We start from the raw sequence: 47,332 nt of genomic DNA on the forward strand, positions 1-47,332 counted from the left end.
CCACATTCCCCCTCTCCTTGGGAGAAGTCTCCGAATAGGAGAGTATGTGATTGGGGTGAGGATTCTTTTTCTTTCGCCTCGAAACCCTGTTTTTAACATTTTTAGCATTGTTATATTACGGTATAAATCAATTACTTATATACCCTTTCTATACCAATCGTCCAAGATTCGTATAAGCTTCCTATAAGCTCTCTATAAGCTAACCCCACCCATCTTACAGCCTTTTTTCACCAAAATTTCTCCCTCTCCTCTTCCGAATTACTCCGTTCCCTTCCGAATCCTCCAACCTATCCTCTGACCTGTCCGACCCTTCTGAAAAGCCCGACCCGTCCATTTCCCTTGGTGGTATTATTGGCATTTACCCCGTTTACTAATCTGTTAATTCTCTCATTCTCTCATTCTCTAATTTGCCAATTTCCTCATTCTCTCATTCTCTAATTTTCTAATTTTCTAATTTCCTTACCTGGCTCATCACTATCGCTCCCGCCATTGCCACATTTAAACTTTCCGTCTGTTGCAGTTTGCCAAAACGCGGAATGGTGATAATGCTATCAGCCAAAGCGCGTACTTCGGGGCTAATACCGTTAGCTTCGTTGCCTAAGATTAGCACACAATCTTCGGGAAATTCGGTAGTGTAGAGGTTCTCACCGTCCAAGTCCATTGCGTATAATGGTAGCGCACAAGTTGCCAAAAAGCCTGCTAAATCCACGTAATGCACAGCAACCCTTGTGAGAGAACCCATAGTGGCTTGCACTACTTTCGGGTTGTAGCAATCCACCGTTTGGCTATTGCAGATAAGCGTTTTGATACCAAACCAATCGCAGAGGCGGATAAGCGTACCCAAATTACCAGGGTCTTGCACGTTGTCTAAGGCGAGGATTACACCCTCTTGCAAGATGCTCTTATGTTGGCGTTGGTGGAAAATCGCCAAGCCCTCATCGGGATTTTTGAGGCTACTCACCTTCCGCAGTTCCTCTTTGCTCACTAAGGTAATAGGCTGACCGTTCAGCGCTGTGGCGAACACTTCGGTAGCGATAAGTAACTCTAAACGGTAACCCGCTTGCAGAAATTCCACAATACTCTTTTTTCCCTCTACTATAAAGAGGTTCAGCTCATTGCGGTATTTCTTCTGTTGTAATTTCTGAATTAATTTTACTTGATTTTTGCTAAGCATAAAATAATTGTGTATTTTTGAGCCCTAAAAACAAAAACTTGTGAGAAAATCTCTTTCCCAACTAAGCGTTATCAGTCTGTTATTCGTGTTAGCCATTGCTCTCTTTTCGTGCGATGCTACCAAGCGCGTCCCCAACGACCGCCATTTGCTCCGTGAAAATCTCGTATATGTGAATGGCACTAAGACCGACGATGCAAAGATAAACAATTTTGTATTACAAAAGCCCAATTCGTATGTTTTAGGAATGCCTATCAGTCTATATATCTATAATTTAGGAAACCCTAATGCCGAAAAGGATTTTGTCCAATGGCTCGATACACACCCTCGTTGGCATAGGTTTTTAGATGGTTTTCTCTCTAAAAAACAAGTAGGTCGCTTACAGAAGTCGTTTTTAGTTTCAGGCATCGATCACCAGTTGCAGAAGATAGGCGAAGCCCCATCGGTATTAGATACAGCACGCGTACACAAATCCACCAAGCAGTTGGGAGCTTATTTCAGAAGTATAGGCTATTTCAATAACAAAGTAACTGATAGCATCTTCATTCTCCCTAATGAAGAAAAACAACAAGCCAAAGTGGGCTATTATATCACTACCGGCGAGCGCTATTATATCGATAGCTTAAAGACCCATATTACTTCTCCTGAAATAGATTCAGTTTACCAACAAAACAAGGCAAAAACGTTCCTAAAATCAGGAGCCCCTTACCAGCTTACCGATTTTAGCAATGAACGTTCACGCCTCTACGAGCTCTTTCGCAACAATGGTTTTTATACTTTTCAGCAAAGCTCCATCAACTTCCAAATCGAGCGCGATACGGTTACAGCTCAAAAAGACAACAAACTGCAAGTAACTACTGATATAGGCGACCTTATAGAACGCGATGGCGATGTGATTACCGCCAAGAAGTATAAGATGCACTACATCAATAAAGTACGTCTGTATACCGATTACGACAACAAGGTAGATAAGAGCTCTTTAGATTCTTTGGAGTACCGCAATATGATTATTTATTACAAGGACAAGTTGCGTTATCGTCCACGGGTGTTGTATCACGCTACAAGCCTCAAAAAAGGACAAATCTACTCCGATTTAGAGCGCGGAAATACCTACCGACAGTTCAACAACCTGCGCGTGTTCCGCTACCCAAATATGGACTTCAAATACGCTACCAATGACACCTTGCAAAACAAACTCGATGCAAATATCTACCTTTCGTCCTTAGATAAGTTTTCATTGCGACTTACCAATGAGGTAAAGCGTTCTGAGATTGAGGCGATAGGTTTTGGGGTAGGAACTTCGTTTGCAGCACGCAATGTCTTTCGTGGAGCAGAAACCTTAGAACTGAACTTGCAAGGTACTTTTGCCTCGCAACCTACGCTTAAAGATACACGCTTTTTCAATACCTCAGAAGTCAGTGGCGATATACGTTTCATCTTTCCTTCTATCGTTTTCCCGCTGAATACGCGCAAGCTTATCCCCTATTATATGACCCCACAAACTATCTTGCAAACGGGTATGAGCTACCAAACAAATATAGGGCTCGACAAACGTACCACTTCGGGTTTGTTGCGCTATGTATGGAATCCGCGTAAGCAGAAGAACAAAGTCATTTTCGATTTGATAAACGTACAATACGTAAACAATATCAACCCAGGTAATTTCTTCAATATTTACCAAAGTACTTATGAAAGGCTGAACGATATTGCCAAAAAATACAGTTTAGGTAGCCGATATGTAGACGACAAAGGCAATCTTACCCCTACTGAAGGGACTTTTAACTTTATAAATGATGTATTCGAAAGGAATTTGGTAGTTCAAGGTGAAGATATTTTGCCTATATATGCCATTTCTGAACGCTATCGTCGTATTACAAATAATGACTTTATTGTATCAAGTAGTTTTACTTATATTATCAATAGCAAATCACAGTTTTTTGAACGCAACTTCTCACAATTGCGTTTCAAGATAGAAGGAGCGGGGAGTTTGCTCAATGCTTTGACAGCTACTTACAAAGTGGTCAATACCGAAGGGAGTACTAAGAATAAGATTTTTGGGGTAGAATACGCTCAATATGCCAAAGCTGAGGTCGATTTTATCAAGCACTTCCCCATAGCCAAACAGAGTTCATTAGCATTCCGTTCCTTCTTAGGGATAGCTATCCCTTATGGTAACTCCGATAATATTCCGTTTTCACAAAGCTACTTTGCCGGAGGTACTACCGATAACCGTGGTTTTAAAGCCTATCGTTTAGGACCTGGTTCAAGTGGTTCTATTTTAGATTACAACGAAGCCAATATGAAGATTACGCTCAATCTCGAATATCGTTTCCCTATCTTAGGGGCACTCAAAGGCGCCCTCTTCACCGATGTGGGAAATATCTGGAACGTAGCCGATAATACTCGTTTTGAAGAGTACAAGTTTAAAGACCTTTCTTCATTAAAAGATGTGGGGTTAAGTACCGGATTTGGGTTGCGTTACGACTTCAACTTCTTTGTAATTCGCCTCGATATGGGTATACCTACATATGACCCTGCCCAAGAAATGAGCAACCGCTGGATAAAGAAATTCAGAATCAAAGAAACCGTGTTCAACTTCGGTATCAACTATCCGTTTTAAGTGTAGTATGAGTACAAGCTGAGTAAAGAGTGTCCAAAAAGTCTAAAAATCGTCACATACCCAGCTACAAGTATTCGCTGGCTTTGCATCGCAAACTTTGCCAAAGTTTTAAATTTTGGCAAAGTTGAAAACTAACTTAATCAATCATATTTTCGTTACATTCGTAGGGGTGTTTTGTAAAGACTCTTCAAAGCAAAACTTTCCGAACAAGCTCTTTTTACCTTTTACCTATTAAGATTAAGAGAGTCCCGTGATAACTCCCTCGTCGTCTATATCCATACCTTCGGCGGCAGGCACACTGGGGAGTCCCGGCATACGCACAGTATCGCCTAAGATTGGGATTACAAAGCCCGCCCCTGAGGCAAACTCAAACTCTCGTACGGTTACCTCAAAATCGGTAGGACGAGCGAGCTTCTTCTCGTCATCACTGAGCGATTTAGGCGTCTTCACTATACAAATAGGCATTTTATCAAAGCCTAATGTTTTGATTTGCTTCAACTGACTTACGGCTTTACTGTTGTAATTCACCTTGCTCGCTCCGTAAATCTTAGTAGCTACTGCTGTTATTTTCTCTTCTATACTCGCTTCATTGCTGTATAGCGGACTAAAATGACTCTCACCACTTTGGGCTATAGCCACGACAGCGCGAGCAAGTTCTTCGGTACCTTTACCTCCTTCACTAAACCCTTTACTTACAATAGCTTCTACCCCTTTTTGAGCACATACTTCTTTTACATAGGCAATCTCTTCTTCACTATCGTTAGGGAAATAGTTAATCGCTACTACTGCTTTGAGACCAAAAAGTTGCACATTCTCAATGTGTTTTTCCAAATTAGCAATACCGAGTTTCACTTTTTGCAAGGAAGGAGTGTTGTACTCTTCTTTTTTAGCCCCTCCGTGATGACGCAAGGCGCGAATCGTTGCTACAATCACCACTGCATCGGGAGCTAATCCAGCTGAAGTACATTTGATATTGAGGAATTTCTCAGCCCCAAGGTCAGCACCAAAACCTGCTTCGGTAATCACGTAGTCACCTAACGATAGTCCCATTTTGGTAGCCAATACAGTGTTCGTACCTTGGGCAATGCTGGCAAACGGGCCTCCGTGCAAGATAGCAGGATTGTTTTCAAGAGTTTGCACGAGGTTAGGCTTGATGGCTTCTTTGAGCAAAAGCGCCATTGCCCCTACTACCTTCAAGTCGCGGGCAAATACGGGGGTACCGTCAAACTTCTTGCCTACATAGATATTACCAATACGTTTTTTCAGGTCAGAAAAACTTTCGGCAAGACATAGTATCGCCATAATCTCAGAAGCAGGAGTGATGTTAAAACCGTCTTCGCGTGGTACGCCGTGAGTAGTGCCACCTAACCCTACCACTATATGGCGTAGCGCACGGTCGTTCATATCCATTACGCGCTTCCAAACTACGGTGCGTGGGTCAATGCCAATAGAGTGTGTTTTGCTTTGGATATTATTATCAATGACAGCTGCCAATAGGTTGTTAGCCTTCTCAATAGCCGAAAAGTCTCCTGTAAAGTGTAAGTTGATGTCCTCCATAGGTACCACTTGTGAGTATCCTCCACCAGCTGCCCCTCCTTTGATACCAAAAACAGGTCCTAACGACGGTTCACGCAATACGGCAATCGCTTTTTTGCCTATTTTGTTAAGCCCTTCCGTCAGACCAATGCTCACCGTGGTTTTGCCCTCACCAGCAGGGGTAGGAGTAATAGCCGTAACAAGCACTAACTTACTGTTTTTCATCTTCTCAGCGTCGATGAGGTGCAACGGTAGTTTAGCCTTGTATTTTCCATAAGGATCGAGGTCATCCTCGCTGATGTTTAGTTTTTTAGCTACCTCTCTGATAGGGAGCATCTGTGCCTTTTGGGCGATTTCTAAGTCGGTCATAAACAATGAACAATTGAGAATAATTAATAATTTTGTGGAATAGAACTTATTTTATTGGCAATTCTTTGGTAAATTGTAAAAGATGTTGTACTTTTGTACCCGGAGATGAGTTAAAGTCATAGACTCGCTGGGCTAATAACCCAGAAGCGTTATCGGGCGTGTTGAGTAAGGATTTTAACTCATCTTCTATTATTTTTTCTTCTGACTTAACGCTATTATACATACTTTTTAGCCGTAATTTATTATTTTTACTACCAAATACTTCGATAATTACAACTGTATTATCTTCATTCTTTTTCAAAAACAAATAAGTTTCAGCTTGATGTTTTTCTATATACCCTAATGAAATAAGTTTATCAGGTTTATCCAAAACATCTACTATAAGAGCAATATCTGTATCTGTAAGAGGCTTCCCTTGTTGTGGTGCCTTTTCATTTTCACCATAATGTCTATCAAAAATATGTTTTAGTTCTGAAGGGTTAACAGATACATAAGCTATGTCATACCTAAACTGAATATCTGATATTGATTGTAACACCACCATAGCATCTGGTGTAAGTTCTGCAATAAGGTAATCTTTAGAAATTATCTTGTTTTGTTTTACACTATCAAATAAATACATTATAAAGTCTTTGACTTTATCTTTTAAAGATTTCATTTTTTTTGGTTTGTTTAATTTTGTGTGACAAAAGTACTGATTTTAGTTCAATTTTACAAACGCCACAACGGAAATATAAGTTATTTTCCTGTTAAAAAATCACTTTTATGGATTGTCCCCCCTCTCTCCTTGGGAGGAGCCAGCGAGGGCTCACAGTTGGGTATGTAAGAACGGGGGAGAGGCCTTTAAAAAGTAAACGCCACACAAGTAGGTTTATCTACACTGATACTAAGTGACGTATCGGTGAGCTTACCAGTTGCTTCGTCGCGCCGAAATACTTGTATTTTATTATCATCTCGGCAAGCTACTAAAAGGTACTTACCATTGGGGGTAATCGCAAAATTGCGGGGGTGAATACCTGTGAGTTGGTATCCTACTTTCGTTAAAGTACCCTTCTTAGGGTCGATAACAAAGATAGCAATGCCGTCTTTCTTTAATCTGTGAGAGGTATATAAAAAACGCCCATCCGGACTGATATGTATATCGGCACTGCCTCGTCCGCCACCTTCATCAGCCATTAAGCGTTGCACTTCTTTCAGTTGCCCCTTGTGATAGCCCAGCACTACGCACTTTCCACCCAATTCGCCTATCAAATAAGCAAAACGTCCATCTTTACTAAATGTAAGATGACGAGGCCCTTGTCCGTCGCTCACCTCATAAGCTACTCGCTGAGCGGTGAGCACCTCAGAGTTTTTGTGAGTTTTCTTGTTGTAACGAAAGCGATACACGCGGTCGTTGCCCAAATCAGTTGCTAATATATACTTTTTATCAGGGGTGGGAATAATGCAGTGGATATGTGCCACGCGCTTGGGTGTCTTTCCTACAAAAGCAATATGTTGTGTCTCTGCTTTTAATTTACCTTCTGCATCCAGCGGGAAAACACTGATGTCGCCCCCTGTATAATTAGCCGTAATTACATAGTTACCGTCAGTAATAATATGACAAGGGTCGGCACCCGCCTGTTTCGGTTCTTCCTTAGAATCCTCCTTAGGGACGGTGGATTGAAAAACGGGATAACTCAAAAGCGCTTTATCTTGACTCAAATCAAACGAATAAGCTCCTTGTCGCCCGTCGTTATATTCGCTTACTGCGTACAGATGTTTTCCATCGGGTGATAATGTCAAGAAAGAAGGATTGGCTGCGGTAGCACTGCTCAGCAGTTCGAAAGTTCCATTCTCCTGATTAAAACGGTAGGTATAAATACCTTTAGAATTGCCTCCTTCGGTATAAGTGCCTACAAACATCGTCAAGTTATTAGGTTTTTCGCCTTGTGCAAATATATGAAAGGCAAACATCGATAATACCAAAGAAAGAACAGATTGTAATTTCAGCATAACTTTTAATAATTAAAAATTGAACAATTTTGCCCCAAAGATATGAATTAATTATCAATTATTCATTGTTCATTTCAAAAAACCTTATCGTGTGTTCTATTTGCTTCTTGAGGGTAGTTACTTCCTCTTCTGCCATAAAAGAGAGATATTCCTTAAATAAAGCTGAATGATGCTCAAATTGTTTCTTTTTCCATAGTGAAGTAGCCAAAATGAGTTCAATAGCCAATATTTCTTCTATATTTTTCACTACTTGCTCGCATTTAATAGCCGAACTGCCACCCATTCCTTTAATATCTATTGTTTTTTCAAATAAAATTGGACTCTCAATGCTCGCAGGAGTGGAAAGACGACGGTTTTCGTTCAATATTCCTTCAATAATTCGTTGGAAAATAGGATAATCTATTTCAGTTTCTATCTCTTTACCGATATTAGAAAGCAAGTAGAACACGCGTCGCTCGCTAATATTGCCCAAGCTGGTGAGGGTAATCGCCAAAAAGTCCATTGCTAATGAGAGAGGCAGAGTATGTGAATTACCTCCGAAGATAACTTCTTGAGTTTCGGGGAAGAGAATAGGGTTATCGGTAACTGAGTTCATCTCGGTTTTAATTACCTTACGAATAGCCGCAATCGACTCTCGCACGGCTCCGTGTATTTGAGGGATAGAGCAAAAAGCTTCGGGCATAGACGAGAAGGCTTGTGGGTGCTCGGAGAGGACACTGTCTTTCAGAAGCATACGAAGATGTTCTGCCGTTTCTACAAGTCCTTTGTGCGGACGTACCACTTGCATTGCTTCCGAGAATGCTGAGAGGTTGCCTCCAAATACTTGGGTGGAAACCGATGCTACAAAGTCTGCCCACTGAATGAGTTTGAGCGATTTGCTAAGGTTGTAGATGCCATAAGCAGTGGTGAGCTGGGTTCCATTGAGCAGGGCATCGGCTTCGCGCCCTTCTGACGATAGAGGTTGCCAACCGTATTTGCCTTCTAACTCTTGAGCCGAATAGATTTTGTGCTGTATGCACACTTCGCCTTCATCAAACAGAGGCAAGGCAAGGTGTGCTAAGGCAATGCGTTCATCGGGGATATCTTTGGAATAAACTACAGGGAAGACCCCGTGATTATAAAAGTCGATGAGACGTTGCACCAACGCTAATCGTACCCCACTATAGCCGTAGGAGAAGGATTGTATTTTTAGGAAAAGCATCAGCTTGACAATCTCGTTAGGAATGCGCTCTCCTATGCCACAAGCATAATGGCGCAAGAGTGACATAGAGTCTACCGAGATCTTGTTCAGAGCTTTGGGGTCTTTTTGGAGATAATCACTGAGAAAACGGTGACAAGTTTCGATATTAATTACCGCTTCTTCTGAGAGTTTCAGTTGTGTATCGCCTTCTATAATAGCCGTTAGTTGCTCAAGCAGAAGGACTTCGTTTGAAATGTAGTGTTCCATACGATTTACTCGTTAGTTTTTTAGTCGTTAGAAAAGTGATGCAAATAGAAGTATTCAACTTTGTCAAATTTTTAGTTGTCCGTCGTGCTACGACCTTTTTTCACGTTTCCTCAATACCGCATATAAGAAAACAAAAAACGCCAAGAAATACGCAATGCGAGCGATGTAGTCGCCCATTTGAACGTAAAATGTGAGTTCGTCGTTTAAGGCGATGGTACCTTTCAAACTACCTCGGGTGCCGTAAGGAAGGGTTTTGAGTATATCTCCCCTACCATTGATAAAAGCGGAAACGCCTGTATTAGCACTGCGGGCTACGCTGCGACGGGTTTCAATCGCACGCAAGCGGGTGTAACTGAGTAGCTGTTTGTAACCCTGTGTATCGCGCCACCACGCATCGTTGGTAAGGATAGCCAAGAAGTTAGCCCCTTTCTTAATATAGCCCGTTACAAACTCACCATAGATAGTCTCATAGCAGATGATAGGTGCAGCCTTGCCCTCGGTGTCTATTCCTGCAAAGGCAGTGCGTTCAGGCTGGGTAGTTTTCAGGGCTACCGTACCGCCAAGGTTGATAAGGGTTTCGCCTAAAATAGGTTTTAGCACCTGCTGATAAGGGAAATTTTCCACTGCTACCACCAGTTTGCTCTTGTGATACAGTGGTACTTCGGCATTGCGATTGAGCAAGAAAGCCGAATTGTAATCGTTGTACCAAAAACCATAGTCGGGCAAGTAGTTGCTTTGTGAGGTTGTATGGGCTTTGTCTCTTACAAACTCAATCATAGAAGCTCCTGCTATCCAGTTTACATTAGGATAGTGACTGAGTAAAGTACGCAAAATAGATACTTCCCACGAAACAGGTAAATCTTGTAACTTAATGTTCTCAGCAAAAACCGTTTCGGGAGTGATGATAAAATTCACTTGGTCGTCTATATTTTCAGTAGCAAGTTGTACTAAGAGCCTACCTACTTCTTGATTGGAAAGTGCGTATTTTTCTTGATAAGGATCAATATTAGGTTGTAAAACAATAGCATTGATTGTCTTTTTGCCTGCTTCGCTATAATTGATATACTGGAAATACGAAATCACCACAGGAATAGCAAAAAGTAGCATTGCCACCCCTACTTTTCGAGCAAATGCTTTACGGTTTTTAGTAGAAAGATAATTAGTTAAGCCTATAAAAAGTACGATATTCACAAGCCATACCCATAGTGAGCCCCCGAAGGTGCCCGTATATTCGTACCACTGTATCCACGTAACTTGTTCGGAAAAGACGTTGCCCAAATTGAGCCAAGGCCAAGAAACGTCCCACGTGAGGTGGAATTTCTCAAAAGAGAGCCATATCGCTACTAAGAAAACGAGCGACACTTTGCGATTCATACGTTTCGCTACGATATGGTAGAGGAAGAAAGTGAGTGTCATCAAGAGAGTGTTTGCCAAAATAGCAAAAATTGCTCCTATTTGGGTAGAGTACCATATCCACCAGGTGGTGGGGATATTCCAAGTGAGAAAAGCCAAATAAGAGAGTGCAAACACCTTGCGTTTGGTATGCTGGTAATCACGTCTAATGCGCGCTTCCATTAGTAAGAGAGGTACTAAGGCAATGAATATAAGGGCAGTAATGCCGTAAGTTACCCACGCACAAGCGAGTAAAGCCCCTGAAAGCAGGGCGAGGAGTATGTTTTTCTTCATTATAGACACTTAATAATGTGGCAAAGATAAAAAACAATTGCAAATGATAAATGATAAATGATGAAAAAATGTTGTCGCCAATTCAACTTTGGCAAAGTGGAGCAAGTTCCTTTAAGCAAAAAAGCTTGAAGTCCACAAGACTTCAAGCTTTTTTCATATGAAAAGTAAAAAATATTTATTCTAAGGTGAAATCAACAGTGCTTTTAATGTCGCCTGAAGAGGTGCCTACTAAGGCTTTAAAAGTTCCTTTTTCGGCTACCCAAGCGTGCTGGTTGGGGTCGAAGAAGGAGAGGTCTTGCTTGGTGATGTGGAAAGTTACGGTTTTAGTCTCTCCTGCCTTCAAGAATACTTTCTCAAAACCTTTGAGTTCTTTATACGGACGTAACACTGAGGCTTTTTCGTCGTGCAAATAGAGTTGTACTACTTCAGCACCATCGCGTTTGCCGGTGTTCTGTACCGTTACCGAGAAGTTGATATCGCCGTTGGTGGTTTTCTTGTCGGCGGTGAGTTTGCCGTATTTGAAAGTAGTGTAAGAAAGTCCGTGACCAAAAGGGAATAGCGGTTTTACGCCTTTGGTATCGGCGTAGCGGTAGCCTACCAAAATGCCTTCGTGGTAGGTAACATCTTTATCACCTGGGTATTCACCTAAAGCTATGGCTGCATTGTCCTCCAAACGCACTGGGAAAGTGAAAGGCAATTTACCCGAAGGGTTTACATCACCGAAGAGTACATCGGCGAGGGAGTTACCTGCTTCAGAGCCTAAATACCAATCTTGTACAATGGCAGGTACACTCTTCACCCAAGGCATTGCCATTGCATTCCCCGAAATGAGTACTACAGCTAAGTTTTTATTGGCTTTTGCCAAAGCCTCAATCACAGCATCTTGTCCGTAAGGTAAGCCATATTGTTTGCGGTCGTTACCCTCACAATCCTGACCATCGTGTTTGTTGAGTCCTCCTATAAAGATAACTACATCAGCTTGTTTAGCAGTTTTAACAGCTTCGGCAAGGAGTTCTTGTGCAGGACGTTTATCGGTGATATCGTTAGCAGCAAGCCCGTCTTGGTCTTTGTAATCGTCGCTGGCATAGCCACGTGCATAGAGCACTTTGGTAGTATTGCCTACACGGTTTTTTATTCCGTCTAAGGGGAGTATCTCGTGAACGGCTTTCAGCGAGGAACTTCCTCCACCTACGGTCATCATTTTTATAGCATTCTCACCTATCACGGCTATGGTTTTTGCCTTTTTAACGTCGATAGGCAATACATTTTTATCGTTTTTGAGCAGTACGATACCTTCTTGCCCTATCTTGCGAGCGACGGCAAAATGTTCTGGTGAGGCGAATGATCCAAAGGGTCGATTGGATGCCATATTAGTGCGGAATATAAGTCGGAGGATATTGCGCACCTTTTCATTCACTACTTCTTCTTTTATTTCCCCCGATTTCAGTTTTTCGAGAAAAGGTTGCGCAAGGAAGTAATGGTCGTAAGCATTCGAGCGGTTTTCAGCCATTCCGTCAGTCCAAGTACCAAATTCCATATCCAATCCGTGGAGGGCAGCACCATCGGTGTTGTTCACTCCACCCCAATCGGATACTACGGCACCGTCAAAGCCCCATTCTTTGCGCAAGATGTCTTGCAATAGGTATTGGTTTTGGCAAGCCCATTGGTCTTTGTATTTGTTATAAGACCCCATTATGCTCCACGCTTTTCCTTCTTGCACAGCAGCTTTAAAAGCGGGGAGGTAAATCTCATACAGGGTGCGGTCGTCTACCTTTACATTCACAGTATGGCGGTTGATTTCTTGATTGTTAAGTGCATAGTGCTTCACACAAGCGGCAACGCCATTGGCTTGCACGCCTTGTACATAAGGCACGACCATTTTTGATACCAAATAAGGGTCTTCACCCATATACTCGAAATTGCGACCGTTGAGAGGAATGCGGTAGATGTTCACCCCAGGACCTAAGAGTACGTTTTTGTTGCGATAGCGGGCTTCTTCACCTATGGCTTTTCCGTAGGCTTTGCTGAGGGCGGGATTCCACGTGGCAGCAAGGCAAGTGAGAGCGGGGAAAGCGGTGCATTTATCATTTGTCCATCCTGCTTGATTCCACTCGTCCCAGAGTACTTCCGGGCGTATGCCGTGAGGACCATCGGTCATCCAATTTTCGGGAATACCCAAGCGGGGTACGCCAGGGGCACTGAACTTAGATTGAGCGTGGCACATAGCTACTTTTTCCTCTAAAGTCATTCGCGAGAGGGCATCGTCTATACGCTTCTCAATGGGTTGCGAAGTGTCTAAATAAACCGGCATTTGCTGGGCTGAGAGCGTACCTATGACACAGCAAAGCAGTAAAGTTTTTATATTTTTCATATTAGTCATTTTTAGTTGTTAGTGTTCTTAGAATTGAGCAAATAGAAATACTACCTCTTAATAAAACAAATTTCATTTTTTTTCAGAGATAATATTTTTGCGTTTTTTTCGTCAAAAACTAATTTTTAACATATTTTCTTCAGATTTTCATACTGCTTTTTAGCCAATTGATTTTCAGTTTAGTAACGCCTTATCTTCGGTTTAGCTTCGCCTTACCTTCGTCTTAGGTTCGCTTTAGGTTCGTCCAAAGTGGCTGAAAAGTAAAACATAAAAAGTAATGTAATAAAATGATTATTAGCGTTTTAGTTATTTAAGGTGAAAAATGAGTACCTCCTAAAAAAGTTTGTGTTTTTCTTGTCCTTTTAGCATACTTTAACATTTTTTCAGCAATCTAAAATATTATACGTCTCACTCTTCATTTACAAATCTGTTAATCTGTTAACTTGCTAATCTATTCTCCTCTCACTTTTTTAATAAGAAGCGGTTTGAGAATGGCTGTCCAGAGCTTATAACCTTCAGCATTCATATGTAGGTTGTCTTCTTTAAAGATATCGGTGCGGAGGTTACCCGCCTCATCGTACATTACTTTGGTAATATCTACATAAGTATAGCCTTGTGCGGTGGCGTTTTCCTCTAAAAGAGCGTTTACCAATAGCTGGTCTTTCAGTTGGTCAGCTTTGTGTTGTGAGGGTTTTAGCGATACCACAATCAGAGGCGTATTGGGGTAGTCTTTTTTGAGTTTGTCGATAAATATACGGAAAAGGTCAAAGCACTTCACGGCATTTACACCTTCCTTATGATTGCCCAAATCGTTTTCCACGTATAGCAAAATGCTTTTAGGGGTATAGCCTTTAGCGATAGTGTTGTAATTGTAAATCATATCGCGCAAAGTAGCCCCTCCGTAGGAACGACGAATGAGTTTCAGTGGGGCAAAATCTTCATAGATAGTATCCCACAGATTGATAGATGAACTCCCCAGAAAGAGTACGTCGCAAGAGAGGTCTTTTAAGCGTTTATTCTCCTTTTGATAACGATTGATATCGCCTTGATAACGGGTAATCCAAGAAGTTTCGTCGCGTTGTTCAAATGGAATAACGGTTTTGATAAGGGTTGTAGGGGTTGCGGTTTGCGCACTCGCAAAGGTTGTTACTAATAGGAATAACAACAGTAATATTCTTTTCATTCGCTTAATTAATTTGTTGATGTTCAACTTTGCCAAAGTTATTATAGCCTCTCGTGCTACGAGCTTTAGCAAAGTTTACAATTTCTGTTTATATTTTAGGTATCAAAAAGGATACCACACTGTTAGCGGGTACTTCATAAGAGAAATAGTGCTTGCCGGTGCTTAGGGTCAGATAGGTTGCTTCTTTCTTTTTATTCAGCAACACACAAGCCAAAGAGCCGTCGGGGTTCTCGAATGCGGTACATTGCACGTTGTCGTCAGTGGTTTTCTCAACGCCTATACGGGTCGCTCCCTGCTTGATGACTGCCGAAAGATGACTTATCACATAGTAGTGCGAATTGCGTTGCATCGTCTTATAATCAGATGTTTGGATATCAACCGCACCAAAACAAGTTTTGCAACCGCCTTCACGATTGGGAGCTCCGTGCTCGTCGAGCATCAAATTCCATACAATTACCGCCTTGCAATGATTGTTCAGGGTTTTGATACCGAGCTCTTGCATATCTTCGGTGAGACGGCGTTCAAGATTGCGACCGTCGTTCCAAGTACCTATGGAGCTTTCTGTAAAGATGAGTTCTTTATTGGGGTATTGGTTATGAATGTTGCTCAATTCGTTAGGATTTCCTCCATAGTTATGGTAAGCAGCCCCCGCAACGTACTGAGAGGCATCGGCATCTTTATAGATATGCAAGGGGTATTGCTGTTGTGAAGGCTTGTTATCGTAGTTGTAGTTATGGTCGAAGAGGTAGATTTTAACCTCAGCAAAGCCTTTGTTGCGCAGGGTTTTACCTAAGGCGTTTTTGATAAAGGCGAGCTGTTCGTCCCATCCCATATACATAGAAGCCGAGTTGCCTCTGTTGAGAGGTTCGTTTTGTATAGTAATGGCATTGACGTTCAATCCATTGTCTTTCATCGCTTGCAACCATTTGGCGAAATAGAGCGCATAATCCTGATAGTGAGCGGGGTTTAGCTGACCGCTTGTCCATTGGTTATGAGGTTGTAAATCGGTAAGATTATTAACTTTCATCCAGCGTGGAGGTGTCCAAGGAGAGCCTATGATTTGCACTTTGGGGTTGATAGCGAGAATCTCTTTGAGTATAGGAATCACGTATTGCGTTTCCTCTTTGGTGAGAGCAAAATGCTCTATTCCCTTGGTATCGCAAAGAGTGTATTCACTTAGAGAAAAGTCGGAACAGCCGATGGAAATACGCACAAAATTCTGTCCAAAGCCTTCGGTTTCGGAGAAGGTTTCGGTGAGGAACGCCTTTCTATCGGCGGGGGACATCTGCATCAAGTTATAGCAGGTAGAACCTGTAATGGCAGCCCCGAAACCATAGATAGTTTGGAATTTTTCAGCGGGTTTTAGGGTGATACTATAAGATGCGTTAGGATTTTTGATGAGCTTTAGGTCGGTTTGCTCTTTGTAGAATTCTTTTTGGCGATTGGCTGTAGTTAGCAATACGCTCACTTTACCTACTGATGTTTCAACAACAGGGGGAGGAGTAGGATCCTCCCCTGTGTTGGATTTTTTCTGGCAGCTGCAAGAAGCGATGCTCCAGAGTATTACAAGTAAAAAAGACGGGAATAATTTCATTAGTAACCAGGATTTTGGGTGAGTTTTTTATTGTTTTCTAATTCAGTTTGTGGGATAGGGTAAAGCACTGTGTTCTCGTTGAGCGAGTAGGTTTGTTTTAGTCTACCAGTATCTCTTGCGTTGAGAGAGTTCATTGTTTCAATGGCTTTATCGTTACGCACCAAATCGAACCAACGGAAACCTTCAAAAGCTAATTCAAGGCGACGTTCTTTGAGTACGACTGCTTTCATTTGTTCTTGTGAAAGAGAGGTGGAAATAGCAGCAAGTCCTACCCTTGCACGTACTTGATTTACTAAGGCAGCCGCCTGAGCAATTTGACCTAAAGCGGCATAAGCTTCAGCTTTTAGCAAGAGGATATCGGCTAAACGCAACTTGATGATACTACTGCCTCCTGAACGTATTTTGTACATAAAAGGATAGTGTTTAGAAGGGTAATAATTTTCCCAAGAGGGTTGCCCCCAAACGATAGCTTGATCTTTGCGCACGGTATCACCTTCGGCATCGAAAGCAGCTATGAGGTCGCGTGAAGGGGTTACCCATTTCGCCCAATTGTAAGTGCTATTGGGGTTGGTGTAGTTTAAGCCGAAGAGCCCTGGTAACCACGTTTGTCCGCCTTGAGAGTAGGTAATCTCGAAGATAGACTCGGCAGAGTTACGCACTTTTACATCGGTTTTAGCATCGTTGATTTGAAATAGATCGGCGTAATTAGGCAAGAGAGTAAAGCCATCGGCTTCTACGGCAGTACAATACTGAATGGTTTTGTTGTAGTTGCGTATAGGTTTCTCGGCATATACGTGAGCTAAAAGCGCATTGGCAACTGCGCGACTAAAGAAGAACTTATCGTTAGTCTTCACAGCAGGAGCATCGACGAGAGCCTCCTCAAGGTTGGTGCGAATGATGTTGTACACCTCGGCAACTGAAGTGCGTTCAGGAAAGAGCAATTTGTAGGTTTCTTCTACATTTTCAGATGATATTTCAGGGACTTCGATAGGAGGAATAGGTACTGCTCCCCAAAAGCGCACCATATCGAATAAAAGCCACGCTTTGAGTATTTTAGCTTCGGCTTTCCACTGTTTGCGTTCAGTTGTTGTAAGCGAGGCATCGGGCACTTTATCTACATTGGCAATTACTACGTTGGCTAAGTTGATACCTTCTAAGTATTTTTGCCAATCACGTTTGATATTTCCGTTAGATGCATCTTGGCTGTTCTGTTCTATAGAAGTAATCTCGACGCCAGAAGTACCTGCATAAGCGTTATCGGCACGAGTTTCGGTATTTTGGAGGAAGTCTAACGTCCAGAACTCTTGCGCGCTACCTCGTACGAAAGCATAGATAGCCTCGTAGCGGGTTTGCATTTGTGCTTTGGTTTCTATAGCAGAAGAGCTTTTGCCCTCGGCAGTTGTGTTTTTCTCGTTGAACTCCGAAATAGGGTCTTTATCTAAACTGCACGCCGTTAGTGCTACTAACGAGAGTGCAAGGTATATATATCTTTTCATTTTTGTATAGGTATTAAAAATCAATGTTTAAGCCAAAGATAAAAGTTTTGGTTTGAGGATAAGTACCCCAATCGATACCCATCGTAGGACCTGAAAGCCCTTGGTTTACTTCGGGGTCAAATCCTTTGTAGTTAGTGAGTGTCCAAAGGTTTTGAGCGGTGAAATAAGGTTGTATCTTGCGAATGCCATATCTCAACAATTCCTCATTAGAAAGGTTATAAGCCAGAGTAAGCGTTTTGAGACGCAAATACGAACCATCTTCTACCCATCGCGAAGAGGCTTTGATGTTATCGGCACTTCTTACAGCACGAGGAATGTCGGTAATATCACCAGGTTTTCTCCAACGGTTGAGCACGGCAGTTGATTGGTTTTTACCATCGTACATACCTTCAGTTTCTATACGAGAAGCGTTGTAGATATCATTACCATAAGAACCTTGTAGAAATACGCTCAGAGTGAAGTTTTTATAGGAGAAGTCATTGGTAAGCCCAAAGGTAAAATCGGGGTTAGGGTCGCCTATATAAGTTTTATCGGACACTGAGATTTTACCATCACCATTAAGGTCTTTGTATTTGATATTACCTGTTTGAGGGTCTACACCTTCACTTATAAATCCCCAGAACTTGCCCAAAGGCTGCCCTTCGGTAATACGCACCACTTGTTCAGTAATAGCTTCGGAAGTGCTGGCGTAGTAATACACTTTTTGAAGGGTAAGTTTAGTTAGCTCATTGCGGTTGAACGAGATATTGAAGTTTGTATTCCATTCAAAATTACCTGTAAGGTTACGGCTATCCACAGAGAACTCTAACCCTTTATTGGTCATTTCGCCCTCATTGCGATAGATAGAAGGCACTGGTGAAGTAGCAGGAAGAGGCACATCCATCAATAAATCGGTAGTCTTTTTAAGGTAAGCGTCTACCGCTAAAGAGATACGATTTTTGAAAAGCGAAAGGTCAAGCCCTATATTGCTTTGAGTGGTGGTTTCCCAAGTGAGGTTAGGGTTAGAGAATGAATTAGGGCGCAAAGTTACCATTGCATCACCTTTGCCTGCCTCCCACCAGTTTTGACGAGTGATAGAAAAGCGTTGTAAGTAGCCGTAATCGGATATACCAGCTTGGTTACCTGTTTGTCCCCAGCCACCGCGCAATTTGAGTTCGCTAAGCCATTCTACATTCTTCAAGAAGTTTTCTTGTGAAAGTCTCCATCCTACAGATACTGAAGGGAAGTACCCCCAGCGTTTTCCTGGTGCCAATTTTGAAGAACCATCGGCACGGAAATTAGCTGTGAGAAGGTATTTGCTATCGTAGTTATAAGAAATACGACCTAAATACGACATAATTGCCCATTCGGCAGCACTCGAACCACTACCTTGTTCTATTTTATTGGCAGCATTGAGGGTTTTGATATCGGGTGTAAGGAAGTGAGAGGCATATAAATAGCTTTCGTTCCATTTAGATACCGTTCCTGAAGTACCCGCCAAAGCAGAAAGGTTGTGCTTGCCGAAACTCTTATCGAAGGTAAGCAAATTGTCGTAAGTCATCACGGTGTTGTTAGTACGAATATCGTCGGCAGTACCGAAGATCTTACGTCCATATTCGGTGAGTTTAGGGTCAGTCCAATGAGTTCGAGTGCGTCCTAAACGGTCTATACCTACTGTAGATTTGAACTTCAAGCTCGGTAAGAAAGTTACAATAGCCGATACACTTCCTACCAAGCGATTGCTCTTAGAGGTATTGTCGGCATTACGAGAGATATTCTCTACAGGGTGAGTGAGGTTTGCTCCATAGAAATTGTAGTAATACCAACCTTCTTCACCGGGTTTATCACTCCATATAGGGGCGTATTTAGGCGTATTGATTACCGAAAGCACTACCCCTGCACGGTTAGAACCTGTACCGGTGATAATTCCATTAGACGAGTAATCGGAATAGGATAGATTAGTTTCAAAAGTGAGCCATTTGCGCATTTTGGTTTCTAAGTTGAGGCGCACATTATAACGCTCGAAAAAAGAAGAGCGAATAACCCCTTCATCTTTAGAGTTCCCTGCTGAAATGTAATACTTGGTATTTTCAGTTGCATTTGAGATAGAAAGCTGTGTATTGCGGATAATACTCTTACGGAAGGTTTCATCAAACCAATCAGTTTTATCGGTAAGTCCTGAAGGAAGAGTAACAGCACCTGTTTCTTTCATCAGTTCGTTGTATTGAGCCGTATTTAAGGATTCTATGCGTTTGGCTACTTGCGAGATACCCACATAAGTATTAACAGATACTTTAGGCTCGTTGCGTTTTCCGTGTTTGGTAGTGATAAGCACTACGCCATTAGCAGCACGTGAACCGTAGATAGCTGCTGAGGAAGCATCTTTGAGCACTTGCATACTCTCAATATCGGTAGGGGCAATCCCACTGATGTCTTGCACAGGGATACCATCTACTACATATAGAGGGTCGTTAGAAGCGCTGATAGAGGTATTCCCACGGATGCGCACTGCCAAGCCTGCACCTGGAGCACCACTAGGTTGCACTACTTGGATACCCGCAGCACGCCCTTGAATAGCCTGTGCAGCTGAAATTACAGGACGTTGGTCGAGGTCTTGGGTCTTTACTGAGGTGATAGCAGTGGTTACATCACCACGTTTTTGAGTACCATAGCCCACTACTACTATCTCATCGAGGTCTTGGGCAACTTCAGAAAGTTTAACATTGAGTTGTTCACCTGTTACTTTTAAATCGAGGGTTTTGTAGCCTACAGAAGAAAACTCTAAAACAGCTCCTCGAGCTACTTCAGTAAGTGTATACTTACCGTCGAAATCAGTAGCTACGCCTTTGGTAGTACCTTTTATTACTACAGAAACACCAGGAAGAGGTGCTCCTTTGTCATCGGTTACGGTACCTGTTACTCTGCTGTATTGTGCTTGGGCAAAACCTACAAAGCCTACTAACAGTACCATCATTAGCATTAAATGTTCTTTGAGTACTTTCATAAAATAAAAACATTACGTTTGTTTAGTTGCTCCAAAAGTACAGCAAAAAAACACTTGTGCGCAATCGGGTATTAGAAAAGTACTGCTTTCAAAAAATATCGAATTGAATATTAGCTAATTGAATTGTGAAAAAAGCTTAAAAAAGTACTGAAATTTCACCTATTAATTACGTATTTTCTTCACTTTTTCTTCGAAAGTATCGCGTTCTCCTTTCGCTTTATTCCGTACTTTGGTGCGATAGTTGTACACTGTGCGAAGAGAATAGCGCAAGAATTCGGCTATCTTATTACTATCGGTGATGCCTAAACGAATGAGAGCAAAAATACGCAATTCGGTATTCAGTAGTTCGCCTTTTTTAGGGAAGATTTGCTCTTCTTCTTCTAAAAGAGCGTTGAAGTGGGTTACAAAATGTGGATATATATTGAGGAAGATAGTATCAAAATTCTTGTAGAGAGCCTCTAATTCTTGTTCTACTACGGAGGTAGATTTTAGCACCTTGGTAAGGTCGTCAAACTGATGTTTAGAAGCCTTTTTGTAGAGTAGTTTTCGGTAGTTTTCAATCTTATCGATATACGCTGAACAGAGGTTGAAGAAATGAGCAATATATTCTTCTTTAATAAGATTTGCCTCCTCGAGGTTGAGGTTTGCCTCTTCGAGGGTTTGGTTCATCTGTTGTAGGTCGGTGTTGAGCTTTTCGAGTTGCTGATTACTGTAAGAGAGTTCTTTACGTATCTTTATCAATCGCTTAACTTGTTTGTACACATATACCAAAGCGATAATCAAGGCTACTGATAACACACTGATGAGTACCAAATACAATTGTAATTCTTTCTTTTGTTTGGCTTCTTTCTCTTGATAGGCGGTGTTGATGATGGAATAGAAAGAGGCACCTTCTTCGGCGCGGTGTCGCACATTGCAGAAGGCAGCATCATCGATAGCCATTTTGATAAACTGATAGGCTTTGCTTATATTCCCTCGTTTGTAGTAAGTAAGCGCTAAGCTCTGCAAGGAAGCATTATCTTTGATTGCGTTTTTGATGTCGGCGATAGCAGAGAGGGCAAAATAGTATTCTTGAAGGTTGTCATTTCCTTTTTCTCGTTCTACAAGACCTAAATAATAAGCTATTATAGCACGTTCAGGTTCCTCTTCGGTAGTTTGAGGCAATAGTTGTTGAAACTGTTGCATAGCGCGGTTTTTGTCTCCTGTAAAGAACTCATCGATAGCACTGTTTACCTTAAAAGTAAGCGACTGTTTGTCTATGCACAATAATAAGGAATCGCGGTAGCGGTTGGAGGCACTTAAATAAGCACTATTATTGATGCTTTGACCATAATGACTGCACAAGGCATAACACGAATCGTAATACTCACACAGAGATTTCTTGGGTAATCGGTGTTTATCGATAGCTTTTAGCAGTTGCAACGCTTCTACGTACATTCCTTTTACCGAGTAGAGTTTAGAGAGCAGGATATGGGTTTCGTCTTGCTTTTCAGCATCGTTTAAAGCTATTGCTATCTGTTCGTTTTTCAGCAAATAAGCTACTGCCGAGTCTGCCTTAAATTTTCGGTATTCGGTATACAATTGTTTGTGCAGGTCGTATTTTTCTGTTGGTTGAGAGGCTTTTTTAAGAGTCTTTTCCAAGGAAGTAATACGCTGTTCTTTGGCTTGTATATAAGTAGCACTCTGCTCAATGGTTTGGTTGAGCCGGTGGAGCACAGCCTCTTTGCTCTCTTGTGCCACAGCTGTATTCCTACCGAACAACAATATGATAAAGAGTGTAATATAGTTTTTCATAAGGTTTTTTTTTATTAAAGCCCCCGAACCCCCGAAGGGGGACAAGCCGTAAATTTGCATCAGCAGGTGATTATTAGGATATTATTCGGACATACTGCTCAATCAACTTTGCCAAAGGTCGTAGCACGACGAGCAATTAAAAACTTTGGCAAAGTGTAGCGACGCAAAAGGGACTTGATTATTCATCGTTATCTCAGAATTCTAATTCTGTTTGGGTGCCGTCGCTATCATTTTCAGACGAAGGAGGTACGATTTCTTCATCACCGAGGTCTTCTACGGGTTCCTCTTCTTGGGGTTCTTCGTAGGGGAGAGATTCAAGAGTGTTGACAGTTTTCACCTTGTCGGTAGTGAGCTGGTTGCCCAAGGCTTTGATGCCTTTTACACTGATGAACTCTTCTAAATTCACCGTAAGGTTCTCTTTCTCCTTGCCTTTTTCTTTGGTGAAGACCACCTCAGCCATAGGTCGCCAATCGGAAGAGACAAAGAGCAATTGCGATTTAGGATGTTCGGTAATGACTAACTCTTCGCGATTTTCATTCTCTACCACAAAGCGTTTTACAAATACGCGTTCTTTCTCGCCATCGTAGTAAATCACCGAAATAGGTTTCTCGGGTACCCATTTCTCCATTACAGCGATATTGTTCTCGAAATGCAGACTCAATTCGGGGATAATGGTCTTCACGACGCCCTCTTTGGTGATGAGAAGCATACGGTCGTCGCCTTTGAAAGCCCCGAGTAGCGTACCGCGTTCTTCGGTGTTGAGGCGTTTTACAATATCGTCGAACCATATCTTGCGCGGTTTGAGAGTTGATACGCCTTTTTCTTTCAGCTCGATGCGCTTGATAGCGTATTTACTCACGAGGTTTCCTTTCACGCCACGTCCTTTGATGAGGGTATCGGCAAAATCGATATCCCATCGCAGTTTGCGCAAAGTGCCTAACTGACGCAAGTTCACGGTTACCACTTCGGCTTCACCATTAGGGTTGGCTGTAAAATAGAGCACACGCGACTCTTTGTGTTGAGGAATGAGCTCGTACTTCTTATCGCGGGTAATACCCGTAACATTGAAGCGCTTGATATAGGAGAAGCCTGTTTGTCCGTCCTTATAAATCATATTATACACGGTGCGCTTATCGTCTTTCTTAAAGACCGCTACGTGTATGATGTTTTTCTCTATATATTGTTTATCGGCTACTTTGGTAACGTACATCGCACCGCTTTCGGTAAATACAATCACATCGTCGATATCACTGCAATCACCTACATACTCGTCTTTGCGTAAGCCTGTACCCACAAAACCTTCAGCTCTGTTCACATAGAGTTTGGTATTGCGCACCACTACTTTGGTCGCCTCAATGGTATCGAATACGCGCATTTCGGTTTTCCGTTCGCGCCCCTTACCATAAGTCTTTTTGAGTCGTTCGAAATGGGAAATCGCATAGTCGATAAGGTTTGCGAGGTGGTTTTTCACTTCCTCGATATCAGCTTCAATTTTGAGGATATTTTCATCAGCCTTATAAGAGTCGAAGCGGGTGATACGAATCATTGGTATTTGAGTGAGTTTAGCTAAATCGTCATCGGTAATCTCACGGATCAAATCTTTTTTGAAAGGTTCAAAACGCTGGTACAAGTACTCGTACAAACTTTCTCTATCGGTGTATTTCTTGAAGTCGATATACATCTCTTCTTTGATGAAAATCTTTTCGAGCGAGGCACTGTGCCATTGCATTTCGAGTTCAGAAAGTTCAATTTCGAGCTCTTGTTTGAGCAGACTTACTGTGCGGTCGGTACTGCGACGCAACACTTCTGAGACGGTGAGAAAATGCGGTTTGTTGTCCTCAATCACACAAGTAATGGGCGAAATAGCCGTTTCGCAGGCAGTGAAGGCGTAGAGTGCATCGATAGTCTTATCGGGTGACGTGCCGTTGGGCAAGTGCACCAATATCTCTACATTGGCAGCTGTGTTATCGTCTACCTTTTTGATTTTTATCTTGCCTTTTTCGTTGGCTTTTAGTATAGAGTCGATGAGCGAGGTAGTGGTGGTAGTAAACGGAATTTCGGTGATGCAAAGCGTACTCTTGTCGAGTTGTGAAATCTTAGCACGCACCCGCACGCGTCCGCCTCTTGCCCCATCGTTATAGCCACTTACGTCCATAATACCCGCAGTAGGGAAATCGGGGTATAACTCAAAAGGTTTATTTTTGAGGTAAGCAATGGAAGCCTCGATGAGCTCGATGAAGTTGTGAGGCAATATTTTGGTAGAAAGCCCCACGGCTATCCCCTCGGTGCCTTGTGCCAAGAGGAGCGGGAACTTCACTGGCAAACTGATAGGCTCTTTTTTACGACCATCATAGCTCGATTGCCATTCGGTTACCTTAGGGCTAAACACCACATCGAGGGCGAACTTAGAAAGGCGTGCCTCGATATAACGAGGGGCTGCGGCATCGTCGCCTGTGAGGATATTCCCCCAGTTACCTTGCGTATCGATGAGCAAGTCCTTCTGACCGATTTGTACAATAGCATCGCCTATACTCGCATCGCCGTGAGGGTGATACTGCATTGTATTTCCCACCACGTTAGCCACCTTGTTGTATCGACCATCGTCTAATTCTTTAAGCGAGTGCATAATACGGCGTTGTACGGGCTTAAAGCCATCTTCGATTGCTGGTACAGCGCGTTCGAGGATTACGTACGAAGCGTAATCCAAGAACCAATCTTGGTACATACCCGTGACTTTAATGATGCTATCTCCTTGTGGAGTAGTGTTTTGAGGTGTATTGTCTTCCATCGGAACAGATGTTGTTTAAAGTGCAAAAATAGAAAATAATTGACAAATGACAAAAAATGGGATTTATGTAAAAAGTAAAAGATAAAAGGTAAAAGGTAAAAGAAAGAGATGACGAATGACGAGTGACGAATGACGAAGGTAATGTGGAGGGGATTTCAACTTTGGTAAAGTATGTAGCGACGGAAAGGCGAAGGTAAGGCGAACGATGAGTGGGTCTTCAGTGGGTCTACAGTGGGTCTACAGTGGGTCTACAGTGGGTCTACAGTGGGTCTACAGTGGCTCTACAGTGGGTCTACACTGGCTCTACAGTGGCTCTACAATGGCTCTACAATGGCTAAAGAACGAACAAAAGACGGGGCGAGCTACACGGGCAGATGAAGAATAAACGAAAGAAAAGCGGAAATAGAAGGGAGAATAGAAGAAAAAGTATTGATATTACATCGCTCCAAAAAAGGTAGATACTTTTTTGGAGCGAATTTTATTATTGATTGTTAAAGCACTATTTTCTGTTTTTAATATTGTTGAGCATTGTTTTGAGTCTGGTGAGCTCTTCGGGATGGTCTTTTGCTACATTGTAGAGCTCCATTATGTCTTCTTTGAGGTCGTACAATCGGGGCTCAGGATAGTTGCCCAGATGTGTGCGAGTGAGGGGTTGATAAGAGGGGTTACCGCTGGGGACTACATATTTCCAACGACCATCGGTAATGGAGAGCGCTCCCCCAGAGGCTATTACATAAGGGCGACCTTTCTTGTCTTTGCCTAAGAAGGCTTTGAGGTAATCTTCGCTATCGGTGGCTGCTCCTGAGGGTACCTCAGCACCAATAAATTTACTCAAAGAGGCAAAGAGGTCGATATGTGAAAGCAAAGCGTCGGAAGTAACTTTTTTCACTATCTTAGGATAGCGTACGATAAAGGGCACACGCGTACCCGCTTCGTAATTGCTGTACTTGCCTCCGTGGTTGTGAAAAGCTCCCCACGGACGATGTCTGCCTAAGAGCTCTTCGGCTTGATCTTGATAACCATCGTCTATCACAGGACCGTTGTCGCTGGTGATAATGATGAGCGTATTATCGTATAGCTTATTAGCTTTGAGGGCTTTTACGATTTCACCCACTGTCCAGTCGAATTGGAGAATTGCATCACCGCGGTAACCCATACCACTTTTGCCTACAAAACGCGGATTGGGGTACCGAGGTACGTGTATATCATTAGTACCCACATAGAGAAAGAAAGGTTGAGATTTGTGATTTTCGATGTATTTTACCGTTTTGGCTACAATGGTATCGGCGAGATATTCGTCTGTCCAGAGAGCTTTGCCACCCCCTTTCATATAGCCGATACGCGAAATACCGTTTACTATGGCTTGGTCGTGACCGTGGTGTAAGGAAGGTTTGAGTTTAGTGAGCAGTTCGGGGTTGTTCTTACCCGTAGGTTCACCTTCAAAAGGCTTGCTATAGCTCACTTCGATGGGTGCTGAGGAGTCGTAATTGGCTACGCGTTGGTTTTCTATCCAGACGCAAGGCACACGGTCGGCTGTGGCAGCCATTATGCAGGAATATTCGAAGCCTATATCGGAAGGTCCAGGGGTGATAAAGCCGTTCCAATCCTGTTTACCGCGTTCACCTCCTAAGCCCAAGTGCCATTTGCCAATAGCGCCAGTAGTATAGCCTGCTGCTTTGAACACATCGGCAATGGTGGTTTGCTCAGGACGAATGACCATAGCAGCATCACCAGGAGCAATACCAGTGTCATTGCGTCGCCAATTGTACAAGCCCGTGAAGAGTGAATAGCGCGAAGGTGTGCAAGTGGCAGCGGTGGAATGTACGTTCGTAAAGACCATTCCTTGTTTGGCGAGTGAGGCTACCTGCGGGGTATGAATTGTCTTTTCGCCATAGCAACTTAGGTCGCCATAGCCTAAATCATCGGCTACAATGATGATGACATTAGGTTTTTGAGCATAAGTAGCGAAAATAAAGCTATAAAGGAGAAAAAAGATACAATGTTTCATAATTATAGGGGAGTGGGTTTTTGTAAAAGAAAAATACCTTGCAAAGGTATGAAAATAATTATACTTTCCAAATATAATTATACCTATATAAGGAAAATCTATCATTAAAGTATCTCAACCAATTAACTTTTATAGTACTTTTGCTAAAAATTTAAAAAGAAAATACTATGTTTACATTACCTAAATTACCGTATGCTTATAATGCGCTTGAACCTTACATCGATGCGCGTACAATGGAAATACACTATACTAAGCACCACAACGCTTATACCACGAACCTGAATACGGCTTTGGCTCCGGCGGGGGTAGAAGGCAAAACAATTGAGGAAATTCTTACCTCACTTGATATGAACAATGCTGCTCTTCGCAATAATGCTGGCGGTTTTTACAATCACAATCTTTTCTGGGAAGTGATGACTCCTAATGGCGGAGGTAAACCTATGGGAGAATTGGCTAAGGCAATTGAAGAGGCTTTCGGAAGTTTTGAAGCTTTCAAAGAAGTTTTTAGCAAGGCTGCGGCTACTCGTTTTGGCTCTGGATGGGCGTGGCTTTGTGTACACAAAGGAGGTAAGCTTGAGATTTGCTCTACTGCAAACCAAGATAACCCGCTAATGCCTAACACTGGTTGCGGAGGTTTTCCTATCTTGGGATTAGATGTGTGGGAACACGCTTATTACTTGCACTATCAGAACCGTCGTCCTGATTATATTGAGGCGTTTTTTAACGTGATTAATTGGGCGAAAGTTGCCGAGCTTTACAACGCTCATAAATAAGTCGTAGCAGTCGTAGCACGACAGGCATTTAAAATGCTAATGACTTATATGAATAACAAGCAAATATAAAAAAAGCCGTGTGAGAATTTCTCATACGGCTTTTCATTGTATTATATAAATTTCTATTTGCTAAGTTTTGTTTTAGTAATTTTGGCGGCTAAGATTACTGCATTTTTAGCATTTACAATAGTACCTGTAGTAGAAAGGTCGGCGAAGTTCATTTCTTTGCGTTTTTTACCTTCATCATCATCTTCACCTACGAGTACTTTCATATCTACTTTTACACCAGACTCCATAATGATTTTCTTCACTTCGGCTGCACTGAGACTTGGGAAGTAAGAACGCAACAAGGCTGCAACTCCGGCAACTTCCGGAGAAGCCATTGAGGTTCCTTGCAAGAACTCGTATTTATTCTCAGGAGTGGTAGAATAGATTTTTACCCCAGGAGCAAATACATCGACATTGCGTTTACCATAGTTTGAGAAAGAAGCTACTAAATTCTTGTTATATTCATAGTTCAAAGCCCCTACGGTAAGGAAGTTATCAGAGATTTCTTTCTTGTTTACTTCGTCGTTAGGATAAGTATCTTTCACGTCGATATCTTGAGAGTCGTTACCCGCAGCGTTCACGATAAGGACATCTTTAGAAGCTGCGTATTTGATAGCGTCGTACACCCATTCTTTGTGAGGAGAAAAAGCTTTACCAAAGCTGGTGTTTATTACTTTGGCTCCGTTATCTACTGCATAACGCAAAGCAAGGGCGACATCTTTGTCGTACTCATCACCATCGGGGACAGCACGTACTGCCATAATAAGCACATTATCGGCAACCCCATTCATACCGATTCCGTTATTGCGTTCAGCTCCAATGATTCCTGCTACGTGTGTGCCGTGTAGGGCATCTTTGGTATTAGGACCTATTACGTTATTATTGCCGTAATACTTTTTGGTAAAGTCGTTTTCATTATCTTTTAAGATAGTTTTACGAGGCGAAAAATCGGGGTTGAGGTGATATTTCAGTTTTGTATCGAAATACTCGATAGCGTCGTTGAGTTCTTTTTTGATATCACCAGAATTAGAGACATCTGCTAATAGCTGTTTCATAAACTGAATCATCTCGGTAGTAGGGGCATCAAAAGTTTTGCCTTTGGTAGCGGCATCGATGTCCTCAGAGGTGTACACTTCTTTACCTGTGATTTTACGCAAGTTGTTATCGGCAAATTCAGTTATTTGGATAAGTTGCTCATAATAGCCTTTGCGTTTTTTAGTTTCAGCAGTTTCTTTATCGAATTCTTTTTTAGCATTGGCATAATCAGGATTTTTCTTATCCTTAGTTTTGTAAATACGAGTCATCTCGGTATTTTCTTGAGCGATATTACCGAGGAAGTTCCAGCCGTGTACGTCGTCTACATAACCGTTTTTGTCGTCGTCAATTCCGTTGTCAGGAATTTCTTTAGTGTTTACCCACACTACGTTTTTAAGGTCTTCGTGGTTGATATCCACACCGGAATCTACCACTCCTACGATTACTTTTTTAGGGGTAAGACCTTTGAGTAGGGCATAGGCTTCTTGCAAGTTCAGTCCAGGGAAGTTTTGTTTAAAACCTTCGTGAGGCCAACCTTTGAGGGTAGCATCATTGTAAGTTTTCTGAGCTAAAGGTGTTGCGGGAGCTTTGTCCATATCGGCACTAACTTTAGTAGCCCGACAGCCCACAAATAGGAAAGTTGCTAAGGCAACCCAGATAAATGATTTTTTCATTCTATTAGTTAATTACGTATTTAAATTTTATAGATTTTCATCTTATAACAAAAACCGTGCAAAAGTACGAAATAATTGCGAATTACAAATTACGAATGACAAAAAAATTACATTAATCTCTTTTTACTTCCTTACCTTTGGGTACAAATAGAGTGATTTGCAGGCGTTGTGCACGATAGAAATCTCCTTTTGCTATTTGATAGGTTTCAGGGATAGTGATTTGGTTATCTTTCACTTGTAAGGTATAATGAATATTTTTAGAATGCTGTTCGGCTTGACCTATGTTTCTGCCTCTTGAATGAGTAGAGACTTCAATATAGGGCTGTGCGTCTTCGGGTAATTCATTAACATTGAAATTACAATCGGCAACCACAAGGCTATCGTTTTTGATACCCATAAGACTCATCTTGTGAGTATAGTTACGATGTACTACCAAAGTATCGGAAGTGGTAACAACGGGTATTTTTTCTTGTATAACGGTTTCGGAAGTAAAGTCTCTTAAAACAGTTCCTAAGACTGTGAAACCTCCTATGATACCTATGGTTAAGCTCAACACATTGAACACTATCCAACTTTTGGGTGTATGAAAATCCTTTACAAAAAGTTTGAAACAAAGCAGTAAAATCACTGAAACAGGAAACAAGAGCAATAATACTGCTGAAAAGTACAACAAAGTGTGTTGCCAAGTTGCCGTCACTATAAAGGGAAGAAAATCGTTAAGGGCAAGCAGACTAATGCTTCCGAATACGGTTATGCCAAATAAGGAGAGCACTACGGCTATTAAGGATATAAACAATGGCAATAGTAATAGAATTGCAATAAAGTAGAGTATTACTTTCAGTAAGACAGGGAAGCCATTCCTTTGAGGTTTTAGGGTTTCTTTGCTCGTAAAAGAGAAGTTGGAAAGGGTATCGATGGTTACGGCTTCACCTTTCATCTCTAACTTCTGAGCGGCTGTGCGTGCGGGAGGTACCACAGCCCAAAACGCAATATACAAGAGTAACAGAGCAGAGGTAAAAAAGTGAAGAATGAAGATATTCACCAGTAAGACCAATAGAAAGAAGATGCGTACCCAAGTAACGTCGTATTGAAGGTAATGGGCTATGCCAGAGAGTACGCCACCGATTTTCTTATCATCGATATCGCGGTATAGCTTTCGCCCTTTCAAAGAAGAAAAGGTAAATTTGGTTTCAACAGAAGAGGGTTCTTCACTCTCAACGTATTGTTCGGGACGACCTAATACTTCTATAAGATATTGCACGTCTTGACCGATTACTACTTCGCGCTCTTTAAGACGAACTTTGAGTAGTTCAGCCATACGTTGCTCTACATCGTAGAGAATTTCTTCTCTATCGGTATTTTGGTTCAAATGATTACGCACCTCATTGAGATAGTTATTGAGGGCATTGTAGGCGGTCTCTTCGATGATAAAAGAAAAACCACCCAAACTGATGTTTTTTATTTTGTCCATAATTTAAATAATTTTATCAATCATTGTTTGTAAATCACGCCAGGCTTTTACGGTTTCGTTTAAGAAGCGTCTGCCTGATTCGGTTAGTATGTAGTATTTACGAGGAGGACCCGAAGTAGATTCTTTCCATTGATAGGTAAGTAGCCCGCTGTTTTTCAATCGGGTAAGCAAAGGGTATAACGTTCCTTCGACCACTATCATATCAGCTGTTTTGAGCGCCTCAATCAGGTCGGAAACATAAGCTTCTTTGTTTTTGTCAATAATGGAAAGAATACACATTTCTAAGATGCCTTTGCGCATTTGTGTTCTTGTTTTTTCGACATTAAATTCTTCCATAGTTTTGATGTTTTTAAATTCGGGGCAAAGATACGACAAAAATAAGTATTATGCAATACATAGTACCAAAAATAATCAATATTTTTTAAATAGAAGTGCTTAAGTCACTGATTTATTGATAGAAAGAAAAGGTAAGAAAAAGATATATTTTTTTGGTGGTAGAGATGTATTTTGGGTATGGGGAGCTTATAGAGAGCTTATAGGAAGCTTATACGAATCTTGGACGATTGCTATAGGAAAGGTGTATAATGCACTATGTATGAGAAGGATAGAGAGCGAAGAAAAACGACATTAAAAGTAAGTTTAGTAGGGTGATAAAAGGTAAAAAGCTAAAAAAGGAATTGGTTTTTGAAGGAAGTGTAATAAAAAAATGCCAAAGGTGTGAACCGCACAAGCGGTTCACACCTTTGGCAAAGTTATGATTATTTGTAATTAAATTAAGCTTGTCCGGTTACACCAAAGAGAGGTATGGCGTGACGGTCGTCGCTATTGGTGATAGTACCATTAGCTTGTTCAAACTTCTGGATATTATCATCTAAGGCGAATAGCAGGCGTTTGGCGTGCTCAGGGGTAAGGATAATGCGACTGCGCACCTTCCCTTTGGGCATACCTGGCATTACGCTCACAAAATCGACTACAAACTCGGTAGACGAGTGGTTGATAATTGCTAAGTTAGAGTATACTCCCTTGGCAACCTTGTCGTCGAGCTCAATGCTCAACTGTCCTTCTTTTTCTTCTACTTCGTCCATTGTCTATCTCGATTTTTTCTTTTCTACCACGGGTTCTAAATCGGCTTTAGAGCCTACGATGATTTTCTCGTATTCTTTGAGTCCGGTACCTGCAGGAATACGGTGACCTACGATTACGTTTTCTTTCAAGCCGTCGAGGAAGTCTACTTTACCACTTACCGCTGCTTCGTTTAATACCTTCGTAGTTTCTTGGAAAGAAGCTGCTGAGATAAACGATTTGGTTTGCAACGATGCACGAGTGATACCTTGTAGCACTGGCATAGCAGTAGCAGGAATTACATCGCGAGCGATTACCAAGTTCTTATCGGAGCGTTTGAGTAGTGAGTTCTCATCGCGCAATTCACGCAGGCTCACTATCTGTCCAGCTTTTAAGTTTTCGGAGTCTCCAGCGTCTTCTACTACTTTCTTACCAAACAAGCGGTCATTTTCCTCGATAAAGTCGTCTTTGTGAACTAACTGACCTTCGAGGTAGAGGGTATCGCCTGGGTCTTGGATTTCCACTTTACGCATCATCTGGCGAACGATAACCTCAAAGTGTTTATCGTTAATTTTCACCCCTTGCAAGCGGTATACCTCTTGCACTTCGTTTACTAAATACTGTTGTACTGCCGATGGTCCTTTAATACGCAAAATATCATCAGGAGTTACAGAGCCATCGGAGAGCGGTTTACCTGCACGTACAAAGTCGTTTTCTTGTACCAAGATTTGGCTCGATAATTTCACCAAGTATTTGCGTTCTTCGCCCGAGCGTGAGGTAACGATTACTTCTTTATTACCGCGTTTGATTTTACCGAACGATACTACCCCGTCAATTTCGGATACGATGGCAGGGTTCGATGGGTTACGTGCTTCGAAGAGCTCGGTAACACGAGGAAGGCCTCCTGTAATATCCCCAGCTTTGGCAGAGCTACGTGGTATTTTCACAAGCACTTTACCTTCTTCAATCTTGCTGTTGTTGTCCACCATAATGTGAGCACCCACAGGCAAGTTGTAAGAGCGGAGCGTTTCGCCATTCTTATCAGTGATGAGCAAGGTAGGAATCAACTTCTTGTTACGCGATTCTACAATCACTTTTTCTTGGAAACCTGTTTGCTCGTCTATTTCTACTTGGTAAGTAACTCCCTGTTCGATATCTTCATAAGCGATTTTACCAGAGTATTCCGAGATGATTACCGCATTATAGGGATCCCATTGGAAGAGTAAAGTTCCTTTTTTCACCTCTTCTTTGTCTTTTACAAAGATATGCGCTCCATAAGGAATATCGTGTGTTTGAAGTACCATTTTGGTAGTAGGGTCAAGCACGCGGAGCTCAGATGAACGCACTACTACGTCCACAGGGTTTTGTTCGTTGTCTTTACCACGAACTACGCGTAAGTCTTCTATTTCTAGTACACCGTCAAAACGGGCTTCAGTTTTATTTTCTTCTGATACGTTACCCGCAACCCCACCTGCGTGGAAAGTACGCAAGGTAAGCTGGGTACCTGGTTCACCGATAGACTGGGCAGCTACCACCCCTACGGCTTCCCCTTTCTGTACCATACGTCCGGTAGAAAGGTTGCGACCGTAACATTTTGCACAGATACCGTGTTTAGCTTCACAGGTAAGTGCCGAGCGCACTTCTATCATATCGATAGGAGCGGCTTCTATTTTATCTACTATTTTTTCAGTAATTTCTTCACCAGCACCCACAATAAGTTCTTCGGTGAGAGGATTGTATACATCGTGGAGCGATACACGTCCTAAAACGCGCTCGCCAAGAGTTTCTACTACTTCCTCGTTCTTTTTGAGGGCACGTACTTCTACCCCACGCAAGGTTCCACAGTCTTCTGTATTAATAATCACGTCTTGCGATACGTCTACCAAACGACGAGTTAAGTAACCTGCGTCGGCTGTTTTCAAAGCGGTATCGGCAAGACCTTTACGGGCACCGTGGGTAGAGATAAAGTATTCGAGGATAGATAGACCTTCTTTAAAGTTCGACAAGATAGGGTTCTCGATGATTTCACCACCCCCTACGCTCGATTTCTTAGGTTTTGCCATCAAACCACGCATACCGGTAAGCTGACGAATTTGCTCCTTAGAACCACGCGCTCCCGAGTCGAGCATCATATACACTGAGTTGAACCCTTGCTGGTCTGTACTGATGCGTTTCATCGCCAATTCAGTAAGTTGCGCATTAGTAGATGTCCACACGTCAATCACCTGATTATAACGTTCGTTGTTGGTGATGAGCCCCATATTATAGTTCATCATAATACCATCTACGAGTCCGTTGGCTTCGGCTATCATATCAGCTTTTTCTTGCGGAATGATGATATCCCCTAAACTGAACGACAATCCGCCTTTAAAGGCAAAACGGTATCCCATATTCTTGATTTTGTCAAGGAAGTCTCCCGTTACAGGAATACTGGTAGCTTTGAGGATACGACCGATGATATCACGCAATGATTTTTTGGTAAGTACCTCGTTGATGTAGCCTACTTCTAAAGGTACAAGCTCATTGAAGAGCACACGTCCAGTGGTAGTTTCTACTACGGGGTAATACACATTGCCATTTTCGTCGAGGTCACGCACTTTCACTTTAATAAAAGCGTTTAAGCTGAGCTTTCCTTCGTTATAAGCGATATTCACTTCTTCTGCTGAATAAAAAACTGAGCCTTCCCCTTTAATAGGATATTCAGGGGTAGACTTACGACCTTTGGTGATGTAGTAAAGCCCCAAGACCATATCTTGTGAAGGTACAGTAATAGGCGAACCATTCGCAGGGTTGAGGATATTGTGTGAAGCCAACATCAAGAGTTGTGCCTCTAAGATAGCCTCAGGACCTAATGGCAAGTGCACCGCCATTTGGTCGCCGTCGAAGTCGGCATTGAACGCTGTACATACAAGCGGGTGCAACTGTATTGCTTTCCCTTCGATGAGCTTAGGTTGGAATGCCTGAATACCCAAACGGTGCAAAGTAGGAGCACGGTTCAGTAGTACAGGGTGACCTTTAATTACATTCTCCAAAATATCCCATACTACGGGTTCTTTCTTGTCAATGATTTTCTTAGCTGATTTCACCGTTTTCACAATACCGCGCTCGATGAGCTTACGTATTACAAACGGCTTATAGAGTTCGGCTGCCATATTCTTTGGCAAACCACATTCGTACATTTTGAGTTCAGGACCTACCACAATTACCGAACGTGCTGAATAGTCTACACGTTTACCGAGGAGGTTCTGACGGAAGCGCCCTTGCTTACCTTTCAATGAGTCAGAAAGTGATTTAAGCGGACGATTAGACTCTGTTTTTACAGCTGATGATTTACGTGTGTTGTCGAAAAGTGAATCTACCGACTCTTGAAGCATACGTTTCTCATTGCGCAAAATCACATCAGGCGCTTTGATTTCCATCAAGCGTTTTAGACGGTTATTACGAATAATCACACGTCTGTAAAGATCGTTAAGGTCGGAAGTCGCAAAACGTCCCCCATCGAGCGGTACCAACGGGCGCAATTCAGGCGGAATCACAGGAATCACCTTCATTATCATCCATTCAGGCTTGTTCTCGCGGTTTCTTTGAGATTCGCGGAACGCCTCTACCACTTGTAAGCGTTTAAGAGCTTCAGTTTTGCGTTGTTTAGAACTTTCGTTATTAGCTTTGTGACGCAAGTCGTAAGAAAGTGCGTCTAAATCCAAACGTTCTAAGAGTTCGAGAAGACACTCAGCCCCCATTTTAGCAATGAACTTATTAGGGTCAGTATCTTCTAAATATTGGTTATCAGCAGGAAGACTCTCGGTAATAGCGAGATATTCTTCTTCTGAAAGAAAGTCTAAGTATTGTAAATCTTCACCTTCTGGTCCTTTGGCAATACCTGGTTGGATAACTACATAGCGCTCGTAGTAGATAATCATATCCAACTTTTTCGAAGGAAGCCCTAACAAATAACCTATTTTGTTAGGTAATGAGCGGAAATACCAAATGTGAGCGATAGGCACCACAAGGTTGATATGTCCTACTCTTTCGCGGCGTACTTTTTTCTCGGTTACTTCCACGCCACAACGGTCGCAGACGATGCCTTTATAACGAATGCGTTTGTATTTACCACAAGCACATTCATAGTCCTTTACAGGACCAAAAATACGCTCACAAAACAACCCGTCGCGTTCAGGTTTGTGAGTACGATAGTTGATAGTTTCAGGTTTAGTAACCTCACCGCGTGAAACGGCTAAGATAGATTCAGGAGAGGCCAAACCAATCGAAATCTTATCAAATTTAGGAACAGCTGTATTTTTTTCTCTTGCCATATTATTTATGGTGAATATAATAAATTTATCGGGCTTCATAGAGGTCTCCCCACGAAGCCTATTTACAAAATATCGTGCAAAAGTACAACTATTTTTTAAAATAGCAATTATTTTTTCGTAATATTTTTAGAAGAATATTTTAAGAGGTTGATAGTTAGTAGCATAAAATTTATCGACGTCTTAAACTTTTACACTTTCAAAGTTTCTACTCGTCTGTCCTGCTACAGCCTTTGTCAAAGTTTCTAATTTGCTTGTCGTGCTATGCCCTTTCTCAAAGTTGAAATCTTCTATGTATTACCTTCATCATTCGTCCCTGGTCATTCGTCATTTCTTCTCTTTTCCGTCACTACACTCTCCCTAGTGCCTATGCCCTAAGAGCTAGAACCTCCCACTCCATTTGCTAATTTCCAAATTTTCTAATTCTCTAATTTCCCAACCCGCCCATTCTCTTTCCGTCACTACATTCCCCCTTTGGAGCTAGCCAGCAATAGCTGGGTATGTGTAAAGAGAGAGGTTTTATTATTTTTCCCGTCACTACCTTCCCCCTCTCCTTGGGAGAGGGACGGGGTGAGGATTCCTTTTCTTTCGCCTCGAAACCCTCTTTTTGCCATTTTTTTGCATTGCTGTATTATACTATAAGTCAACTACTTATATACCCTTCCTATACCAATCGTCCAAGATTCGTATAAGCTTCCTATAAGCTCTCTATAAGCTAACCCCACCCTCCTTACACCCTTTTTTCATCAAAAAGCCTCTTAGTCTCCTTTCGAATTCTTCCGTTTCCTTCCGAAATTCCTGACCAGTCTGATTTGTCCGACAAGTCAAACCAGTCAAGAAATCTTTTTTATCACTACCTTTGCCCAGCCGTGTTCTTTTTGCGTATAACTAATTATTGTATTTTTTAAAGTAAGGGGGGATATTTTAAAACATCGACAGTTTCATTAAAATATCGGTTTGAGCATCAGAGCCTAAGACGAAGGTGTGTGCATCGAAAGCTACAAATCCATTTTTTTGGTAAAAACGTAAGGCTCTTTTGTTCTTCTCCCATACCCCCAGCCATACATAGGGTACCCTTCGCTCTTTAGCTACTTCAATAGCTTTTTGATAAAGCGCTTGACCTACCCCACTGCCGTGAAATTCCTTTAACACATAGATACGTTCTATTTCCATTGCATTAGGGTCTTGTGGTTCTGTTTGAGCAGAGGCAAAATTGAGCTTCAAATAACCTATCACCTTGTTTTCTTCTTCAACAAAGAAGAAAAGAGAATCTGGATTTGATAGTTCTTGCTGTACTTTGCTTGTCGCAAAACTTGTAGTGAGGTATTGCTCCATATCCTCTGGAGTATTAGTATCAGCAAAGGTTTCATAGAAAGTTTGTTTGCCAATAGCCTGCAATAAGGCTATATCAGTTGTGATAACAGGACGTATATTCATATTGGTATGTTCAGTATCATTATCCGCTAATAGTTTCTAAGCTAAGGCGATAGTTATCATTGAGCCTTATATTCATCAAGTGCCCCAAAAAGTAATCAGGGTTGATATTCTGTATTATCGTCAGTGGTGTAAGTAAGTTGTTGCATAATAATTCTTTTTAGAAAGAAAACGCACAAATATACATTTTTTTCAGCGAAAAACAATATTTTGATTTTAATTTCCTAATTTTGTATCCCAAAAGGAATAATGATGAAAGAACTAAAAAATTTATTACAGCAAGTCGCTACTATCACCCAAAAGAACAACGAACTTTTGGACGCTACGAGAGGGAGCTAAATTGTAAAGACTGATGCTTTCTTCCAGAGTTCCAAACAAAGAGTAGAAATACTATTAGACGCCTTAAAAGGATTAAAATTGTAGTAAATAATCTATCTTATTGCTATCTAATTCCTATATAAAACAAAAATTCCAAACTACTGAATATTCAATAGTTTGGAATTTTATTATAATTTCAACAATTAATTATTAACCATTAACCATTAATAATTAATCATTATTCTTCAAGTCTAATATCCAATCCAAGACCTTTAAGCTCGTGCATCAATACGTTGAAAGATTCTGGCAAGCCTGGTTCTGGCATTGTCTCACCTTTTACAATCGCTTCGTAAGTTTTGGCACGACCTACTACGTCATCGGATTTTACAGTTAAGATTTCGCGTAAGGTACTAGATGCTCCATAAGCCTCCAATGCCCATACCTCCATCTCTCCAAAACGCTGTCCACCAAATTGGGCTTTACCTCCCAATGGTTGTTGGGTGATGAGTGAGTACGGACCGATAGAACGAGCGTGCATCTTATCGTCGATCATATGTCCGAGTTTAATCATATAAATTACCCCTACAGTCGCTTTTTGGTCGAAACGTTCACCAGTACCACCATCGTATAGGTAAGTATGACCGAAACGCGGTACGCCTGCTTCATCGGTAAGCTCATTAATTTGCTCAAGCGATGCTCCATCGAAGATAGGAGTTGCAAACTTCTTGCCGAGCTTTTGTCCTGCCCAACCCAATACAGTTTCGTATATCTGACCGATGTTCATACGTGAAGGCACCCCAAGAGGGTTCAACACAATGTCTACCGGAGTTCCGTCTTCAAGAAATGGCATATCCTCATCGCGAACGATACGTGCTACGATACCCTTGTTACCGTGGCGACCAGCCATCTTATCTCCTACTTTTAGCTTACGTTTCTTAGCTACGTAAATCTTAGCTAATTTTAGGATACCTGCAGGTAATTCGTCTCCCACAGCAATGGTGAATTTATCGCGACGTAATCCTCCTTGTAGGTCATTTTCACGAATGCGATAGTTGTGCAAAAGGTCGTCTATAAGACCGTTGATATGCTTATCGTCAGTCCAACCTGCAGAAGTAAGGTGAGCATAATCCTCAATGCCTTCAAGCACTTTCTTAGTATATTTCTTACCTTTAGGCACAATTTCTTCACCGAGGTCGTTCACTACTCCTTCCGAAGTCTTTTCAGCTACTAAGCTATATAGTTTTTCCAACAATTTAGAGCGAAGAGCTTCAAACTTAGCGTTGTAATCAGCTTCTAATTGTGCTACGTCTTCTTTATCTTTACTGCGTTTGCGTTTGTCTTTTACCGCACGTGAGAACAATTTCTTGTCGATAACCACCCCATAAAGTGAAGGTGAAGCTTTTAGAGAAGCGTCTTTCACATCGCCCGCTTTATCACCAAAGATAGCACGGAGGAGTTTCTCTTCAGGGGTAGGATCTGATTCTCCTTTAGGAGTAATCTTACCGATAAGAATATCCCCTGGGCGTACTTCTGCTCCAATGCGAATCATACCGTATTCGTCCAAATCTTTGGTCGCATCTTCCGATACGTTAGGGATATCATTAGTAAGCTCTTCAGCCCCCAATTTAGTATCACGCACTTCCAAAGCGTATTCATCAATATGGATAGATGTGAATAAATCTTCGCGTACAGCGCGTTCCGAAATCACAATCGCGTCCTCAAAGTTATAACCTTTCCAAGGCATAAACGCTACCTTCATATTACGACCGAGAGCTAACTCTCCGTTTTCAGTAGCATAACCTTCACACAACACCTGACCTTTTTTCACTCTCTGACCTTTTTCAACTATCGGTTTTAGGTTGATACAAGTGCCTTGGTTTGTTTTTTGGAATTTGATAAGGTTATATACTGTTTCATCAGCATCAAAGCTTACCAATTTTTGTTCATCAGTACGGTCATAAGTGATAATGATTTTATCAGCATCTACATAATCAACTGTACCATCACCCTCTGCATTCATAAGCACACGGGCATCTGAAGCTACACGGCGTTCCAAACCTGTTCCTACGATAGGCGCTTCAGGTCTTAACAAAGGTACTGCCTGACGCATCATATTCGAGCCCATCAACGCACGGTTCGCGTCGTCGTGTTCCAAGAACGGAATAAGAGAAGCCGAAATAGAAGCGATTTGGTTAGGCGCGACGTCTATATATTGTACTTCGTTAGGTTCAATTATAGGGAAGTCACCATCTTCTTTTACAACCACTTTTTCCTCAATGATATTAGCTTTATCGTCTAATGCGATATTAGCCATACCAATTTTGAGTCCTTCTTCATCTTCGGCAGTCAGGTAGGTCATATCTTTAAGGTCTACCTTCCCATTAGTAACTTTGTGATAAGGGGTTTCTATAAAGCCCATACCGTTTACCTTCGAGAATACCGCCAACGAAGATATCAAACCGATATTTGGCCCTTCTGGGGTTTCAATAGGACACAAGCGTCCGTAGTGAGTATAGTGTACGTCTCGCACCTCGAAGCCCGCACGCTCACGTGACAAACCTCCAGGTCCTAAGGCAGACAAACGGCGTTTGTGGGTAATCTCAGCCAATGGATTCGTTTGATCCATAAACTGAGATAATTGGTTTGTACCAAAGAACGAGTTAATCACAGACGAAAGGGTCTTCGCATTGATCAAATCGATAGGAGTAAAAACCTCGTTGTCACGTACGTTCATACGTTCACGGATAGTGCGCGACATACGAGAAAGACCTACACCAAACTGGGCTGCCAATTGCTCTCCTACTGTGCGCACACGGCGGTTAGACAAGTGGTCGATATCATCTACCTCTGCTTTAGAGTTGATGAGCTCAATCAAGTATTTCACGATGGTGATGATATCCTCTTTGGTAAGCACTTGCTTTTCCATAGGGGTATCCAAGCCCAATTTCTTGTTGATACGGTAACGCCCTACATCTCCCAAGTTGTAACGTTGGTCTGAGAAGAATAGCTTGTCGATAATACCACGAGCTGTTTCCTCATCGGGTGGTTCAGCATTACGCAACTGTCGGTAAATGTGTTCTACCGCTTCTTTCTCAGAGTTGGTAGGGTCTTTTTGTAAAGTATTGTGGATAATGGTATAATCAGTAGCCTGACTATCTTCTTTGTGGAGAAGAATGGTCTTTACATCAGCTTCTAAGATTTCTTGAATGTTATCTTCGTCGAGTACAGTATCGCGGTCGAGGATAATCTCATTACGCTCAATAGATACTACCTCTCCGGTATCTTCGTCTACGAAGTCTTCGTGCCAAGTGTTGAGCACACGGGCAGCCAAACGACGACCGATGTATTTTTTTAGCCCTGTTTTAGAAACCTTTATTTCTTCTGCAAGGTCGAATATTTCCAATATATCTTTATCGCGTTCAAACCCAATTGCACGGAAGAGTGTTGTTACAGGGAGTTTTTTCTTACGGTCGATATAGGCGTACATCACGTTGTTGATATCGGTAGCAAACTCAATCCACGAACCTTTGAAAGGAATAATACGTGCAGAGTAGAGTTTAGTACCATTAGCGTGAAACGACTGACCGAAGAATACCCCTGGTGAACGGTGTAACTGCGATACTACTACACGCTCAGCTCCGTTGATAACGAATGTTCCGCTTGCCGTCATATAAGGGATTGTGCCCAAATAAACGTCTTGTACGATAGTTTCAAAATCTTCGTGCTCAGGGTCAGTACAATAAAGCTTTAATCGGGCTTTCAGAGGCACACTATAAGTAAGACCGCGTTCTATACATTCTTGGATAGTGTAGCGAGGAGGGTCTACGAAATAGTCGAGAAACTCCAATACGAATTGGTTGCGAGTGTCCGATATAGGAAAGTTCTCTTTAAAAGTATGATACAATCCCTCGTGCACTCGGTCTTCCGATTTGGTCTCCATCTGAAAGAACTCTTGAAACGATTTGATTTGAATATCCAAGAAGTCAGGATATTCAGGAACGTGTTTCACGGAAGCAAAATTCACTCTTGCGGTTTGATTCGTAAGCATTTTCTTTACTTTAATATTATTGTTTAATCGTTAGTAGTAAGTCGTTAGTCGTGAGTTTGTCATAGTTAAGACTTTCTCAAAGTCCTAAACTTTTTTAAAGTTGATATGGCACAAATCTCTTGCCATAATATCGTTGTTGTATTGTTGCCTTAAATTACAAAATGGTTTAGGTCTAATTCCTACTGAAAAAGACCTAAACCTTATAGGGTTTATAAGTAAAATTATTTCAATTCTACTTCTGCACCAGCTTCTTCTAAAGATTTTTTAAGCCCTTCAGCTTCTTCTTTAGAAACACCTTCTTTTACTTTTGAAGGAGCGCCGTCTACTACTTCTTTAGCTTCTTTTAGTCCAAGACCAGTTAAATCTTTTACTAATTTAACAACCGCTAATTTGTTAGCTCCTGCTGATTTCAAGAATACATCAAATTCTGTTTTTTCAGCACCGGCTTCTGCTGCACCTCCAGCTACTGCACCTCCAGCTGCTACTGCTACTGCTGCGGCTGCTGGCTCAATGCCGTACTCATCTTTCAAGATTTGTGCAAGCTCGTTTACTTCTTTAACGGTTAAGTTTACTAATTGTTCTGCGAATTTTTTTAAATCTGCCATTTTTCTATCGTTTTTGTTTAATTGTTTAAAAATAATTTTGTGCGTTTAGTTTTATTTTTCAGATAAGGTCTTGATGATACCAGCCAATTTACCTCCTCCTGATTTAAGAGCTGAAACAACGTTCTTGGCAGGTGATTGGAGCAAGCCAATGATTTCACCAATAACTTCGTTCTTAGATTTGAGAGCTGATAAGGCGTCTAATTGATTGTCGCCGATAAATACAGCTGCATCTACATATGCCCCTTTCAAGATAGGTTTCTCTGATTTCTTGCGAAACTCTTTAATGAGCTTAGCAGGAGCATTCCCTACTTCAGCATACATCAATGAGGTATTTCCTTTAAGAATAGTTGGCAATTCACCAAACTCTTTTTCTGAAACTTCCATTGCTTTGGCAAGCAAAGTGTTCTTTACAACTGCCAATTTGATATTTGCTTTGAAACAAGCACGACGCAATGCGCTTGTGTCCTGAGCATTCAAACCAGTTAAATCTGTTACATAAATAACATTACTCTCAGCTAACTGTGCAGTTAAATTATCTATTACTAATGATTTTTCTTCTCTTGTCATAATTTCGGTTTTTAACTACAAATTAAACTGTTTTAGTATCTACTGCAATACTTGGGCTCATAGTAGATGAAAGATAAATCGATTTCATATACGTACCCTTAGCAGCGGTAGGCTTCATCTTTATTAATGTTTGAATTAACTCATTGGCGTTGTCTACAATCTTATCGGCAGTGAAGGATATTTTACCGATAGAGGCGTGAACGATACCTGTTTTGTCTACGCGGAAGTCGATTTTACCAGACTTTACTTCTTGTACAGCTTTCCCGATTTCCATAGTAACGGTACCAGTTTTAGGGTTTGGCATCAAGCCTCGAGGACCCAATACACGTCCTAAAGGACCTAACTTACCCATTACTGCTGGCATAGTAACGATTACGTCTACATCTGTCCAACCGTCTTTTATCTTTTGTAGATATTCATCAAGCCCTACATAGTCAGCTCCAGCAGCTTTAGCTTCTGCTTCTTTCTCTGGAGTTACTAAGGCAAGCACTCGCACGTCTTTACCTGTTCCGTGAGGAAGCGTAACTACGCCACGCACCATTTGGTTTGCTTTACGTGGGTCTACCCCTAAACGCACTGCAATATCCACAGAAGCATCAAATTTAGTGTAAGTGATTTCTTTGAGTAATGCTGAAGCCTCTTTTAATGAATAGAGTTTGTTTCTATCAACTTTTGCAAGAGCTTCTTTGTGTTTCTTTGTTAATTTTGCCATATTGCTTTGCGATTAAAAAGGTTTTTCTCCAGTTACTGTAATACCCATTGAACGTGCCGTACCAGCAACCATACTCATTGCAGATTCAATTGTAAATGCACTCAAATCCGGCATTTTGTCTTCTGCAATTGCTCTCACTTGTTCCCAAGTGATACTTGCTACTTTCTTACGGTTTGGCTCTCCGGAACCTCCTTTAACCTTAGCGGCTTCCAATAGCTGAACAGCAGCAGGCGCAGTCTTGATAACAAAGTCGAATGACTTGTCTTTGTAAACGGTGATAACCACAGGAAGTACTTTCCCTTGTTTGTCCTGCGTACGTGCGTTGAACTGCTTGCAGAACTCCATAATATTAACACCGGCAGCACCTAATGCGGGTCCAATTGGTGGCGAAGGATTCGCTTGACCTCCCCGAGCTTGTAGTTTAACTACTTTACTAACTTCTTTTGCCATTGTTTATAATTAATAATTTATTTAAATGCCTCTTTTACGAGGGCTTTGTTACAATTTCTCTACTTGGGTGTAGCTTAACTCTAATGGCGTTTTGCGTCCAAAGATTTTTACCATCACCTCAAGTTTGCGCTTCTCTTCATTCACGCGCTCTATGGTAGCATTAAAGCCGTTGAAAGGTCCATCTATAAGTTTCACCATTTCACCTACTTCAAACGGAATCGCTACCGTCTCTACCGTCTCAGCCAATTCATCTACCTGACCGAGCATACGGCTTACATCAGCTTTGCGCAAGGGTAGCGGGTCGCCTCCTTTGGTTTCACTCAAAAAACCTACTACTCCTGGGATAGACTTAATGATATGCACTACCTCGCCAGCTAAGTGAACTTTTACCATTACATAACCGGGCATATGAACCCTATCCTTAGTGGTCTTCTTGCCATTGCGCACCTGAACCACCTTTTCAGTAGGCACTAATACTTCTTCCACATAGTCCGCATACCCCAATCGTGAGGTCTCGTTCTCTATGTAGTTCTTTATTTTGTTCTCCTGACCGGTAACGGTTTTAATTACATACCATTTTTTTTCTATTAATCCAGACATCCTCGCTGTTTTTATTTCATAAATTCAAAATACTTACCTATAAGGTATTCAAATGAAGAATCCATTCCCCAAATTACTAATGAAAATAAGATGGAAAACACCACTACTACCACCATTTCTCTCTGTGCGTCCGAAATAGTAGGCCAAGTAACGTGGTTCGTTAGCTCTTCATAAGACTCTTTAATGTATTGAATCATAACTTATTAGTGTTATAAGTGAGTAATATTACGCCTATTTATGTGCGCTTTTGGGTGGCAAAAGTACGGCGAATTTTTCAATCCGCCAAACTTTTCACATTATTTTTTTAATATTTATTCTTCCCTACCTAATTCTTTTACCTCTCACCTTATTATCTCCTATCTTTTACCATTCCCGTCCACCTCATTATCTTTTACTCACATACCCAGCTGTGAGCCCTCGCTGGCTTCACCTTTCTCGTCCACGTCATTATTTTTTACCTTTTATCTTTTACCTTTTATCTTTTACCTTTTATCTTTTACCTTTTACCTTTCCCTCCCACTATTCCAAAGCACAATCTTTCCACCCTACCGCTTCTCTGTATAAACTTATTGACCTATGTGGCACTACCACTTTACCGCGGTAGCCTATTTTATTTATAATAGGAGGTGTTGTAGCTTTACTATGTAATTCCATAAGTCCACTATTCTCAAAGGCTCCTAAATCTATTTTTTCTATGGTGTTCGGCAAATTCAGCTCTTTTAAATTCGCACAACCGTAAAACGCCTGCACCCCTATTGAAGTCGTAAACTTTGATAGTTTTACCTCTGCGAGGTTCGTGCAGTTGTAAAATACCTTCGAAGCAATTACGGTTACCGCTTTGGGTAGTTCTACTGTTTGTATATTCTGACATTCACCAAAAGCAAGACCTCCTATATATTTTACCTCATCAGGCAAATCAATGTATTGCAAACTCTTACAGCCATAGAAAGCTGCGTAATAAATATTGGTAAGAGCCAAAGGCATCTGCACCCGCACTAGCGAACTACAATTCTTAAAAGCCTGTATATTGATTTTCTCTACCGTATCCGGAATCACAACAGCAGTAAGACTCGTACAGTCCAAAAAAGTATCGTTTAGGATATGGCGTAACCCGTAAGGCAGTTTCACCTTCATCAAACTGCTACAACTGTTGAAAGCACTTGCTCCTACAAACACTACACTATCAGGGATATCAATGCTTATCAATCGTCTGCAATACTCAAAAGCATCATCACCTATACTCTCTAATTGCTTAGGAAATGTTACCGAAGAGAGGTTCTCGCAGTACGCAAAAGCACTACTTCTTATATTTTTCACGCTTTCAGGGAGCACCACCTTTTGTAACTGCTTGCATTGGTAGAAGAGTTGTGAAGAAATCACCGATAGTTTTTCGCCGAGAAAATTCACTTGTTGCAAGCCCGAACAATCCATAAAAGCCCGATTGCCCAACTCACTCACATTTTCCGGAATCTCTATCTTTTTCAGTGAAGAACATCCTCTAAACGCTTCTTCCCCTATATTAGTAACCGAATTAGGCAGAAATATCATCAATAGTTTAGTACAATTCGCAAAAGCACGAGCTCCTATATAGGTTACCGAATTAGGTAATATTTCCACTTTCGTAAGGTTAGTACAGCCCGAAAAAGCCCCCTCTTCAATATTAGTTACCGTTCCCGCAATGCTGATAGATTTCAGTGGAAGACAATCTTTAAAGGCTTCTTTGGCAATTCTGTTTACAGTGCGAGGCAGTTCGATGCTTCCATCGCGGGGCAACTTACTGTTGTCGCATTTCAGCAGTACCCCATCACTGATGATAAGCGCCTCCAATCCCTTTTGTGCAAAGATAAACTGACTTAAAAAGAGGAAACCCAAAAAGAAGTGTTTGTAGATAGCGGTAGTCATTATTCTGATGTTTTTAGGGGGCAAAAGTACATATTTTTAACAGAACTCACAAACACATCTCCTAATTCTCTAATTATCAAATAGGCTAATTAAATTACCAGTCACGCTGTGCTCTCATATTCCCTTCGTCAATCGTCCCTCGTCATTTCTTCCCTTTTTCGTCACTACCTTTTCCCTCTCTGAGGTAGCCAGCAATAGCTGCGTATGTGCCCCGCGAGAGCGGAGTATGTGATAGGAGGAAGGTTTATCACCTTTTCCAGCTTGTCCCCCTTCGGGGGTTCGGGG

30 protein-coding genes are annotated in these 47,332 nt (G+C 41.7%); 2 read left to right on the top strand and 28 right to left on the bottom strand.

What is annotated here, in order from left to right; all coding sequences use genetic code 11:
- Nucleotides 1-442 precede the first annotated feature (442 nt).
- Nucleotides 443-1,174, bottom strand: coding sequence for a TrmH family RNA methyltransferase (locus HMPREF1320_RS09430; protein ID WP_009418473.1), 732 nt, complete (start codon nucleotides 1,172-1,174; stop codon nucleotides 443-445).
- A gap of 40 nt (nucleotides 1,175-1,214) precedes the next feature.
- Here HMPREF1320_RS09430 and HMPREF1320_RS09435 point away from each other — a divergent pair, with 40 nt between their 5' ends.
- Nucleotides 1,215-3,791, top strand: a complete 2,577-nt coding sequence (locus HMPREF1320_RS09435) for a BamA/TamA family outer membrane protein (RefSeq protein ID WP_009418475.1) — start codon at nucleotides 1,215-1,217, stop codon at nucleotides 3,789-3,791.
- A 237-nt stretch (nucleotides 3,792-4,028) separates the two neighbouring features.
- Here the strand turns inward: HMPREF1320_RS09435 and HMPREF1320_RS09440 are convergent, their stop codons facing one another.
- The 13 genes from HMPREF1320_RS09440 to HMPREF1320_RS09500 form a co-directional block, all read right to left on the bottom strand.
- Nucleotides 4,029-5,696 carry a formate--tetrahydrofolate ligase gene (locus HMPREF1320_RS09440; protein ID WP_009418487.1) on the bottom strand — a complete coding sequence of 556 codons (1,668 nt, stop codon included), beginning with the start codon at nucleotides 5,694-5,696 and terminating at the stop codon, nucleotides 4,029-4,031.
- 46 nt (nucleotides 5,697-5,742) lie between these two features.
- Entirely contained in the window at nucleotides 5,743-6,354 is a 612-nt protein-coding gene (locus HMPREF1320_RS09445; protein WP_009418491.1) for a hypothetical protein, read from the bottom strand.
- A gap of 185 nt (nucleotides 6,355-6,539) precedes the next feature.
- Nucleotides 6,540-7,688, bottom strand: coding sequence for a lactonase family protein (locus HMPREF1320_RS09450; RefSeq protein ID WP_009418484.1), 1,149 nt, complete (start codon nucleotides 7,686-7,688; stop codon nucleotides 6,540-6,542).
- 58 nt (nucleotides 7,689-7,746) lie between these two features.
- Entirely contained in the window at nucleotides 7,747-9,135 is a 1,389-nt protein-coding gene (locus HMPREF1320_RS09455) for an aromatic amino acid ammonia-lyase (RefSeq protein WP_009418486.1), read from the bottom strand.
- A gap of 87 nt (nucleotides 9,136-9,222) precedes the next feature.
- Complete coding sequence (gene lnt, locus HMPREF1320_RS09460; protein ID WP_009418482.1) at nucleotides 9,223-10,821, bottom strand: apolipoprotein N-acyltransferase; 1,599 nt, start codon at nucleotides 10,819-10,821, stop codon at nucleotides 9,223-9,225.
- A gap of 175 nt (nucleotides 10,822-10,996) precedes the next feature.
- Nucleotides 10,997-13,201, bottom strand: coding sequence for a glycoside hydrolase family 3 C-terminal domain-containing protein (locus tag HMPREF1320_RS09465; RefSeq protein ID WP_009418479.1), 2,205 nt, complete (start codon nucleotides 13,199-13,201; stop codon nucleotides 10,997-10,999).
- 442 nt (nucleotides 13,202-13,643) lie between these two features.
- Nucleotides 13,644-14,375, bottom strand: a complete 732-nt coding sequence (locus tag HMPREF1320_RS09470; RefSeq protein WP_009418477.1) for a GDSL-type esterase/lipase family protein — start codon at nucleotides 14,373-14,375, stop codon at nucleotides 13,644-13,646.
- Between the two features lie 88 nt (nucleotides 14,376-14,463).
- Nucleotides 14,464-15,969, bottom strand: coding sequence for a glycoside hydrolase family 30 protein (locus HMPREF1320_RS09475; RefSeq protein WP_034554495.1), 1,506 nt, complete (start codon nucleotides 15,967-15,969; stop codon nucleotides 14,464-14,466).
- Nucleotides 15,969-17,465, bottom strand: coding sequence for a RagB/SusD family nutrient uptake outer membrane protein (locus tag HMPREF1320_RS09480; RefSeq protein WP_009418474.1), 1,497 nt, complete (start codon nucleotides 17,463-17,465; stop codon nucleotides 15,969-15,971). The genes HMPREF1320_RS09475 and HMPREF1320_RS09480 overlap by 1 nt, the downstream gene beginning before the upstream one ends.
- Nucleotides 17,466-17,478: 13 nt before the next feature.
- Nucleotides 17,479-20,448, bottom strand: coding sequence for a SusC/RagA family TonB-linked outer membrane protein (locus HMPREF1320_RS09485; protein ID WP_009418492.1), 2,970 nt, complete (start codon nucleotides 20,446-20,448; stop codon nucleotides 17,479-17,481).
- A gap of 162 nt (nucleotides 20,449-20,610) precedes the next feature.
- A complete protein-coding gene (locus HMPREF1320_RS09490; protein ID WP_009418469.1) occupies nucleotides 20,611-22,242 on the bottom strand; it encodes a DUF6377 domain-containing protein in 1,632 nt (543 codons plus the stop codon).
- Between the two features lie 193 nt (nucleotides 22,243-22,435).
- The gene (locus HMPREF1320_RS09495; protein WP_009418467.1) at nucleotides 22,436-25,030 is read right to left on the bottom strand and encodes a DNA gyrase/topoisomerase IV subunit A; all 2,595 of its coding nucleotides are present in this window, start codon (nucleotides 25,028-25,030) and stop codon (nucleotides 22,436-22,438) included.
- Between the two features lie 499 nt (nucleotides 25,031-25,529).
- On the bottom strand, nucleotides 25,530-27,143 hold the full coding sequence (locus HMPREF1320_RS09500) for a sulfatase-like hydrolase/transferase (RefSeq protein ID WP_009418488.1): 1,614 nt from the start codon (nucleotides 27,141-27,143) through the stop codon (nucleotides 25,530-25,532).
- 62 nt (nucleotides 27,144-27,205) lie between these two features.
- Between HMPREF1320_RS09500 and HMPREF1320_RS09505 the strand changes: the two genes are divergently transcribed.
- Nucleotides 27,206-27,811 (top strand): superoxide dismutase, encoded by a 606-nt coding sequence (locus tag HMPREF1320_RS09505; RefSeq protein ID WP_009418489.1) that lies wholly within the window; start codon nucleotides 27,206-27,208, stop codon nucleotides 27,809-27,811.
- Between the two features lie 122 nt (nucleotides 27,812-27,933).
- Here the strand turns inward: HMPREF1320_RS09505 and HMPREF1320_RS09510 are convergent, their stop codons facing one another.
- The 14 genes from HMPREF1320_RS09510 to HMPREF1320_RS09575 all read right to left on the bottom strand — a co-directional run bounded on the left by HMPREF1320_RS09510 (nucleotide 27,934) and on the right by HMPREF1320_RS09575 (nucleotide 47,047).
- Nucleotides 27,934-29,568 carry a S8 family peptidase gene (locus tag HMPREF1320_RS09510; protein WP_009418471.1) on the bottom strand — a complete coding sequence of 545 codons (1,635 nt, stop codon included), beginning with the start codon at nucleotides 29,566-29,568 and terminating at the stop codon, nucleotides 27,934-27,936.
- A 112-nt stretch (nucleotides 29,569-29,680) separates the two neighbouring features.
- Complete coding sequence (locus HMPREF1320_RS09515; protein ID WP_009418483.1) at nucleotides 29,681-31,039, bottom strand: PspC domain-containing protein; 1,359 nt, start codon at nucleotides 31,037-31,039, stop codon at nucleotides 29,681-29,683.
- Nucleotides 31,040-31,042: 3 nt separating this feature from the next.
- Entirely contained in the window at nucleotides 31,043-31,375 is a 333-nt protein-coding gene (locus HMPREF1320_RS09520; RefSeq protein ID WP_002673691.1) for a PadR family transcriptional regulator, read from the bottom strand.
- A gap of 437 nt (nucleotides 31,376-31,812) precedes the next feature.
- Nucleotides 31,813-32,124 carry a DUF3467 domain-containing protein gene (locus tag HMPREF1320_RS09525; protein WP_009418481.1) on the bottom strand — a complete coding sequence of 104 codons (312 nt, stop codon included), beginning with the start codon at nucleotides 32,122-32,124 and terminating at the stop codon, nucleotides 31,813-31,815.
- Between the two features lie 3 nt (nucleotides 32,125-32,127).
- Nucleotides 32,128-36,414, bottom strand: coding sequence for a DNA-directed RNA polymerase subunit beta' (gene rpoC, locus HMPREF1320_RS09530; RefSeq protein ID WP_009418470.1), 4,287 nt, complete (start codon nucleotides 36,412-36,414; stop codon nucleotides 32,128-32,130).
- 921 nt (nucleotides 36,415-37,335) lie between these two features.
- Nucleotides 37,336-37,848 carry a GNAT family N-acetyltransferase gene (locus HMPREF1320_RS09535; RefSeq protein ID WP_009418476.1) on the bottom strand — a complete coding sequence of 171 codons (513 nt, stop codon included), beginning with the start codon at nucleotides 37,846-37,848 and terminating at the stop codon, nucleotides 37,336-37,338.
- A 553-nt stretch (nucleotides 37,849-38,401) separates the two neighbouring features.
- Nucleotides 38,402-42,211: a DNA-directed RNA polymerase subunit beta gene (gene rpoB / locus HMPREF1320_RS09540; protein ID WP_009418478.1), complete on the bottom strand. Its 3,810-nt coding sequence runs from the start codon at nucleotides 42,209-42,211 to the stop codon at nucleotides 38,402-38,404.
- A 221-nt stretch (nucleotides 42,212-42,432) separates the two neighbouring features.
- Nucleotides 42,433-42,816: a 50S ribosomal protein L7/L12 gene (gene rplL / locus HMPREF1320_RS09545; protein WP_002673673.1), complete on the bottom strand. Its 384-nt coding sequence runs from the start codon at nucleotides 42,814-42,816 to the stop codon at nucleotides 42,433-42,435.
- A 51-nt stretch (nucleotides 42,817-42,867) separates the two neighbouring features.
- Nucleotides 42,868-43,383: a 50S ribosomal protein L10 gene (gene rplJ / locus HMPREF1320_RS09550; protein ID WP_002673671.1), complete on the bottom strand. Its 516-nt coding sequence runs from the start codon at nucleotides 43,381-43,383 to the stop codon at nucleotides 42,868-42,870.
- Nucleotides 43,384-43,405: 22 nt separating this feature from the next.
- Nucleotides 43,406-44,095 carry a 50S ribosomal protein L1 gene (gene rplA, locus HMPREF1320_RS09555; protein WP_009418480.1) on the bottom strand — a complete coding sequence of 230 codons (690 nt, stop codon included), beginning with the start codon at nucleotides 44,093-44,095 and terminating at the stop codon, nucleotides 43,406-43,408.
- 12 nt (nucleotides 44,096-44,107) lie between these two features.
- Complete coding sequence (rplK, locus tag HMPREF1320_RS09560; RefSeq protein WP_002673669.1) at nucleotides 44,108-44,545, bottom strand: 50S ribosomal protein L11; 438 nt, start codon at nucleotides 44,543-44,545, stop codon at nucleotides 44,108-44,110.
- Between the two features lie 48 nt (nucleotides 44,546-44,593).
- Complete coding sequence (gene nusG / locus HMPREF1320_RS09565; protein ID WP_002673668.1) at nucleotides 44,594-45,145, bottom strand: transcription termination/antitermination protein NusG; 552 nt, start codon at nucleotides 45,143-45,145, stop codon at nucleotides 44,594-44,596.
- An 11-nt stretch (nucleotides 45,146-45,156) separates the two neighbouring features.
- Nucleotides 45,157-45,342 (bottom strand): preprotein translocase subunit SecE, encoded by a 186-nt coding sequence (secE, locus tag HMPREF1320_RS09570; RefSeq protein ID WP_002673667.1) that lies wholly within the window; start codon nucleotides 45,340-45,342, stop codon nucleotides 45,157-45,159.
- Between the two features lie 322 nt (nucleotides 45,343-45,664).
- Nucleotides 45,665-47,047 carry a leucine-rich repeat domain-containing protein gene (locus HMPREF1320_RS09575; RefSeq protein ID WP_009418472.1) on the bottom strand — a complete coding sequence of 461 codons (1,383 nt, stop codon included), beginning with the start codon at nucleotides 47,045-47,047 and terminating at the stop codon, nucleotides 45,665-45,667.
- Nucleotides 47,048-47,332 lie beyond the last annotated feature (285 nt).

This window comes from Capnocytophaga sp. oral taxon 335 str. F0486, assembly GCF_000277665.1.
Taxonomy (GTDB): domain Bacteria; phylum Bacteroidota; class Bacteroidia; order Flavobacteriales; family Flavobacteriaceae; genus Capnocytophaga; species Capnocytophaga ochracea.

Coding starts and splice junctions, on each gene's coding strand:
- nusG (WP_002673668.1), bottom strand. CDS start 45,145: ATGTCTGGATTAATAGAAAAAAAATGGTATGTAATTAAAACCGTTACC.
- HMPREF1320_RS09575 (WP_009418472.1), bottom strand. CDS start 47,047: ATGACTACCGCTATCTACAAACACTTCTTTTTGGGTTTCCTCTTTTTA.
- HMPREF1320_RS09500 (WP_009418488.1), bottom strand. CDS start 27,143: ATGATAGATTTTCCTTATATAGGTATAATTATATTTGGAAAGTATAAT.
- rplJ (WP_002673671.1), bottom strand. CDS start 43,383: ATGACAAGAGAAGAAAAATCATTAGTAATAGATAATTTAACTGCACAG.
- HMPREF1320_RS09505 (WP_009418489.1), top strand. CDS start 27,206: ATGTTTACATTACCTAAATTACCGTATGCTTATAATGCGCTTGAACCT.
- secE (WP_002673667.1), bottom strand. CDS start 45,342: ATGATTCAATACATTAAAGAGTCTTATGAAGAGCTAACGAACCACGTT.
- HMPREF1320_RS09450 (WP_009418484.1), bottom strand. CDS start 7,688: ATGCTGAAATTACAATCTGTTCTTTCTTTGGTATTATCGATGTTTGCC.
- rpoB (WP_009418478.1), bottom strand. CDS start 42,211: ATGCTTACGAATCAAACCGCAAGAGTGAATTTTGCTTCCGTGAAACAC.
- HMPREF1320_RS09445 (WP_009418491.1), bottom strand. CDS start 6,354: ATGAAATCTTTAAAAGATAAAGTCAAAGACTTTATAATGTATTTATTT.
- HMPREF1320_RS09465 (WP_009418479.1), bottom strand. CDS start 13,201: ATGACTAATATGAAAAATATAAAAACTTTACTGCTTTGCTGTGTCATA.
- HMPREF1320_RS09470 (WP_009418477.1), bottom strand. CDS start 14,375: ATGAAAAGAATATTACTGTTGTTATTCCTATTAGTAACAACCTTTGCG.
- HMPREF1320_RS09490 (WP_009418469.1), bottom strand. CDS start 22,242: ATGAAAAACTATATTACACTCTTTATCATATTGTTGTTCGGTAGGAAT.
- HMPREF1320_RS09510 (WP_009418471.1), bottom strand. CDS start 29,568: ATGAAAAAATCATTTATCTGGGTTGCCTTAGCAACTTTCCTATTTGTG.
- HMPREF1320_RS09515 (WP_009418483.1), bottom strand. CDS start 31,039: ATGGACAAAATAAAAAACATCAGTTTGGGTGGTTTTTCTTTTATCATC.
- HMPREF1320_RS09495 (WP_009418467.1), bottom strand. CDS start 25,030: ATGGAAGACAATACACCTCAAAACACTACTCCACAAGGAGATAGCATC.
- rplK (WP_002673669.1), bottom strand. CDS start 44,545: ATGGCAAAAGAAGTTAGTAAAGTAGTTAAACTACAAGCTCGGGGAGGT.
- HMPREF1320_RS09535 (WP_009418476.1), bottom strand. CDS start 37,848: ATGAATATACGTCCTGTTATCACAACTGATATAGCCTTATTGCAGGCT.
- HMPREF1320_RS09480 (WP_009418474.1), bottom strand. CDS start 17,465: ATGAAAAGATATATATACCTTGCACTCTCGTTAGTAGCACTAACGGCG.
- HMPREF1320_RS09440 (WP_009418487.1), bottom strand. CDS start 5,696: ATGACCGACTTAGAAATCGCCCAAAAGGCACAGATGCTCCCTATCAGA.
- lnt (WP_009418482.1), bottom strand. CDS start 10,821: ATGAAGAAAAACATACTCCTCGCCCTGCTTTCAGGGGCTTTACTCGCT.
- HMPREF1320_RS09525 (WP_009418481.1), bottom strand. CDS start 32,124: ATGGACGAAGTAGAAGAAAAAGAAGGACAGTTGAGCATTGAGCTCGAC.
- HMPREF1320_RS09475 (WP_034554495.1), bottom strand. CDS start 15,969: ATGAAATTATTCCCGTCTTTTTTACTTGTAATACTCTGGAGCATCGCT.
- rplL (WP_002673673.1), bottom strand. CDS start 42,816: ATGGCAGATTTAAAAAAATTCGCAGAACAATTAGTAAACTTAACCGTT.
- HMPREF1320_RS09455 (WP_009418486.1), bottom strand. CDS start 9,135: ATGGAACACTACATTTCAAACGAAGTCCTTCTGCTTGAGCAACTAACG.
- HMPREF1320_RS09485 (WP_009418492.1), bottom strand. CDS start 20,448: ATGAAAGTACTCAAAGAACATTTAATGCTAATGATGGTACTGTTAGTA.
- rplA (WP_009418480.1), bottom strand. CDS start 44,095: ATGGCAAAATTAACAAAGAAACACAAAGAAGCTCTTGCAAAAGTTGAT.
- HMPREF1320_RS09520 (WP_002673691.1), bottom strand. CDS start 31,375: ATGGAAGAATTTAATGTCGAAAAAACAAGAACACAAATGCGCAAAGGC.
- rpoC (WP_009418470.1), bottom strand. CDS start 36,414: ATGGCAAGAGAAAAAAATACAGCTGTTCCTAAATTTGATAAGATTTCG.
- HMPREF1320_RS09430 (WP_009418473.1), bottom strand. CDS start 1,174: ATGCTTAGCAAAAATCAAGTAAAATTAATTCAGAAATTACAACAGAAG.